Source organism: Sphingobium sp. DC-2, assembly GCF_000722555.1.
Lineage (GTDB): Bacteria > Pseudomonadota > Alphaproteobacteria > Sphingomonadales > Sphingomonadaceae > Sphingobium > Sphingobium quisquiliarum.
Genome location: NZ_JNAC01000054.1, coordinates 113,685 through 168,055, shown reverse-complemented (window position 1 = coordinate 168,055; position 54,371 = coordinate 113,685). Strand labels below are relative to the sequence as shown.

46 protein-coding genes (1 of these 46 only partly in view) are annotated in these 54,371 nt (G+C 63.7%); 26 read left to right on the top strand and 20 right to left on the bottom strand.

Features of this window, described 5'->3' with window-relative positions; genetic code table 11:
- The first annotated feature begins 23 nt into the window (after positions 1 to 23).
- Genes ET21_RS0112525 through ET21_RS0112505 form a run of 5 tightly spaced genes read left to right on the top strand, consistent with a single transcriptional unit; the run spans position 24 to position 5,440 of the window.
- Positions 24 to 1,073 carry a glycosyltransferase family 4 protein gene (locus tag ET21_RS0112525; protein ID WP_030539980.1) on the top strand — a complete coding sequence of 350 codons (1,050 nt, stop codon included), beginning with the start codon at positions 24 to 26 and terminating at the stop codon, positions 1,071 to 1,073.
- A complete protein-coding gene (locus ET21_RS0112520) occupies positions 1,070 to 2,191 on the top strand; it encodes a glycosyltransferase (protein WP_030539979.1) in 1,122 nt (373 codons plus the stop codon). Before ET21_RS0112525 ends, ET21_RS0112520 begins: the two co-directional genes overlap by 4 nt.
- Positions 2,188 to 3,294, top strand: coding sequence for a glycosyltransferase (locus ET21_RS0112515; protein WP_021238052.1), 1,107 nt, complete (start codon positions 2,188 to 2,190; stop codon positions 3,292 to 3,294). The genes ET21_RS0112520 and ET21_RS0112515 overlap by 4 nt, the downstream gene beginning before the upstream one ends.
- Positions 3,291 to 4,370, top strand: coding sequence for a glycosyltransferase (locus ET21_RS0112510; protein WP_030539978.1), 1,080 nt, complete (start codon positions 3,291 to 3,293; stop codon positions 4,368 to 4,370). Before ET21_RS0112515 ends, ET21_RS0112510 begins: the two co-directional genes overlap by 4 nt.
- Before the next feature lie 26 nt (positions 4,371 to 4,396).
- Entirely contained in the window at positions 4,397 to 5,440 is a 1,044-nt protein-coding gene (locus tag ET21_RS0112505) for an NAD-dependent epimerase/dehydratase family protein (RefSeq protein ID WP_021238050.1), read from the top strand.
- 96 nt (positions 5,441 to 5,536) lie between these two features.
- Here ET21_RS0112505 and ET21_RS0112500 read toward each other — a convergent pair whose 3' ends face one another.
- A complete protein-coding gene (locus tag ET21_RS0112500; RefSeq protein WP_030539976.1) occupies positions 5,537 to 6,109 on the bottom strand; it encodes a DNA-3-methyladenine glycosylase in 573 nt (190 codons plus the stop codon).
- Positions 6,110 to 6,277: 168 nt separating this feature from the next.
- On the opposite strand from ET21_RS0112500, the gene ET21_RS0112495 reads away from it, so the two are divergent.
- From ET21_RS0112495 to ET21_RS0112480, 4 genes are read left to right on the top strand one after another with little or no spacing between them, the layout of a single operon-like run.
- The gene (locus ET21_RS0112495) at positions 6,278 to 6,517 is read left to right on the top strand and encodes a hypothetical protein (protein ID WP_152522055.1); all 240 of its coding nucleotides are present in this window, start codon (positions 6,278 to 6,280) and stop codon (positions 6,515 to 6,517) included.
- On the top strand, positions 6,504 to 7,472 hold the full coding sequence (locus ET21_RS0112490; protein WP_021238047.1) for a manganese catalase family protein: 969 nt from the start codon (positions 6,504 to 6,506) through the stop codon (positions 7,470 to 7,472). The genes ET21_RS0112495 and ET21_RS0112490 overlap by 14 nt, the downstream gene beginning before the upstream one ends.
- A gap of 34 nt (positions 7,473 to 7,506) precedes the next feature.
- Complete coding sequence (locus ET21_RS0112485; protein ID WP_037470877.1) at positions 7,507 to 8,280, top strand: ZIP family metal transporter; 774 nt, start codon at positions 7,507 to 7,509, stop codon at positions 8,278 to 8,280.
- Positions 8,281 to 8,329: 49 nt separating this feature from the next.
- Positions 8,330 to 8,590 carry a hypothetical protein gene (locus ET21_RS0112480; protein ID WP_193378974.1) on the top strand — a complete coding sequence of 87 codons (261 nt, stop codon included), beginning with the start codon at positions 8,330 to 8,332 and terminating at the stop codon, positions 8,588 to 8,590.
- A gap of 79 nt (positions 8,591 to 8,669) precedes the next feature.
- Here ET21_RS0112480 and ET21_RS0112475 read toward each other — a convergent pair whose 3' ends face one another.
- The 3 genes from ET21_RS0112475 to ET21_RS25885 form a co-directional block, all read right to left on the bottom strand.
- Positions 8,670 to 9,305: a DUF4142 domain-containing protein gene (locus ET21_RS0112475; RefSeq protein ID WP_030539973.1), complete on the bottom strand. Its 636-nt coding sequence runs from the start codon at positions 9,303 to 9,305 to the stop codon at positions 8,670 to 8,672.
- Entirely contained in the window at positions 9,302 to 9,526 is a 225-nt protein-coding gene (locus ET21_RS0112470) for a hypothetical protein (protein WP_030539972.1), read from the bottom strand. The genes ET21_RS0112475 and ET21_RS0112470 overlap by 4 nt, the downstream gene beginning before the upstream one ends.
- Positions 9,527 to 9,636: 110 nt before the next feature.
- Positions 9,637 to 10,767 carry a tyrosine-protein phosphatase gene (locus ET21_RS25885; RefSeq protein WP_030539971.1) on the bottom strand — a complete coding sequence of 377 codons (1,131 nt, stop codon included), beginning with the start codon at positions 10,765 to 10,767 and terminating at the stop codon, positions 9,637 to 9,639.
- 258 nt (positions 10,768 to 11,025) lie between these two features.
- Between ET21_RS25885 and ET21_RS0112455 the strand changes: the two genes are divergently transcribed.
- Complete coding sequence (locus tag ET21_RS0112455; protein ID WP_037470920.1) at positions 11,026 to 12,528, top strand: NAD(P)/FAD-dependent oxidoreductase; 1,503 nt, start codon at positions 11,026 to 11,028, stop codon at positions 12,526 to 12,528.
- Between the two features lie 73 nt (positions 12,529 to 12,601).
- A complete protein-coding gene (locus ET21_RS0112450; RefSeq protein ID WP_030539969.1) occupies positions 12,602 to 13,357 on the top strand; it encodes an SDR family oxidoreductase in 756 nt (251 codons plus the stop codon).
- 104 nt (positions 13,358 to 13,461) lie between these two features.
- Here the strand turns inward: ET21_RS0112450 and ET21_RS0112445 are convergent, their stop codons facing one another.
- The gene (locus ET21_RS0112445) at positions 13,462 to 14,229 is read right to left on the bottom strand and encodes an SDR family oxidoreductase (protein WP_030539968.1); all 768 of its coding nucleotides are present in this window, start codon (positions 14,227 to 14,229) and stop codon (positions 13,462 to 13,464) included.
- 94 nt (positions 14,230 to 14,323) lie between these two features.
- On the opposite strand from ET21_RS0112445, the gene ET21_RS0112440 reads away from it, so the two are divergent.
- The 3 genes from ET21_RS0112440 (at position 14,324) to ET21_RS0112430 (ending at position 18,907) form a co-directional block, all read left to right on the top strand.
- Complete coding sequence (locus ET21_RS0112440; protein ID WP_030539967.1) at positions 14,324 to 15,226, top strand: AraC family transcriptional regulator; 903 nt, start codon at positions 14,324 to 14,326, stop codon at positions 15,224 to 15,226.
- Between the two features lie 206 nt (positions 15,227 to 15,432).
- A complete protein-coding gene (locus ET21_RS0112435) occupies positions 15,433 to 17,793 on the top strand; it encodes a heavy metal translocating P-type ATPase (protein ID WP_081856715.1) in 2,361 nt (786 codons plus the stop codon).
- Positions 17,794 to 17,842: 49 nt separating this feature from the next.
- On the top strand, positions 17,843 to 18,907 hold the full coding sequence (locus tag ET21_RS0112430) for a nitronate monooxygenase family protein (RefSeq protein WP_030539965.1): 1,065 nt from the start codon (positions 17,843 to 17,845) through the stop codon (positions 18,905 to 18,907).
- 773 nt (positions 18,908 to 19,680) lie between these two features.
- Here the strand turns inward: ET21_RS0112430 and ET21_RS0112425 are convergent.
- The 8 genes from ET21_RS0112425 to ET21_RS0112390 all read right to left on the bottom strand — a co-directional run bounded on the left by ET21_RS0112425 (position 19,681) and on the right by ET21_RS0112390 (position 29,564).
- Positions 19,681 to 20,337, bottom strand: a complete 657-nt coding sequence (locus ET21_RS0112425; protein WP_030539964.1) for an NAD-dependent dehydratase — start codon at positions 20,335 to 20,337, stop codon at positions 19,681 to 19,683.
- Positions 20,337 to 21,215 carry a Rossmann-like and DUF2520 domain-containing protein gene (locus ET21_RS0112420; protein WP_030539963.1) on the bottom strand — a complete coding sequence of 293 codons (879 nt, stop codon included), beginning with the start codon at positions 21,213 to 21,215 and terminating at the stop codon, positions 20,337 to 20,339. Before ET21_RS0112420 ends, ET21_RS0112425 begins: the two co-directional genes overlap by 1 nt.
- Before the next feature lie 159 nt (positions 21,216 to 21,374).
- Positions 21,375 to 23,147 carry an FAD-binding protein gene (locus ET21_RS0112415; protein ID WP_021238016.1) on the bottom strand — a complete coding sequence of 591 codons (1,773 nt, stop codon included), beginning with the start codon at positions 23,145 to 23,147 and terminating at the stop codon, positions 21,375 to 21,377.
- A 32-nt stretch (positions 23,148 to 23,179) separates the two neighbouring features.
- On the bottom strand, positions 23,180 to 23,854 hold the full coding sequence (npdG, locus tag ET21_RS0112410) for an NADPH-dependent F420 reductase (protein ID WP_030539961.1): 675 nt from the start codon (positions 23,852 to 23,854) through the stop codon (positions 23,180 to 23,182).
- A 55-nt stretch (positions 23,855 to 23,909) separates the two neighbouring features.
- Entirely contained in the window at positions 23,910 to 25,220 is a 1,311-nt protein-coding gene (locus ET21_RS0112405; RefSeq protein ID WP_030539960.1) for an alpha/beta hydrolase domain-containing protein, read from the bottom strand.
- A 14-nt stretch (positions 25,221 to 25,234) separates the two neighbouring features.
- A complete protein-coding gene (cofH, locus tag ET21_RS0112400; RefSeq protein WP_030539959.1) occupies positions 25,235 to 27,520 on the bottom strand; it encodes a 5-amino-6-(D-ribitylamino)uracil--L-tyrosine 4-hydroxyphenyl transferase CofH in 2,286 nt (761 codons plus the stop codon).
- A gap of 34 nt (positions 27,521 to 27,554) precedes the next feature.
- The gene (locus ET21_RS0112395) at positions 27,555 to 28,397 is read right to left on the bottom strand and encodes a TIGR03619 family F420-dependent LLM class oxidoreductase (protein WP_030539958.1); all 843 of its coding nucleotides are present in this window, start codon (positions 28,395 to 28,397) and stop codon (positions 27,555 to 27,557) included.
- Positions 28,398 to 28,439: 42 nt separating this feature from the next.
- Complete coding sequence (locus ET21_RS0112390; RefSeq protein ID WP_030539957.1) at positions 28,440 to 29,564, bottom strand: sulfotransferase; 1,125 nt, start codon at positions 29,562 to 29,564, stop codon at positions 28,440 to 28,442.
- A gap of 296 nt (positions 29,565 to 29,860) precedes the next feature.
- Here ET21_RS0112390 and ET21_RS0112385 point away from each other — a divergent pair, with 296 nt between their 5' ends.
- From ET21_RS0112385 to ET21_RS0112355, 7 genes are all read left to right on the top strand, one after another.
- Complete coding sequence (locus tag ET21_RS0112385) at positions 29,861 to 30,268, top strand: nuclear transport factor 2 family protein (RefSeq protein ID WP_030539956.1); 408 nt, start codon at positions 29,861 to 29,863, stop codon at positions 30,266 to 30,268.
- 13 nt (positions 30,269 to 30,281) lie between these two features.
- Positions 30,282 to 31,478 (top strand): cytochrome P450, encoded by a 1,197-nt coding sequence (locus ET21_RS0112380; RefSeq protein WP_030539955.1) that lies wholly within the window; start codon positions 30,282 to 30,284, stop codon positions 31,476 to 31,478.
- The gene (locus tag ET21_RS0112375) at positions 31,478 to 32,380 is read left to right on the top strand and encodes a TIGR03620 family F420-dependent LLM class oxidoreductase (protein ID WP_021238008.1); all 903 of its coding nucleotides are present in this window, start codon (positions 31,478 to 31,480) and stop codon (positions 32,378 to 32,380) included. The genes ET21_RS0112380 and ET21_RS0112375 overlap by 1 nt, the downstream gene beginning before the upstream one ends.
- Positions 32,381 to 32,531: 151 nt before the next feature.
- Positions 32,532 to 33,188, top strand: a complete 657-nt coding sequence (locus ET21_RS0112370) for a TetR/AcrR family transcriptional regulator (protein ID WP_081856713.1) — start codon at positions 32,532 to 32,534, stop codon at positions 33,186 to 33,188.
- Between the two features lie 268 nt (positions 33,189 to 33,456).
- On the top strand, positions 33,457 to 35,691 hold the full coding sequence (locus ET21_RS0112365; RefSeq protein ID WP_162180708.1) for a TonB-dependent receptor: 2,235 nt from the start codon (positions 33,457 to 33,459) through the stop codon (positions 35,689 to 35,691).
- 32 nt (positions 35,692 to 35,723) lie between these two features.
- Positions 35,724 to 36,656 carry an NAD(P)-dependent oxidoreductase gene (locus ET21_RS0112360; RefSeq protein ID WP_030539951.1) on the top strand — a complete coding sequence of 311 codons (933 nt, stop codon included), beginning with the start codon at positions 35,724 to 35,726 and terminating at the stop codon, positions 36,654 to 36,656.
- Positions 36,657 to 36,783: 127 nt separating this feature from the next.
- On the top strand, positions 36,784 to 37,878 hold the full coding sequence (locus ET21_RS0112355) for a DUF1214 domain-containing protein (protein WP_051768161.1): 1,095 nt from the start codon (positions 36,784 to 36,786) through the stop codon (positions 37,876 to 37,878).
- 42 nt (positions 37,879 to 37,920) lie between these two features.
- On the opposite strand, the gene ET21_RS0112350 is transcribed toward ET21_RS0112355, so the two are convergent.
- From ET21_RS0112350 to ET21_RS0112335, 4 genes are all read right to left on the bottom strand, one after another.
- A complete protein-coding gene (locus ET21_RS0112350; protein WP_051768160.1) occupies positions 37,921 to 39,768 on the bottom strand; it encodes an alkyl sulfatase dimerization domain-containing protein in 1,848 nt (615 codons plus the stop codon).
- Between the two features lie 51 nt (positions 39,769 to 39,819).
- Positions 39,820 to 41,733 carry a PQQ-binding-like beta-propeller repeat protein gene (locus tag ET21_RS0112345; RefSeq protein WP_162180707.1) on the bottom strand — a complete coding sequence of 638 codons (1,914 nt, stop codon included), beginning with the start codon at positions 41,731 to 41,733 and terminating at the stop codon, positions 39,820 to 39,822.
- A 91-nt stretch (positions 41,734 to 41,824) separates the two neighbouring features.
- A complete protein-coding gene (locus ET21_RS0112340) occupies positions 41,825 to 42,331 on the bottom strand; it encodes a nuclear transport factor 2 family protein (protein ID WP_030539947.1) in 507 nt (168 codons plus the stop codon).
- 37 nt (positions 42,332 to 42,368) lie between these two features.
- Complete coding sequence (locus ET21_RS0112335) at positions 42,369 to 44,789, bottom strand: TonB-dependent receptor (protein ID WP_162180706.1); 2,421 nt, start codon at positions 44,787 to 44,789, stop codon at positions 42,369 to 42,371.
- A gap of 29 nt (positions 44,790 to 44,818) precedes the next feature.
- On the opposite strand from ET21_RS0112335, the gene ET21_RS26655 reads away from it, so the two are divergent.
- Positions 44,819 to 46,339, top strand: coding sequence for a TetR/AcrR family transcriptional regulator (locus ET21_RS26655; protein ID WP_156029149.1), 1,521 nt, complete (start codon positions 44,819 to 44,821; stop codon positions 46,337 to 46,339).
- 111 nt (positions 46,340 to 46,450) lie between these two features.
- Here the strand turns inward: ET21_RS26655 and ET21_RS0112325 are convergent, their stop codons facing one another.
- Together ET21_RS0112325 and ET21_RS0112320 are read right to left on the bottom strand one after the other, a co-directional pair.
- Positions 46,451 to 47,329, bottom strand: a complete 879-nt coding sequence (locus ET21_RS0112325; RefSeq protein ID WP_051768158.1) for a Coq4 family protein — start codon at positions 47,327 to 47,329, stop codon at positions 46,451 to 46,453.
- Between the two features lie 53 nt (positions 47,330 to 47,382).
- Positions 47,383 to 49,125, bottom strand: coding sequence for an amidohydrolase family protein (locus ET21_RS0112320; protein ID WP_030539943.1), 1,743 nt, complete (start codon positions 49,123 to 49,125; stop codon positions 47,383 to 47,385).
- 170 nt (positions 49,126 to 49,295) lie between these two features.
- Between ET21_RS0112320 and ET21_RS0112315 the strand changes: the two genes are divergently transcribed.
- From ET21_RS0112315 to ET21_RS0112305, 3 genes are all read left to right on the top strand, one after another.
- Positions 49,296 to 50,027, top strand: coding sequence for a helix-turn-helix transcriptional regulator (locus tag ET21_RS0112315; RefSeq protein ID WP_030539942.1), 732 nt, complete (start codon positions 49,296 to 49,298; stop codon positions 50,025 to 50,027).
- A gap of 299 nt (positions 50,028 to 50,326) precedes the next feature.
- The gene (locus ET21_RS0112310) at positions 50,327 to 51,106 is read left to right on the top strand and encodes an SDR family NAD(P)-dependent oxidoreductase (RefSeq protein WP_030539941.1); all 780 of its coding nucleotides are present in this window, start codon (positions 50,327 to 50,329) and stop codon (positions 51,104 to 51,106) included.
- A 184-nt stretch (positions 51,107 to 51,290) separates the two neighbouring features.
- Positions 51,291 to 52,022, top strand: coding sequence for a hypothetical protein (locus tag ET21_RS0112305; RefSeq protein ID WP_021237994.1), 732 nt, complete (start codon positions 51,291 to 51,293; stop codon positions 52,020 to 52,022).
- Between the two features lie 127 nt (positions 52,023 to 52,149).
- Here the strand turns inward: ET21_RS0112305 and ET21_RS0112300 are convergent, their stop codons facing one another.
- Entirely contained in the window at positions 52,150 to 53,013 is an 864-nt protein-coding gene (locus ET21_RS0112300; RefSeq protein WP_030539940.1) for a hypothetical protein, read from the bottom strand.
- Between the two features lie 110 nt (positions 53,014 to 53,123).
- Here ET21_RS0112300 and ET21_RS0112295 point away from each other — a divergent pair, with 110 nt between their 5' ends.
- On the top strand, positions 53,124 to 54,371 hold the 5' portion of the coding sequence (locus ET21_RS0112295) for an SLC13 family permease (protein ID WP_030539939.1). Its footprint extends 72 nt past the window's final position; only the first 1,248 of its 1,320 coding nucleotides appear in the window; its start codon is at positions 53,124 to 53,126; its stop codon lies beyond the right edge, outside the window.

Genomic DNA, 54,371 nt, shown 5'->3' with positions numbered 1-54,371 from the left:
GCAGAGCGACAGCCTACCTCTGACTGCCGCCAATCTTTGCAACAGAGCCTTCCACCGACCTCGCCCGCGCGCTCCGGCCTTTCGGCTGGCAGGTGACGCTCGCCGTCCTTGGCCCGGCGCTCACCCAGGCGCAGCGGGCCGAAGCGGCGGCGATCGCCAATGTGCATGTGGTCGAAACCGGGCTGGAACTGGATTGGCTCGCCGCGCGGGCCGAACCCATCCTGATGGCCGAGGCGCGGCTTGCCGAAATGGCGGGCGACCTGCGCGCCGACATCGTCCAGCTCCACACGCCCGCGCTGGCCGCGCAGGGCCGTTACGCTTGCCCAACGATCGCGCTATTGCACAGTTGCGTCGCGACCTGGTGGTCAGCGGTGAAGGACGGCCCGATGCCCGGAGACTTCGCCTGGCGCACCGCCTTGGTCGATCGCGGCCTGCGCAACGCCACCTTCGCGATCACCCCCACCGCCGCCTTCGCGGAGGCCGCGCGCCGTCAATATGGCGTCGCGCCCGTGCCGGTCCACAACGGCCGTGCCATGGACTTTCCGCGCCGGGCGATGCGGGATCATGTCTTCACCGCCGGGCGCCTGTGGGACGAAGGCAAGAATATAGGCGTGCTCGACGAAGCAGCCGCCCGCATCGCCGTGCCCTTCTGCGCGGCGGGTCCGCTGTCCGCCCCCCATGGCGGCGGCGTTACGCTGAAAGCGCTCCAACATGCAGGCGTGATGGACGGCGCAGCGCTTTCCCATCATCTCGCCTCCCGCCCGGTCTTCGCCTCCGCGGCGCTGTACGAGCCGTTCGGCCTCGCCGTGCTGGAAGCCGCTCTGGCAGGCTGCGCGCTGGTCCTGTCCGGCATCCCCACCTTCCGCGAACTGTGGGACGGCGCGGCCACTTTCGTCCCCCCCAACGACGCGCCGGGTTTCGCCCGCGCCATCAACGCGCTGATCGAGGACGAATCCGCCCGCGCCGAAGCGGGCCGCCGCGCCCAGCAAAGGGCCGCCCGCTACAGCCTGCCCGCCCTCGCCACCCGGATGGCGGACCATTACGCAACCCTGCGGCGGAGGGCAGCAGCGTGAAAGTCGTATACTTCACTCATTCCTTGCTGTCCTGCTGGAACCACGGCAACGCCCATTTCCTGCGCGGCGTTCTGCGCGAACTCGGCGCGATTGGCCATGACGTGCTCGCGCTGGAGCCGGAGGGGAATTGGAGCCTCGCCAATCTGCTCGCCGACCATGGCGAAGCGGGCCTTGAACCCTTTCGCGCCGCCTATCCCGAACTCGTCACCCGCAGCTACGACCCCGCTGACGATGTGGAGCCGCTGCTCGACGGCGCGGACGTGGTCGTCGTCCACGAATGGAACGACCCGGCCCTCGTCGCCCGCATCGGCGCGCTGCGGATCGCGGGCGGCGACTTCACGCTGCTGTTCCACGACACCCATCACCGCGCCGTGTCCGACCCGGAAGCCATCCGCGCCTTCGACCTCAGCGGCTATGACGGCGTGCTGGCCTTTGGCGAGGCGCTGTCGGACGTCTATCGCCGCTGGGGCTGGGGGGCGCGCGTCTGGACCTGGCATGAAGCCGCCGACCTCCGCCACTTCCACCCGCCTGCGCAGGAAGGCGACCGGCAGGGCATCGTCTGGATCGGCAATTGGGGCGATGGCGAACGCACGGCGGAACTGGAGGATTATCTCTTCCGCCCCGCACAGGACGCCGCCCTGCCGCTCGACATTTACGGCGTGCGCTACCCCAGGGAAGCACTGGCGACCCTCGCCCGCTACGGCGTCCGCTATCACGGCTGGGCCGCCAACGCAGCCGCGCCCGCCATCTTCGCCCGCCACCTCGCCACCGTCCATGTGCCGCGCCGCTATTATACCCAGCTATTGCCCGGCATCCCCACCATCCGCGTGTTCGAAGCGCTGGCCTGCGGCATCCCGCTCGTCTCCGCTCCCTGGGAAGACAGCGAGCATCTGTTCCGGCCCGGGCAGGATTTCCTCTTCGCTCGCGACGGCGCGGAAATGACGCGCCACCTGCGCGCGATCAGCGCCGACCCCGCCCTGCGCGCATCGCTCGTCCAAAGCGGCCTGGAAACGGTCCGCGCCCGCCATAGCTGCGCCCACCGCGCGCAGGAACTGATGCGCATCGTCGAAACGCTGAACCCTCACGCGCAGCCGCACCTTGCAAGGATCGTCGCATGAAGATCGCCTTTTACGGATCAAGTCTGCTTTCCTCCTACTGGAATGGAGCCGCGACTTATTATCGCGGCATCCTGCGCGAGCTTGCCGGTCGCGGGCACGACATCGTCTTCTATGAACCCGACGCCTTCGACCGCCAGCAGCATCGCGACATCGACCCGCCGGAATGGGCGCGGGTGGTGGTCTATGACGCCACGCCCGAAGCGCTGCTCCGCGTGATGGACGAAGCCGCCGATGCCGACGTGGTCGTGAAGGCCAGCGGCGTTGGCGTATTCGACGACGAACTGATCGAGGGCGTCATGCAGCGCGCGAAGCCCCACGCCCTGCGCATCTTCTGGGACGTGGACGCCGCCGCCACGCTGGACGAGATGCGCAGCGCGCCCGCTCATCCCATCCGCCGCGCCCTGCCGGACCTCGACATGGTGCTCACCTATGGCGGCGGCCAGCCGGTGGTCGATGCCTATCGCGGCTTCGGCGCGCGAGAGTGCATTCCCATCTACAATGCGCTCGACCCCACCACCCATCATCCGGTGGAGCCCGATCCGCGCTTCGCCTGCGACCTCGCCTTCCTCGGCAATCGCCTGCCCGACCGCGAAGCGCGGGTGGAGGAATTCTTCCTCAAGGCCGCCGCCCTGTCGCCCGAAAAGTCCTTCCTGATCGGCGGCAATGGCTGGGACAGCAAGGCCATGCCCGCCAATGTCCGCCATCGCGGCCATGTCTATACGGCCGAACATAATGCCTTCAATTGCAGCCCGCTCGCCGTGCTGAACGTGGCGCGGGACAGCATGGCGCATATCGGCTTTTCGCCCGCCACCCGCGTGTTCGAAGCGGCAGGCGCCGCCGCCTGCCTCATCACCGACGCGTGGGAGGGGATAGAGCTGTTCCTGAAGCCCGATGAGGAAGTGCTGGTCGCGCGCGACGGGCAGGATGTCGCCGCGCATCTCGCCGCCCTGACCCCCGGCCGCGCGCGGTCGATCGGGCAGGCCGCGCTCGCCCGCGTCCGCGCCGAACATAGCTATGCGCTGCGCGGGGAGCAGGTGGATCAAATCCTGCGCGACCGTTCAGCCAGCATCACCCACCGGCAACAGCAGATGGAGAGAGCATGAAACTCGTCGTCCTGGGGCTCAGCCTGTCCTCCTCCTGGGGCAATGGCCACGCCACCACCTTCCGCGCGCTGCTGTCCTCCTTCGCCGCGCGCGGCCATGACATATTGTTCCTGGAGCGCGATGTGCCCTGGTATGCCAGCCAGCGCGATATCGCCGACCCGGATTATTGCAGCCTTGAATTTTACGGCAGCGTGGACGAACTCGATCGCTGGCGCGGCGAGATCGCATCGGCGGATGCCGTCATGGTCGGCTCCTATGTGCCTGACGGCGTCGCGGTCGGCGCATATGTCCAGCGTCATGCTGGCGGCGTCACCGCCTTCTACGATATCGACACGCCCGTCACCCTCGCCAAGCTGCGCCAGGGGGAGTGCGACTATCTGTCGGCCGATCTGATCCCCGGCTATGATGTCTATTGCTCCTTCACGGGCGGACCGACGCTGGATCTGTTGCAGCGCGAATATGGGTCGCCGATGGCGCGGCCGCTCTACTGCTCGGTCGACGCCGGCGCCTATCAGCCGCTGGACGTGCCGAAGCGCTGGGACCTGTCCTACCTCGGGACCTACAGCCCGGACCGCCAGCCGACGCTGGAAAAGCTGCTGATCGAACCCGCGCGGCTGCTGCCGGAAAAGCGGTTCGTCGTCGCTGGCGCGCAATATCCCGATGACATCGACTGGCCCGCCAATGTCGAGCGGATCGAGCATCTGCCGCCGCGGGACCATGCCGAATTCTATTCCGCGTCCCGTTATACGCTGAACGTCACCCGCGCCGACATGATCGAGGCGGGCTGGTCCCCCTCGGTCCGCCTCTTCGAAGCCGGAGCCTGCGCAACGCCGGTCATTTCCGACGTCTGGCCGGGCCTTGGCGATTTGCTGGAACCGAACCGCGAGATCCTGTTCGCCTGGAACCACGAACAGGTGATCGTCGCGCTGGACGAGGACCGCTCATGCATAGGGCATGCGGCGCGCAGCCGCATCCTTGCCCAGCACACCTCGCGAAGCCGCGCGGCGGAACTGGAAGCCTGCCTGTCGGACGCCGCCGCGATGCGCGCGGACGATGCGATGGCGGCGGCGGAATGACATCTGACGATAAGGATAAAAGGCTGATGAGAAAGTCAAAGTCGCACATAGCCTTGGTCGCGGGGGGAGCCGGGTTCATCGGGTCCCACCTGTGCCGCGCCCTGCTGGATCAGGGGCATGAGGTGATCTGCCTCGACAGCCTCCAGACCGCGCGCGAAGTCAATCTTGACATGCTGGAGGGGCATCGCAACTTCACCTTCGTGCGCGCGGACATCGTCGATCCACTGCCCGATGCCGTGACCCGCAGGCGCGACATCAGCCGCATCTACAATCTCGCCTGCGCCGCATCGCCGCCGCAATATCAGGCTGATCCCGAACATACGATGCTGACCAGCGTCGTCGGCACCGACCGCCTGCTGCGCCTTGCCGAACAGAATGGCGCGCGCTTCCTGCTGACCTCCACCAGCGAAGTCTATGGCGATCCCGAAGCGCATCCGCAGCAGGAGGATTATCGCGGCTGGGTGAACTGCACCGGCCCGCGCGCCTGCTATGACGAAGGGAAGCGCGCGGCCGAAGCCATGGCGTTCGACTTCGCACGCCTTGGCCGGGCGGACGTGCGCGTTGCGCGCATCTTCAACACCTATGGCCCGAACATGCACCCCGATGACGGCCGCGTGATATCCAACCTTGTCTGCCAGGCGCTGTCGGGGGAAGACATCACCATCTATGGCGACGGATCGCAGACGCGCAGCTTCTGCTACGTATCGGACATGGTCGATGGCCTCATGCGCCTGATGGAAAGCGACATGCCCGACCTCCAGCCCGTCAACCTCGGCAATCCCGACGAATATACGATCATGGAGCTGCTGGAGGAAGTCCTTGCCCAGACCGGCGCGGCCTCCCGCGTCATCCACCTGCCGCTCCCCGTGGACGATCCGCGCCGCCGCCGCCCCGACATCCGCCGCGCGCAGACGCTGCTCGGCTGGAAACCGAAAATCCCGTTGCAGCAGGGACTGGCCCTCACCTGCGCCTTCTTCGCCAAGGAGCTGTACGCGGGGTCGGCGGAAACCTTCGCCTCACAGGCTGCGCTGTCTGTCGCTGCGCCCGGCGCCAGCATAGCAGCGGAATAACGCCACCCCACCCGTTCGGGCTGAGCGTGTAGAAGCCGCCGCCTGAGCGAAGTCGAAGGCCCGCGCCCCCCGTCCGGCAGGCCCCTCCGGCTTCGCTCAGGGCAAACGGCGGTGAGGCGGCTTGCTTACGAAGGGTGATCCCGCCAGCAGGAACCGCCAGGGCGTCTGCGTCCCTACGCTGATGCCGATGCGCCGGTCAGGCACGACCGCCTCCGTCCCCTTAGCTGCGCTTAACCCGAATGGCGGCTGATCAAGGGGAAGGCGGTTGAACGTCCCATCGACCCCCAGCGCCTGGGCCAGCTTCCCCGGCCCGGAACATAGCCGCCGCACATCGCCCGTTCCCCGCCGCGCCGCCATTTCCTCCACCCCGGCCCTTGGCTCCAGCGCCCGGATCAGCACCGCGCTGCCCGGCGCGCAGACGAAGTTCAGGCACCAGTGCAGCCCGTAGATGCGATAGACATAGGCGTGGCCGGGCGGCCCGAACATTGCGGCGTTCCGCTTTGTCGGCCCGCCAAAGCTGTGCGATGCCGGATCGGCGGCGTCATAGGCTTCCGTCTCCACGATCATCCCGCCGCAGCCGTCCACCATTACCATCGCGCCGATCAGGGCGGGCGCGACCTCCTCCGCCGGACGCGCGAAGAAGCTGCTGGTGAGTGTGATTCCGGTCATCGCCCTCTGCTCATTCTTTGTCCCGCTGATGGTTTCGGGTCCGGGGAAAAGCTCCCCTCATTATCATCTCTGTGGCGTGAGTAATTCAGGTTAGCCGCCACGCTTCATGACTGGAACCGGCGGCGGCTGGATCGCTTGAAAAAGGCTCTGGAAGTCGCGGAGTCAGACATGATCGCTCGCCACAATGGCCGAACCATGGGCCGCTTTCTCGCCGGTCTGGCGATCGTTCTGGCGGGGCTCTGGATCATCGTCCTGCGCCTGTTGCTGGACGGCGATGCGATAACGCCCCCGCTGCTGCTGGCGAGCATCGCCTGCATCGCCGCCGCGACTGCCCTGGGCGGACTGCTGTGCGCGGGAAGCCGTCATCTTGGCCGGAATATGAGGAGAAGAACTGATGTTCATGCATAACAAGCGATTGCAATATACGGTGCGCGTGTCGGAACCCAACCCCGCGCTCGGCTCCCTGCTGCTGGAACAATTTGGCGGACCGGACGGCGAACTGGCCGCCGCCATGCGCTATTTCACCCAGGGCATTGCGGAGGAGGATGCGGGCCGCAAGGACATGCTGCTCGACATCGCCACCGAGGAACTCAGCCACCTGGAAGTGATCGGATCGATCGTGGCGATGCTGAACAAGGGCGCGAAGGGATCTCTCAGCGAAGCCTCGCTGGAAGAGGCCGACCTCTATATGTCCCTCAACGCGGGCGGCGACAGCCATACCCAGTCCATCCTCTATGGCGGCGGACCCGCGCTCACCAACTCGTCGGGCGTGCCATGGACCGCCGCCTATGTCGACAGCCGGGGCGATCCGACCTGCGATCTGCGGTCCAACATCGCGGCGGAAAGCCGGGCCAAGATCATCTATGAACGGCTGATCAACATCACTGACGATCCGGGCATCAAGGATGCGCTGGGTTTCCTGATGACCCGTGAAGTGGCGCACCAGAAAAGCTTCGAAAAGGCGCTCTATTCGATTCAGGACAATTTCCCTCCCGGCAAGCTGCCCGGCCTCAGCGCCTATGCCAACCTCTATGTCAACACCTCGCAGGGTGAAGGCGATACGACGGGGCCGTGGAACAGCGGCGAACAATGGGAACGGATGGACGATATCGAAGGCAATCTGCCGCTCGATGGCGGCGACGGCCTCGCGAGCGTGCAGCTGGGCGAGCAGGAGATGAAGGATTATACCGCCATGACCGCGCGGCTTGCATCCGATCCTGACGCCAGCCCGACGACGGGCGCTGATCTGGGCGCGGGTCCCGGTGCTGGCAAGCTGTCGGACGAGGATCAGGGCGGCGCGTCGGACATGGACGAGGCAAAGGCCATGGCCCGCGCGCAAACCCCTGAAGTGGAGGAGCGATGAGGCGAGGCTGCTCAAGCACTATGGGGCCTGAGGCTTGACCCTGACGCCTGCGCTGGCGGGCGCTCTGGGCAGCCTGCTGGCGGGCCTCGCGACAGTGCTGGGGGCGCTGCCCATGCTGGGCATCGGCCGCTCGGCGCAGCGCCACCAGGGCGTGCTGCTGGGATTTGCGGCGGGCGTCATGCTCGCCGCATCCTTCTTTTCGCTGATCATCCCGGTGCTCCATCATCTGGAGGCTCAAGGAGCAGGGTCATGGCGTTCCGCTCTCATTTCCGCCGGGTCTGTCGCCCTGGGCGCGGCCGTCATCATGGCGCTCGCCCGCTTCTTCCCCGCGCCCGATGCGCCCGTCGCTCCCTCCTCCTCCTGGCAGATGAGCGAGCAGTCCATCTGGCTGTTCGTCGCCGCGATCACGCTGCACAATGTGCCCGAAGGCATGGCGGTCGGCGTCAGCTTCGCAGGCGGGGGCTATGCGGAAGGCAGCACGACCGCGCTTGGCATCGGCATCCAGAACATACCGGAGGGCTTCGCGGTCAACTGCGCGCTGGCGCTGCGCTATTCCCCGGCGGTGTCCTTCTGGGGCGCGGTGGCTTCGGGCCTTGTGGAGCCGGTCGCGGGCACCATCGGCGCGCTGCTGGTGGCGCAGTTCCAGCCGCTTCTGCCCTGGGCGCTCTGCATCGCTGCGGGCGCGATGATTTCCGTCACCATGAGCCAGATCGTCCCGGCGCTCGCGCACGGGCGGTCGAACCGGGCGCAGATCAGCCTGATCGCCGGGCTGTGCCTGATGATGGTGCTCGATCTCGCGCTGGCATGAGCGCGAGGAAAGGCTCGCCCAACCGCTTCCACGCAGAGGAGAATGCAAGATGATCGTTCGAACCATGCTGCTGATGTGCACGCTCGGCGCTGCCGCCTGCTCGCAGGATCAGGGCAGCCAGAATGATGCGATGGTGAATTCAGCCGCGATCAACCGGATGGACGATGCGCCCGGCAATATGAGTTCGGCCCCGCCGCCGGTCAGCGGATCGGGCGAAGTGCCGCCCAACGCGCCGTTGAATGGGGCGGGCGGCAATGCCATGGGGGGGGCGATGGGAAATGATCAGGCCGGCAATGCCAGCGCGCCTTGAAGGGTAAGGTGAAGCGCGGCGTGTTCCTGCGCGGGAGCACGTCGCGCTTCATCCTGATCAGCAAAGCCCATGCGCCGCCTCAGGTCCCCGACTTCGCCTTGTTGGCAGGCGTCCCGAACCTGGCATCGAGCGCTGCGACTTCCTCGCGATGGTGCCCGACTATCTTCGCCGTCGACTGCGCCAATGTCTTGAGCGCCGCATAATCGCCGCGTGACGCATAGCTGCTGTGCAGGTTGAAAGCCTCCTGATGGGCCGCCGCCTGCTGCCCGATATATTGCGCATCGAACTCGGCGTCGCCCGCCGATTTGAGGTTGGACAGCATGGCGTTGCGGCGCGCGTCCATATTCTTCGGGATGGCGATGTTCACCGGGTTGTCAGCCACGAACTGCCGCAGGGCCGCGCTCGTCTTCTTGTGATCCTCGATCATCTGGCGGGCGAAGGCCTTCACCTCCGGCGCGCGGGCGCGCACCAGCGCCAGTTCGCTCGACTGGATCTCGTACATATCGCCGATCGCCGCCTGCGGGATGTAGAAGGTCGTTGTCACCGCGTCATTGGGGCTGGATACGCCTTCGGGCTTTGGCCCTTCATAATGGCGCGCGACCGTGGCGCTGCCATTGGCCAGCTCGTCCTGACCGGAAACGCCGCTCGTCTGGTTGCATGCGGCCAGCGGCGCCAGCACCATCGCGGCGCAAATGAGGCTGCGGTTCACGCTCATGGCTGGGTTCCTTCCCCGCCGGTGCCGGGCGCGCCGATGCCGGGCATGCTGTTGGAAGCGCCGGTATCGCCCGCGGCATTGATCGCCTGCTGCTGGTTGGTGCCGCCGGGCACGCGGCCATTTTCCTGGTTCGCCGCAGGGCTGCAGGCGCCCAGCAGGGCGAGCGCGGCCAGCGCGGCAGAAGAGGACGCTATGATGGAAGGGCGGGAGCGAAATGTCATGCCGGTCTCCATATGGTGGGACAAGGCAGAACGCTTGCCCCTCCACACGGTCGCACCGGGCAGGGCAACCCACATTAACGCAGGGGCGCTTTTCCGCGTCCGCCCCTGCCTCAGACGGCCGTGCCCATCAGATAATGGCCGCGAAGCCGCTCCACCGTCGCGTCGCTGATGCCCAGCCCCTGCGCGATATAGGCGTCGAACGACCCATGGCGCTTCTCCACCTCGGCAAAGGCGGCCTCCAGATAGCTGGCCCGCACGGTGAGCACGGGCTCAAGGAAGGCGGGGTCCAGGGAACTGCCCGATTTCGACAGCGCGGCCATCGCCGCCGCATTCTTCGCCTTCAGGAACCGGTTGCTGGCGAGATAGTCGGCCATCACCGTTTCCCTCGGCACGCCCAGCAGGGTGAGGATGACGGCGCTGGCCCAGCCGGTGCGGTCCTTGCCCGCCGTGCAGTGATACAGCATCGGCGCTTGCTGCGCCGCCAGCCGGTCCAGCATCTGCGCATAGGCGCGGCGGGCGCTGGGCAGGGACACGAAATCCCGGTTGGCCTCCGTCAGCAGCTCGACGCCCTTGCCCGAAGAGATGGCGGTCATCGCCTTGCGCATGTCGCCGCCCAGCGATCCTTCGCCGTCGCCCGCGACATCCAGCACCAGCGACGGCGTGGCCGGTGGCAAGCGGTCTGGCTCCCGCGCTCGCTCACTCTGTGTGCGCAGATCGACCACAAGCTGAAGGCCAAGCTGCGACATTTTCGACAGGTCCGCGTCGCTCACCCGGTCGAGCTGGTCGGAACGATAGAGCAGCCCCATCTTTACCCAGCGTCCATCCGCCGTGCGATAACCGCCAATGTCGCGCAGATTGGCGATGCTGGGCAGGTGAAGCGCCCGGTCGGCGATGACCAGCGGCGCGCCGCTGTCCGGCACCAGCGTGAAGAAGGGCCGCTGGTCCGGGGCAAGCCCCTTGACGATGATGCGCCCCGATCCGGCGCCCTCACCAGCGGGCTTTCCCATCAGGACCGGCGCTGGACCGGTCCCGGCATAGACGGTGACGCGCTGCACGCCATCGGCCTGCCATTCAAGCTGGAAATCATTGCCGCCGTCCATCTTCGCCACGACGGCCGAGCGGAAGGGGATCGCGCCGCTTCGGGCGCGATATGCAGGCGTGGCGCATCCCGTCAGGCCCGCGACCGACGTCAGAAAAGCCGTGGAAACAAAGGTCCGGCGGTCAAGCGAAAGCATCGTCATTTAATTCCTCACCCACGTTGCGACGAGATGTTGCCGCCATCGACGACCATCTCCGACGCGGTGATATAGCTTGCTTCATCCGAAAGAAGGAAGCGCACCGCGCGTGGATGCCATCAGCCGCCATCTGGCCGCCAGCGAGCGAAGCGAGGCCGCCGTCTCCCCGGAGTGATCCCGGCGCCTTCCTAATCCGTTTGCAGGATGCGCGGACATCCGCGTGCCGACATGATCGGTGGCAGGACCACGAATCAGGAGAGTGCATTGTCCATCGATCAGCAGCGCCGCCCTTTGCGTTACGCCGTCATCGGCGCGGGCATGGCCGGTATATTGGCGGCCATCCGCCTGCACCAGAAGGGCGAGCAGTTCACCGTCTATGAAAAGGCCGGGCGGCTGGGCGGGACCTGGCGGGAAAATCGCTATCCCGGCCTGACCTGCGACGTTCCGGCCCACGCCTATACGTACAGTTTCGAACCCTATGCCGAATGGCGAGCCTATTATGCCGAAGGTGCGGAGATCCAGACCTATTTCGAACGCACGGCCGATAAATATGGGGTAATGCCGCACATCCGCTTCAATGCGGAGGTCGTGTCCTGCGTCTGGGATGAGGACGGACAGGTCTGGCAGCTTGAGCTTTCCACTGGCGAAACAGCCGTCGCCGATGCGGTCATCGCTGCCTCAGGCGTGCTGCACCATCCGCGCATGCCGGACATTGAAGGGCTGGACAGTTTCGCCGGGACAGCCCTTCACAGCGCCCGCTGGCGCGACGATGCGCCGATGGACGGCGCGCGCGTTGGCATCATCGGCAATGGATCGACCGGGGTGCAGATTGTCACCGCGCTCCAGCCGCGCGCGGCCCAGCTCGTTCATTTCCAGCGTTCGCCGCAATGGATCATGCCGGTTCCCTATTTCCAGTATAGCGAGGAGGAGCGGGAGGCATTCCGCCGCAATCCCGCGCTGATCGATGCCATCCGCAACGACAAGGAATATTGGGCGAACATCTATCGCTTCACCCAGGCGATCACGGACACGCATGGACCGGAAATCGCCGCGATCGAGCAACTGTGCCTCGACAATCTGGAAAACAGCGTGCGCGATCCCGTGCTGCGCGAAAAGCTGCGCCCCAATTACCGCGCGGCATGCAAGCGGCTCATCTACAGCTGGTCCTATTATGATGCCGTGCAGCATCCCAATGTGGAGGTGGAACGCGAAGCCATCGCCCATGTGGAGCCGGAAGGCGTGCGGATGGCGGATGGCCGCCTCCATGCGCTCGACACTCTGGTGCTGGCGACCGGATTCCACGCCGACCGCTTCATCCGCCCCACGACCGTGCTGGGCCGTGACGGGCTGTCGCTCGACGATGTCTGGTCGGTGCGCCCGACCGCTTATTACGCGGTGGCGATCCCCGGCTTTCCCAATTTCTTCGTGCTGAACGGCCCGACCGGCCCGGTTGGCAACTTCTCGCTGATCGACATTGCCGAGCGGCAATGGACCTATATCGAACAGTTGCTGGAGCCGCTGCGTCGCGGCGAGGCGGAGAGCATCGAGCCTAGCGTGCAGGCCCATGCCGGTTATGAGGAAAGGCGCATCGCCGCAGCCAAATCGACCATCTTCGGGTCGGGTTGCAGCAGCTGGTATCTGGACGCCACCGGCGTGCCGTCCAGCTGGCCTTGGAGCTATGAGGCTTTTGCCGAAGCCATGGCCTCGCCAGTGATGGCGGACTATGTCATGGATCGAGGACAGAAGACCGCTTGCGCAGCGGAATAGGCTTCGACACTGTGAAAGCAGCGCCGCCGCATCCTTTGGATGCGGCGTTTGCGCATGAAAAAAGGAGAAGGTAATGATCGACTACGGCCTTCAGGGAAAGGTGGCGCTGGTAACGGGCGCCGCGGGGGGCATTGGCCGTGCCGCGGCGCTGGCCTTCGCGCGGTCGGGCGCGTCCGTTCTGGTCAGCGACGTCAATGAAGCGGGCGGCAGCGAAACCGTGGACCTGATCGAACGGCAGGGCGGCAAGGCGGCGTTTCAGCGCTGCGACGTCAGCGACGCGGGACAGGTCAAGGAAATGGTCGCCGCCGCCGTCGAACTGTTCGGCCGTCTCGACTGCGCCTTCAACAATGCCGGGATCAACATCGTCACGGCGGACGAATATGACGATGCCGTGTGGCAGCGCGCGCTGGGCATCAATCTGACCGGCGTCATGATGTGCATGCGCGAGGAAGCTCGCGTGATGGTGGAGCAGGGCGGCGGCGCGATCGTCAACACCTCGTCCATCAACGGCCTCGTAGGAAATCCCAACCAGCCCGCTTATGTCGCCACCAAGCATGGTGTTATCGGCCTCACCCGGCAGGGCGCGCTTAAATGGGCGACATCGGGAATTCGCGTCAACGCTGTCTGTCCCGGCGTGATCGAAACACCGATGACCGCGCCGCTGATCGCCGACGACGGCATGCGCGCGCTGATCGATTCCATGACGCCCATGGGCCGCATGGGCCAGCCTGAGGAGATCGCGCAGGCCGTGGTCTGGCTCTGTTCGGACGCGGCGAGCTTCGTGACGGGCCATCCGCTCGTCATCGACGGCGGTGCGACCGCCGTCTAGGGCAGGAAGGGGCAGGCCGATGCTGGTTACCGGGGGCGGGGAAAGCATCGCCTTGCCACTTTTCCTTTGGAGCATCATGGGCCTGACGGTAACGCAGCGATCCGTCATCCAGCGGGACGTTCCTCTCCCGCATGGGCGAGCGCCAGGGCGTCCGGTCCCGCCGGAAAGCGGATCTGGCCGCTAATGTCATGGACGGCGTTCCAGACACCCTCGGCAACATCGCCCTCCTTCGTCGTCAGGGCCGGTTGGGTGAAGGCTTGCATGATGGGTCGGGCGAATGCCGCATAATCATCGGGAATGAGTTGCTCGACCGGCATGATGGCATTCGCTCCGAACCGAGTGGTGGGCGCATAGCCCGGCTCGACGAGCTTCGCGCGGATGCCGAAATGGGCAAGTTCCAGCGCCAGTGATCCGGTGAACCCCTCTATCGCCTGCTTGCTGGCGGTATAGGCCGCTGCTAGCGGAAAGACCCCTAGCGTCACGCTGGAGGTGATGTTGACGATCGTGCCCGCGCGTTGGACGCGCATCTGCGGGATGACGGCCTGACACATCGCCATCACGCCGATCGTGTTGGTTTCGAAGAGTTGGCGCACCAGCGTCATCGGCATGGCTTCGAAGGCGCCAACCGCACCGATGCCGGCATTGTTGACCAGCACGTCGATGTGCCCCGCCGCTTCGATCAGGGCGGCGATACTGTCAGCGTCTGTCACGTCGAGCGGCAACACGCGCAACCGCCTGGTGTCGCCATCGAATGCAGCGGCTTCGGGATGGCGCATCGTCGCGATGACGTTCCAGCCCTTCTGCAGAAAATGCTCCGCGACCGCTTTGCCATAGCCTGACGAGGTGCCGGTGATGAGGATCGTGCTGGTCATTGGCTGTCTCCATTGTGTCGATGACGGGGAGATAGACGGGTGCTCTGATACGGTCTATAATGCACAATCCATATATCATTATAGATCGTCCAAGATGGACCCTTTGAGCGACATCATCGCCCTGCTGCGGCCCAGCGCAGCCGTCTCGAAGCCGATCACGGCCAGAGGGACATGGGGCGTTCGTTATGCGGCGCATGATGCGCCGGGCTTCACGATCATTCTTTCCGGGGAGGCTTGGCTGACGCTCGACGGGGAAAAGCCGCTCCGCCTCGCGCAAGGCGATTTCTTTATTCTTCCGGTGACTCCGGCCTTTTCGCTGAGCAGTGCGCCGGGCGTCCGGTGCGATCCTGTCGAACCCCGCGCCGAGGCGGTTCGGCATGGCGAGCAGCATGGTGAACCTGATTTCGCCGCGCTGGGCGGCAGCTTCACGTTCGAACGGGTGAACGCGCCGCTTCTTCTCTCATTGCTGCCTGCTCGCATCCACATTCCCGCTTCGGAGGGAAGGGCAGCGCGCTTTGGCCGGCTGATCGAATTTCTCGCCGAGGAATGCGCCGCCGACCATCCCGGCAAGGACCTGCTCCTCCGGCGGATGCTGGAGGCGCTGCTCATAGAGGCGCTGCGCTGGCAGAGCGCGGGGAGGGATGGAGCGGCTGCGGGTCTGCTGAAGGGCATGCGCGATCCGGCGATCGCGCGCGCGCTTCAGGCTATCCACGCGGATGTTCGCGCCGGGTGGACTGTCGCTGGTCTCGCCGCCATTGCCGGAATGTCGCGCTCCGCATTTTCGGCCCGCTTCGGCGAGGTCATGGGGTGCGCTCCCATCGAATATCTGACCCGTTGGCGAATGGCGATCGCGAAGGAAGCGCTGGTGCGAGGCGCCAAATCGCTCGACCAGATCGCCGGTGAGATCGGCTATGAATCTGCGAGCGCGTTCAGCACGGCGTTTTGCAAGCGGCTGGGCCGCCCGCCCGGTCGATTTGCGCGAGAGGCGGCCGCATAGGGAATATACGAGCGCGGCGTCCTTTTTCCCGAAGGGGTTCTGACTCAGCTATGGTCCGTCCAGGCAACATTTCCCCAACGACCATGCAATTAATGCCGTCGCGACAAGGGAGCAGATCAATTTGCGGTCGATCATGTCTGATAGGAAAGGAAACCTTGACCCCGACAGGATGTCGGACCCTATATGATCGGACGAAGGAGCGAGCCATGCATGATCGAAGCGCCCCCGGCGCCTCCAGCTCTTCCGCCGGCGGCGCTGCGACCGATCCGGTCTGCGGAATGCGCGTCGACCCGGCCGCCACGGCGCATCATGCCGAACATGCGGGAACACTCTATCATTTCTGTAGCGCCGGTTGCCGTGCGAAATTCGTCGCGCGGCCCGACGCTTATCTGGAACCCGCAGCTCAGCCAGCCACGGCATCGTCCGGCGCGGTCGTCTGGACCTGCCCGATGCATCCGGAGGTTCGCCAGTCCGCGCCGGGCGCTTGCCCGATCTGCGGTATGGCGCTGGAGCCCGCTGAGCCAAGCGTAGAGGAAAGCGCCAACCCCGAACTCATCGACTTCACTCGTCGCCTTTGGATCAGCGCCGTCCTCGCCGCCCCATTGCTGCTGCTGTCGATGGGGGGAGAGATGCTGGGGCTTCATCTGGTGCCGATGGCCTGGTCGCCCTGGGTGCAACTGGGACTGACCGCGCCGATCGTCCTCTGGGCAGGGCGGCCCTTCTTTGAACGTGGCTGGGCTTCGCTCAAGAACCGCCGTTATAATATGTTCACGCTGATCTCGATCGGCGTGGGCGCCGCCTTCCTCTACAGTCTCGTCGCTACAGTCGCTCCCGCCGTGTTTCCTCCGGCGTTTCGCGGTCATGGCGGCATGGTGCCGGTCTATTACGAAGCGGCGGGCGTGGTCGTGGCGCTGGTGCTGCTGGGCCAGGTGCTTGAACTGCGTGCCCGCGCCGCAACTGGCCGCGCTATCCGGGCGCTGTTGAACCTAACGCCGAAGACTGCCCTGCGCATAGGCACGGACGGCGCCGAAAGCGAGATACCGTTGGCGGACGTCAGGACGGGTGACCGGCTGCGCGTCCGTCCGGGGGAGGCAATCCCGGTCGATGGAAAAGTGATCGAAGGCAGATCTTCCGTGGATGAGTCGATGCTGACGGGCGAGCCAGCCCCTGTCCTCAAGAGCGTAGGCGTTCCGGTCACGGGCGGGACGGTGAACGGCACCGGCAGCCTGGTCATGGAAGCGCAGGCGGTCGGGGCGGAAACCATGCTGGCCCGGATCGTCAGCATGGTGGCCGATGCGCAGCGCAGCCGCGCCCCGATCCAGACCGTCGCCGATCGTATTTCCGGCTGGTTCGTGCCGCTGGTGGTGCTGATCGCCGTCGCGACCTTCATCATCTGGAACCTTGTCGGCCCGCAGCCCCGCTTCGGCCATGCGCTTCTCAACGCGATCGCCGTGCTCATCATCGCCTGCCCGTGCGCGCTGGGTCTGGCGACGCCGATGTCGATCATGGTTGGCACGGGCCGTGGAGCGCAAGCGGGCGTGCTGGTCAAGAATGCAGAGGCGTTGCAGGCGCTCGACATGGTGGACACGCTGGTTATCGACAAGACCGGCACGCTTACCGAAGGCAAGCCCAGGCTGATCGCCGTCGAACCGGCCCAAGGCGTCGATGCCGATGAGGTGCTGAGGCTGGCTGCGGCGCTGGAAATGCGGTCGGAGCATCCTCTTGCTGTGGCCATCGTCGCAGGCGCGCGGGAACGCGGGCTGGCCGTTCCAGCCGTGGCGGACTTTGAATCGCAGACGGGGCTTGGCATCAGTGGCAGCGTTGATGGGCGCACGGTCGCGGTGGGGAATGCCGCCCAGATGCAGCGTGTCGGAGCGGATGTCACGTCACTCGCGGCATCGGCCGATCGCTTCTGCGGCGAGGGCGCCGGAGTCATGCTGGCCGCCGCCGACGGACGCGTCATCGGCCTTCTTGCCGTCGCGGACCCGATAAAGGCGAACGCGCAAGGCGCGATCGCGGCGCTGCGCGCCGAGGGGCTGCGCATCGTCATGCTCACGGGCGACAGCCGGGGAACCGCGGATGTGGTGGCGCGGGCGATCGGCGGCATCGACGAGGTTCATGCCGACCTCAGGCCCGATGACAAGGCGCGCATCGTCGGCGAACTCAAGGGGCGCGGCGCGCGCGTCGCGATGGCGGGCGACGGCATCAACGATGCGCCCGCACTGGCTGCGGCCGATGTCGGCGTGGCCATGGGGACAGGGACGGACGTCGCGATCGAAAGCGCTGGCCTCACCCTGACCAAGGGCGATCTCACCGCGATGGTCCGGGCACGGCGGCTTGCGCGCGCGACCATGGCCAACATCCGCCAGAATCTGTTCTTCTCGTTCCTGTTCAACGGCATCGGCGTGCCGGTCGCCGCAGGCGTCCTCTATCCGGTTGCCGGCATCCTTCTCTCGCCGATGTTCGCCGGTGCCGCGATGGCGCTGTCTTCGCTGACCGTGGTCGCGAATGCGCTGCGGCTGAATAGGGTGAAGCTGGAAGACGGGAAGCTATGTTCATCGGCTTAGACCGGTGTTGCCGATCGCGTGCTGAACCACATCATGCTATGGCAATGCGATGACGTTGCTGGAAACTATCGGTGTTACGCTGCCCATCGTGCAAGCGCCAATGGCCGGGGTATCGACCCCTGAACTAGCGGCTGCCGTTTGCAATGCTGGCGCCCTGGGTTCGATTAGCGTGGCGGCCACGACCACGGATGGCGCGCGCGGGATGATCGAAGATGCGCGCAAGCACACTGCGAAGCCGTTCAACGTGAATGTTTTCGCGCACACGCCAACCCCACGCGATCCGGAACGTGAAATCGCCTGGCTGGCCTCTCTGGCTCCACTTTTCGAACGGTTCGGCGCGGAGCCGCCCTTGGTGCTGCGTCCGATATACAAGAGCTTTGTCGAGGATGACGCCATGCTCGCCATGCTGCTTGAGTTGCGGCCTGCGGTAGTCAGCTTCCACTTTGGACTTCCAGGATCCGGCAAGGTTTCCGCCCTCAAGGCGGCAGGCTGCACCCTGATTGCAACAGCGACGAACCTTGCGGAAGGCTTGGCCGCGAAGCGGGCGGGGATGGACGCCATCGTCGCTCAAGGATGGGAAGCCGGGGGCCATCGGGGCATATTCCATCCGGACGCCCCTGACGATCGCCTTGGAACCATGGCTCTGACCCGCCTTCTGGCGCTTCGCTCCGGTTTGCCCGTCATCGCTGCGGGAGGCATAATGGACGGTCAGGGCATCAGGGCTGTACTCGATCTCGGCGCAATCGCGGCCCAATTGGGCACCGCCTTCATCGCCTGTCCTGAAAGCAGCGCTGATGAGGCGTATCGCCAGGCGCTTGCCGGTCCAGGCGCGGCTCATACCTTGATCACCGAGGCGATATCCGGCCGCCCCGCCCGCAGCTTGCCCAACCGTTTCACCCAATGGGGCGGGAAAGTCGGCCTTCCTCATCCCGGCTATCCTATGACCTATGACGCGGGCAAGGCGCTGATCGCGGCCGCCAAAGCGGCTGGCGAAGACGGCTATGCGGCACAGTGGGCTGGCCAGGGCGCCATGTTGTCCAGAGCGATGCCCGCTGCCGATCTGGTCCGCATTCTTAGCCACGAGTTAGCCCAGGTGGAAAATAGTGTGTCATGAGCCGTCAGCCACAGATGGACGGCCGCGATCACTGTGCTGATTGACAGGAGCGTTCGGAAAATTCCTTCTGCAATATGCGCGCTGACATAACAATGCCTCAACCGACGAGCAATGGGATGGAAATATAAGGAGCGGAAGTTTCGCTATTTTTCGGCTGGGAGCTGCCGGTCACTTTGGTGTCATCCATATTCGTAAGGACAAGCAGGCCTCATCGGCCCTGACAGCGCCAATAGTCCGCCTTTTGTCGCCAACGCTTATTCGCGCATGCATACCGGCACCGGGGATTTTGCGGCTCACTGATGGTGCGGGACGCGATAGGTTTTCAGGATTGGCGACGCGGCTGCGCTATCTTCGCGATTTTTGGACGGAAACGCTGTATGGAGCGAAGGGGCCGGAGATGTTAACCCCGTCCGATCCGTGCCTGCATGGCCACATCACGTCCTTCCGCCTGGCTGGACGGACGAGTGCGCAGGACAATATGGCGAGGGGTCTGTTGGACGAGCATCGGATTTTTACCGTCCATCGCGATGGTCTCACGCGGAGCTTGCGTTCGTGTTACGCCCGCCTTGTTCAACAGCAGTGCCGATGTGGGCATGCTTGAAAAAGGCGATCCGATCGATCCTGGCTTCGCATTGAGATCGAAGCAGGATTGCTCGACCAACGCATGTTTATTCCAAACTTACATCAGGTTCGAGAAGCTGACGGTAGTTATTCGGGGTTGTTAACACCTCAAACTGGCAACCTACAATTCGGCCACCGCCGCATGTCCAGAATTACCCAAGGCGGTTCGACGCGGCGCGGGCGATGACTGCCGCGCTGACGCTGTGACTGCCGATCGCGCCGCTGATCGCCGCATCGACGAGGATAGCCGCTGTGGTTTTTGCCGGGCTGATGCGCGCGATCGGCGGCAGGAAAGGACCGGTGATGCGCAGAAGGCGGCCCAGCATGTGTTCCATCGGCCGATGTTCCTTCCGTTCTCCGCCGATGAAACCGGGACGGACGATGGTCAGCGAGGGAAAGCCGAGGCGTGCGACAGCCTCCTCCAACTCGCCCTTGATCCGCGAATACCGGAAAGGCGATCGGGCATTCGCGCCCATGGAGGACGTTAGGGCAAAGCGGAGCGCGCCTGCTTCCCGCATGCGCTTGGCAATGGCGAATGGATAATCCAGGTCGATGGCGCGGTATGCTGCGGCCGAGGGACTCTTCGCCCGTGTCGTTCCAATCGCGCAGAGGCCGCCATCGACGGCCCACCAGTCAGCGTCGAGCGGAAGACTGTCCGCCTCCACGATCGGATTGAGGAGTTTGGGATGAGGTGCAAGCGGCCGGCGGGTCGGCGCGACGACCTTGGTCACCCGCTCGTCCGCCAGGGACAGGGCCAGCGCTTCGCCACCCACCAGTCCGGTTGCGCCTGCCAGCAGCAGCTTCGTCATCAAATCTTCTCCAATATGGGGCGGCAGGGAGACGGCGCTTCCGTCCCGTTCAGCCTTTTCAGCGCGTCGAGCGTGGCAAGCCCCATCGCCCGATAAGATGGCAGGAGTGCGGGAGAATGCTCGCGCAAGGCGGAGATATGCCCGGCGATCGTCTCTTCATCTCCACGCAGCAAGGGGCCTGACAGACCTGCCATGCCTTTGCCAAGACTGTTTTCCAGTGCAGCGCGAACCAACGGCGTGAGCAGCGCGGCGGGATCGTCCACGCCAGCGGCGGCTAATGCTTCGCAGGAACCGGCGACCAGCGTAACGAGGTGATTGGCACCGTGGCAGAGGGCGGCATGGTAGAGCGGCCGATATTCTTCGGCGATATCCACCGGCACGCCGCCCAGATGGGCAACGAGGGCGCGGGCTGCTGCACTCGACTCGCCCGTCAAGCCGGTTACGGCAAAGCTTGCCCCGATCATCCGCCGGACCTCTGCCTGAGGATCGCCGGTGAACGTCATGGCCGGATGGATCGCGGCCGTGAGCCATCCCTTGCGGCCGAGTGGCGCCAAAATGGCTGCGCCGCTGCGTCCGCTGACATGGAAGACGAAGGACGATGCGGTTCCACCGCTCGCAGCGAGTTCGGAGATGCTCTGTTCGAGCGCGTCATCTGAGACGGCAAGGACGATCACACCGCACGTTTCGGCGATCTCCGTCATAAGCGCTGTGGCAACGGCCCGGCCAATCAACGCGGCCGCGGCGGCAGAGCGCACCGGATCGCGGCCCCAGATCGCAAGCGGCTCTGTCGAGAGCTGGGCAAGAGCGAGACCAAGGGCGGACGCGACCCGGCCGGAGCCGATGATCCCGATCCGTCGATAGGATGTGACGCCAGGCATGATGTTCATTTGCATGCAGTAGCAAATGGTGACGCCTTCCGTCTCGCCGGTTCGCATCGCGATGTCCGATAGAGTTTGCAAGGTATCGCTGGGCCGGGGAGAGGCCTGTTTGCGGGTTGCGCATATCCGGGATGGGCGGTGCATCATCCAGAACGGAGATCATGCGGCGATGGCCCTCGCTGCGCGCCGCCCGGAATAGACGCAGTCAGCATAGCTCAGGCCGCTGACATAGAGGTTTGAACAGATACCGACCGCATTGCGCCCCGCCGCATAGAGGCCGGGCACGACTCCGCCCGAAAGCGACTTCACCGCGCCCGTGCCTTCGTCGACATCAAGCCCGCCTACGGTCATGCAGGATAGCGGAAACAAGCGGGCATCCATGGATGCGTCGACGGCATAGAAGGGGCCTTGACCAAGTTCCGACATCTCGCCGGGCGCCTTGTGGAAAGGGTCCGGTTCCTCCCCACGTGCCGCGCGATTATAGGTGGCAAGCGAGTCAAGGAACAGGTCAGGCGAGAAGCCCATTTTACGCGCCAGAGCTTCGGGCGTGGCCGCCTTGGTAGAGCCGATCAGGCCGTTGACGAGGGTGATGTCCCGCTGGAACGTCAGCACGCCTTCCCCGAAGGCATCGCGCAGCGATTGCCGCCAGAGCTTGCGATCCATGATGATGTAGCCCCGGCCGCGATGCCGCTCCACCATCTCATCCCCGATCCGGGCGCCATACCAGCTTTCGTTGACGAAGCGGCGGCCTTCGCCATCCACCATCATGGCTTGGCCCCAGGCTTGCGGCGGGGAGAGAAAACGCCAGGCGGAAACGCGCTCCATCAGGCCGGTTTTTCCGCCCGCTGAAACGCCAAGCATGATGCCGCTGCCATTGTCGCCCAGTGTTCCGTTGGGAAGACCGGCTGCGTATTCCGGGGCGAAATGCCGGATCATTTCCGGATTGCAGATGAAACCGCCCGCGCTCAGCACCACGCCACGCCGGGCGCGCAGCCAAGCGCTGGTGCGGCCAGCGGCGGCGAGCTTATGGGCTTTGGCGAGATAGCGGTAGCCGATGCCGACGGTCAGCTGCGCTCCCGGAAGCGTCGAGGGAAGCATGGTCATCCATCGATTGGCTGTCGCGATCAGTCGCGCATGCCTTTCGCGGAGAAGAGGGTCGGCCAGCCGTTCAACGCGGACGCCCACCACCCGGCCATCGGCATCGAGCGCCAGCTGGCGGACATCGGCATTCTCCTGAAACCGCAAGCCCCGCGCCAGCGCGGCGGCCTTGAGCGGTGCATAGATGCCAACGCCCAGACCGAAGGGATTCTTGCCGTTGCGGTGGACCGTCCGATGACCGCGCGCGGCTGGCGGAGTCAGATCGCGAAACGGACCAGCAAGGCTGCTGTCAGGATGGTAGAGGAACTTGTCGAGCGGAGGATAGGAAGTCTTTTTCGAATAGAGGGTGGCGCTGAAAGGCGCGCCATGACTGCGCAGCCATTCGAAGGTCTCTGCGCTCTGTCGGCAGAAGTCGCGCAGGGTTTCCGGCGCGACGACATCGCCCACCTCGTAGCGAAGATATTCCTCCATGCGTTCGGCGTCGTCCTCGACGCCCGCTTCGCGCTGAATGGAAGTGCCACCGCCTGCGTAATAGACCCCGCCATTCGCCGCCGATGAGCCGCCGCCGTCGTAAAGGTCGAGGGCAATAACCGACAGCCCCTGTTCCAGGCCCTCTAGCGCGGCCGATACGCCAGCGCCGCCCAGGCCGACCACCACCATATCGGCTTCGTCCTGCCAGTCATACGCATCAGGATCATCGAGCCGGAGAGGCGCGTCGATCGCAAGGCCCCAGCTGGTGATGGCCTGACCGGGCGGCGGGACGGCGGCTGGCTTGGTTTGCGTCCACGGATTGGGAGGAATGAACGCCTGTCCCGCTTCTCCATTCGCCTGCATGCCCTTCTCCCTTCCCATGCTCGCGCCTGCTCTCATTCTTCTTGAAGGCCCGTGATGCGGATACCCGCACCGTTCGAAATCTTGTACCGTTTGTTGATGAATATCAGCACGGACGTCAGCGCCTCCGCAGCGGCGGAATTGGCCAGCGGACCCGCGTGCCAGGCCCGCACGCCAATCGCCCTGGCGAGCTGGCACACTTGTTCGCGTGCTTCCGGGTCGTCTCCGCATACCAATAGGTCGCAGTCGATCGGGCCGTCGAGATCGGCAAGCTGATGCGCTGACACATTCTGAAACGCCGATATGACCCGCACCTCTGGCCCGAGGATCTGCTGGAGGGCCTCAACCGCAGAACCTGCCGCCGGGAGCTGGACGCGCGCGACCTTGGGCGGGACGAGAGGCACTGTCACGTCGATCAGGATCTTGCCGATAAGCGCTTCCCGCACCGCGCTGGCAAGCTTGACCTGCACCTGGAAAGGCACCGCCAGCACCACGATATCGGCGCGATCTGCGGCATCGCTGTTTTCCGCCCCGCTAATCAGGCCGCCTGAACGGCTTTGCAAGTCTGCTGCGGCGGAGATGGCGTTTGTAGCGTCGCGCGAGCCGATGATGACCTCATAGCCAGCCTTTGCCCAGCGCAGCGCAAGCCCCGTTCCTTCGTGGCCCGTGCCGCCCAGCACCGCTATTCGCCTGTTCCTTGCGTCGTTCAAATCCGTTCCCTTCTGATCCAATCTGTTCATGCTGGATTTGCCGGTGCGTGAGGCGTTACCAGGTCAGGCGTCCGGCCGCTGCGATAGCCGCCTCTGCATCGTGCGGAAGGATTATGCCGTCGCGCACGGCCCTTCTGACGGCGACGGCAAATTTCTGGTGATAGTCTTGCGGACCATCATAAAGCCGGGCGAGGCGGCTGGATGGGAATGGATATGTTCGGCCACTGCCGCCGACGCATTCCCCTTCCCAGCCATAGCGCGCGACCGGCACATCGACCCACGGGTGGCGCATGCCGCCGGTCACATTGCCATATTCATCCAGCGCGGGCGCACCGCCAGCCGAAGCAAGGTCTATGGGCGCGAAGTCCTGCGGCGCCTTCTTATCGCGAGCCCAACGCACGAGCGCCTCTATGGCCGCGCCGGAAAAATATTGGCTGGGTATCGCATTCGCATAATCTTCCGGGCAGCAGGTGATGATCGTTCCCGTGTCCCGCTCCTCCGCAACGGCGGTGCGGGCCATGAGGAAAGTGTTGGTATGAGCCGCTCCGGCCGGTTCCCATCGCCTCAGCATGTGCCCGGCGGGTTGGCCGGCGCTGCGCATGGCGGCCGGTGTCATGTTGAGCATCAGGACGGGGCTGATCGCATCCGAACGAACGTAGCGATCATGAGGGAAAGCCGCGTCCTCCCGGTCCTGAACGGTTTTCTGGCGGAAATCCTGAAGGAAAAACCCGTCGAAAATCTGCTCCACCGGCTGCACGGCATTGACGTAAGTCGAGAGGCGCCAGGCGGAAAGCGAATTGCCTGCGGCCAGGAGCGTCTTCACCTTGCCCTCGCCCAAACCGGGCAGGTCATGTAGGCACCGTGCCGCTTGCGACAATATGTCGTAGCCAAGGCTGCTGTCGGGGATGGTGAGTGAACCGTATCTCTGCGGATCCCAGTTGACCAGGCTGTTGGGAGCAGGGCCATCGACCCCTTCGTGGTGGAGCGAAACGCCGATCCAGGCGATCCCCGCCCGCAGCAGCGTTTCAGCATTCCAGCGGAAGAAGATGTCGCGCTCCGTGCCGAAGAGTTCCTGCATCCACTCCACGACCACGGTGCCGCTAAAGCGATCAGGAGGGGGAATGCGCGCGAGCAGGCGCGTCTTATATGGTTGCGGCGCGCCGATGCGTTGCGCCGCCCACATACCGTCCTGCCCGGTCCGCGTGCCGGAACGCGGGGCCCAGCAGCGCGCCGTGCCGGACAGGAAATATTCTTCTTCTCGATAGCCATGGGGTGACAGATCGACGATCGATGCCGCGAAGGGCCTGCCGCGCGCGCCGCCCTGAACAGGTCCCTCTATCGAGGCGTGTTGCCGGTTGTCCGCCATGTCGCGCCGCTTCCTCAGGCCGGTTCCAGCCGTCTGGGCATGGCGCCGTAAAGGGTGGTGCGTTGCGCCGCGATGCGTCCGGCGCTGCTGGCGACGGCCGCCATCTCCGCCGCGCTCACCATCTGGCCGTTCACGCCGCCTGCCGAGCGCGTGATGGATTCGTCCATGAGCACGCCTCCTAAGTCATTCGCGCCAGCGCCAAGTGCCGCGGCGGCGCCATCCTGCCCCATCTTTACCCAGGAAACCTGGATGTTGGGAATGACCGGCCCAAGCACCAGACGCGCCACCGCGTGCATCAGGATCGCCTCGCGATAGCTGGGGCCGCTGCGGGCCTGGCCCTTGCGCCAGATGGGGGCTTCCATGTGGACGAAAGGCAGGGGCACGAACTCGGTGAAGCCGCCCGTTTCCTCCTGCAAGGCGCGGATCTTCATCAGATGCTGGGCCCAGTGACGATAGGTCTCGACATGGCCGAACATGATCGTGGCGGTGCTGCGCAAGCCGACGCCATGGGCTGCCCGCATCACCTGAAGCCATTCACTGGCCGACAGCTTGTCGGGACACAGAACCGACCGCACGTCGGAGCAAAGGATTTCCGCCGCCGTGCCCGGCAAGGTCGATAGCCCGGCCTGCTTGAGCCGATCGAGATAGGCATTCAAAGCCATGCCGATCGTCTGCGAACCGTGCATCACCTCAAGCGGCGAAAAGGCATGGATGTGAATGCCGGGGGCTGCTTCGCGCACCGCCGCGACGATGTCGAGATAGTAATGCCCGTCGAATTGGGGATGTATCCCGCCCTGTAGGCACACTTCGGTCGCGCCGCGACCACAGGCCTCCGCCGCGCGACGGCCGATCTCGGGAAGGTCGAGATTATAGGCGGGCCCACGCTCCGACCGGGTCGATCCCTTGGAAAAGGCGCAGAAGCCGCAGCGATAACTACAGATATTGGTATAGTTGATGTTGCGGTTGACGACATAGGTGACGGTTTCGCCCGCCTGTTCCCGCCGCCGCCGGTCCGCAGCCGCGATCACGGCCCCAAGGTCCGCACCATCGGCGTTGAACAGCGTCACTATGTCATCGAGCGACGGAAGTTCATCCTTGTCCAGCTTTTCCAGTGCGCGGGAGATGGCAGGCGTGGGGTTGCCCTGCGGCGTTTCAAGCAGCGGAACGGGCGCATCGCTGCCTGCCCACCAGTTATCGGTCTTCGGCAAGCCCCGGCCATCGACGGCGCGAAGCACGCGGGTCCGCAAGGCCGGATCGATCCAGCGTTCCGCTTCCCGGACATAAGCGGGGCCCACCGCGAGCCGCTCGCTCAATATGCGACCGGTCGAGGCGGTGATATCAGCCAGAAGGTCGAGATGCGGCCAGGGCGCTTCGGGGTTGACATGATCGGGCGTCACTGGCGAAACCCCGCCCCAATCATTGGCGCCAGCGCGCAATATCGCCGACAGATCCTGCGCTTTGTTGAGGTTCGGCGGAACCTGGATCGTCATGTCCGGACCCAGCATCAGTCGGGCGGCGGCAATCGTCCAGAGATGGTCTTCCAGGTCGGGTTCCGGTGCGTCCGCCATCAGTGTTCCGGGCTTTGCCCTGAAATTCTGGATGATGACTTCCTGGATATGATGATGACGCGCGTGAAGGTCGCGGACGGCTCGCAGCGCGTCCAGCCTTTCTTCCCGCGTTTCTCCTATGCCGATCAACAGCCCCGTGGTCAGGGGGATGCAGGCCGCTCCGGCCGCCTCCATCGCGGCGAACCGCATATGCGGCGCCTTGTCGGGCGATCCGAAATGCGGGCCGCCCTTGGCGCAAAGCCGCTCTGAACTGCTTTCGAGCATGATGCCCATCGACACGGCGTGCGGCCGGAGCATGGCATAATCGTCCGCGCCCATGAGCCCGGGATTGAGATGCGGCAGCAAGCCCGTTTCATCCACCACGGCCCGCGCCATCTCGCCAAGATAGCTGAGCGTGCTTTCATGTCCCGTCTCGGCCAGATAGGCGCGGGCGGCGGCATAACGATCCTCCGGCCGGTCGCCCAGCGTGAACAGCGCCTCACGACATCCCGCCTGTTCGCCCGCGCGAGCGATGGCCAGCACTTCCTCGCGGCTGAGATAGGGACTGTGAACCTGTCGCGGGGTCGCGGCGAAGGTGCAATAATGGCAGCTGTCGCGGCAAAGCCGGGTCAGCGGAATGAAGACCTTGCGCGAATAGGTGACGACGGGACCATGAGCATCCAGCGTCATCGCCTCTGCTCTAGCCATCAGGCTGGCCAAAGGCAGTTGCAGCAGGTCTTTCTGAATATCCACTCGCTCACCTCAACTGTTGAGATCTCCAGCGCCTCTAAAGGCCCACGCACCGGGCGGATTCCTGCATCTGCTCCACCTTTTCCGCAGCGGTATCCCCCATCAGCGGCGGCAGGACCATGCGCGTGACGCCCATCTCCTCTAGTTCGCTGATCTGGCCGGGCGTAGCGCCGCCCTTCACCGCAAGGACGATTTCAAAGGGTCGGTCGAGCGTCCCGGCATCTTCCCGTGCTGCCCGCACGCCCGCTAGCACGCCGGGGATTTCGCCGAAATCATAGGCGACGCCCAACCAGCCGTCGAGGCGGGCGGCGCGCCTGAGAGCGGCCTTGCTTTCGCCGCCACACAGGATCATCGGCATTTTCGACGGCGCTGGCGTCATCGTCAGCGGCGGCAGGTCGTAGAATTCCCCATGATGCTCGACGACTTCGCCCGTCAGCAGCTTCGCCAATATTTCCAGCATCTCGTCGGTTCGCTTGCCGCGCGTCGTAAAGTCTTGCCCCGTCACCGCGAACTCCTCACGCATCCAGCCGACGCCGATACCGAAGTCGATCCGCTCGCCGGTCAGCACGCAGGCCGATCCGAGGGACTTGGCGACCGAGACCGGATCGCGCAATGGCAGGACGTAAACAGAAGGCATGAAGCGCAAACTCTTCGTAAACCCGGCCAGATGGGTGATGAGAACCCAGGGTTCGGCAAAGGGCGTGTGGGTGGTGCTGACGGGCTTGCCGTCGGCGGAATAGGGGTAGGGAGTGTTGATTTCGACCGGCCGAACCAAGTGGTCGCTGATCGTCACGCCGGTGAAGCCGATATCCTCAGCCGCCTGGACCAGGTCCGGCATATGCTCCATCGGCGTGCGGGCGAAAGATTGCCAGAACTGCATGGGAAATATCCTCTAGGGGAGATTGAAGGGCGGCCAGCGATCCTACCAGCCGAAACGCAGCGCCAGTTCGGGGATCTGCGCGGTGTAGCGTTCGCGTTCCTCTCCCGACGCCTTTTCATAGTCATGCTTGCTGACGAAGCGTTGCGCCTTTTCCCGTTCCTCGTCCAGGAAAGCGGCGTAGGACGGGCTGATCGGCATGCCGAAGCGTGCGTAAATGCCTTCGACAACCGCCTTTGGGTCCGCGACAAGATCAGGGAAGTGGACGACGAACTGGTCCTTCGCGGGAATGGATGCCAGCGCTTCGAACATATAATTATACTGCGACATCTGCTGGTCCGACAACGCCTTGGCCGCTTCGTGCGACAATTCCGAATGACAGCCTTGCTTGTCCCAATACCATTGCATCAGATGTTCAAGGCTGGGCAGCATTTCTGCCGGATTGCGGACCATTGCAACGAAGCGGGCGTCGGGAAAGGTCTCGCGCAGGGAACGGATCTTCACTGTGAAGGATGGGCTTTTGCAGCAATGGATGCGGTTGCTGCCGGTCGCGTAGATCTGCCGCTGAAGTGCCGCCTTGTAAAATCCCATGATTCGCCTGCGCGCCTTTTCGGGCCGCTGGTCCGTGTAGAACAGGTAATGGAATTCCCGGATATAGGGAAAGAAGGTGATGAGGGTGCTGGCGCTGAAGTTATACAGCATGATGAAGTCGTCTTCTTCGGAACTGTCCATGCGCCAGTCGTGCATCTGGCGCACTTCCTGCAATCCATTGTCATGCTTGTCGCGGATGCGCTTGTAGATGCGGCCGCCCAGCAAGAGCCGGTCAAGCGCCGCTGCACCCGCCAGCATCTTCTTCTGCACCAGCGATGGGATGAGAAGCTCATATCCCTTGAAGAAGGACATGCGTTCTTCGTCGCCCGTCAGTAGGCGGTGCATCTGCGTGGTGCCGCTGCGGCCATTGCCCACCACGAAAATCGGCGCCTTGACCTCGACCTTGCGCACGCCGGGGAAGAAGACATAGTCAAGGAGCATGCAGAGATAGGAGAAGATACCTGCGACAACGAAAAACAGCCATGCCAGAAGCGCTCCCGCGATCCGCTTTATACCGCGTTCCTTCTTGAAGATAAGGACGGGTATCTTGAACATGGTGTAGACGTCGAAATAGAGCATCTTTTTCTCTTTCAATGCAGTTCGCTGCAAAAGACCGGCGCGTCAGCGCAGTGGCATCGCCAAAGCAGCCTTTTCAAGGCTGACAACGGCCGCCGAGCGGCCATGACCCTTTTCCATGCAGCGCCCTCTCCCATTCTCATGATCTTCGCATGACGGGGATGCCGCCAGGCGAATCAATCAGAGCATTCATGCATCCCTAAAACGGGCAATAAGGAAACGCAACGTCTCGTTCCTGAAAGATTGACGGGCAAGCATCGCCACGGTAACCGTCATGGCCAGAGGCATGGCAATGCCCGATGGCCGCGCCCGCAGCGCGGCAGGAATTTGGCACAGGAGAGTGGATGATGACCCTGGAGGAAATTCAGCAGTTTTTCCGCTACAGCGATGATGTCGACCGCGAAAAGCTGCGCGAATGGCTGCACCCCGACTTATTGCTCACCGCGATCAATGTCGGGCTGGAAAAGCCGTTGAACCTTGAAGAATATCTCGATTTCATCGAGCATATGAAAACCTATCATGCAGACAGGGGAGAAGCGACGAAGCATATTCCCACGAATGTTCTGATCGAAGGGGACTTAATCGCCATATCCGGGCATGTGCTGCACAGTTACCCTGGCAAGGCGGATGAGTATTCGACCTATTTCGATTTCTGGAAACTGCGTGACGGAAAGGTCGTCGAATATAACATCGCCCACGATCTGTAATCGGGGGAGCAATATGATCGACTATGATCCCTTTGCCGATGCGATCATCGGCGGTGACCCGCATCCCATCTATAAGCGGATGCGCGACGATGCCCCTGCTTTTTATCTGGAGAAATATGATGCTTGGGCGCTGTCGCGTTTCGAGGACATCTGGAACACGTCGCTGGATACGGTGCGGTTCACGAGCAGCAAGGGAACGCTGCCTTCGCAAGTCCTGACCAAGGAACAGCCGGTCATACCCATTCTCAACTGGGTCGATCCGCCTGATCACACCATGCTGCAAAAGATGTTCTTGCCCCTCCTGAACGCAGCGGCGGTCAAGAAGCAGGCGGATATGATGCGGATGGCAGTGACCGAATTTCTCGACGACCTGAGCGGGCGGGACGAATTCGATGTCATGGACGACCTTGCCATGCCGCTCGCGTCGCGCCTGATCTTCGATTTCGTCGGCGTCCCCCCTTCCGACCAGCCGCGCATGCGGGAATGCGTGAGCCTGCTTTTCGGCCACGATCCGTCTGATGGCGCGGTGACGGAGGAAGGGCTGCGCGCCTATGAGGAAATGAACGCCTATTGCGGCGAGCTGGCGGAGAGCCGCCGTGGCTGGACCGAGCAGCCCAACGATGCGGTTTCGGCGTTCTTCCAATATGAGCAGCGCATCGGCCGAAGGATGACGAAGGAAGAGGCGTCCATCCACTTGGGAATGCTGGTGTCCGGCGGATCGGAGACGATCGCGAAGGGCGTGACCTTGCTCATCTACCTGCTGCATCAGTTTCCCGAGCAGAAGGCGCATGTGCTGGCCGATCGTCCGCTGATCCTAGATGCGTTTCAGGAAGCGCTGAGATATGACAATCCGACCCAGTTTCTGTGCCGGACGGTCGCGCAGGACGTGACGCTGCATGGCCAGACGCTGAAGCAGGGGCAGGGCGTGCTGCTGCTCTATGCCTCGGGCAATCGCGATGAGCAGGAATTCGACCGCCCTGACGAGTTCGACGTGCGGCGGGGCAAGCGGCGCATCCTCAGCTTTTCCGGCGGGCCGCACCTTTGCCTTGGCATCCACTTCGCGCGGCTGGAGGCGCGCGTTCTGATGGAGGAGTTGCTCGCACGCTTTCCGGATTATGAGTTGGATGTCGGGCGGGCGCGGAAGATCAAGACCGAGCTTACCAAGGGATTTGCTGAGTTGCCCATGCGGCTGGCCAGAGGCGCCGCCTGATGCTGTCGTCAGGCAAGGCGCCGGGACTGTCACCTTCACCGGGAATCTGGTTCCATACCGATCACCTGCCCGCGCGGGACGCTGCGGCGCTTGCACGATCGGTCGAACGTCATGGTTTCAGCGCCTTCTGGTTCGGCGAAGGATTGGGTCGCGATCCGCTGGCGCACGCGGCCTATCTGCTGTCCCAGACAGAAAGGCTGGTGATCGGAACGGGGATCGCCTCCATCTATTCACGCGATCCGCAGGCGATGATGGGTGGCGCGAACACCTTGGCCGAACAGTCGGGCGGCCGGTTCATCCTGGGGCTGGGCGTGTCCACGCCGCCTCTGGTGGAGGCGCGCGGCCATAGTTTCGCGCCGCCGGTGCCAGCCATGCGCAGCTACCTGAGGGCGATGCAGGCATGTCATTACGGATCCTGCCCGCCGCCTCAGCCGGTGCCCGTGGTGATCGCCGCCCTGGGTCCGCAGATGATCAAGCTTGCGGGACAGGAGGCATTGGGGGCTTATCCGTGCAACGTCACTCCCGAATTTACCGCGCAGGCGCGCAGCGCGATGGGCCCGGATGCGCTGCTAGGCATCCAGCAGAAAGTCGTCCTTGAAACATCGCCCAGCCGCGCGCGGGAAATCGGGCGGGCGGGGCTGGCCCTCTACCTTGCCGTGCCCCATCAGCGGAAGCATTGGGAGCGGATGGGGTTCGATGAGTCCGATTTCCTGAACGGAGGATCGCACCGGCTGGTGGACGGGCTGGTCGCATGGGGCAACACAGAGGCGATCCGTGCTTCCATCAGGGCGCATCTGGATGCAGGCGCGAACCATGTCTGCCTTGAGCCGCTGCTGCCGCAGGGAGAGGCTATGCCCGGAGAGGAACTGCTGGAAGCGCTGGCATACAGCGCCGGGGTTTAGGGCGCGGCTGATTTAAAAGAGAGGATGTCGCGTGAAGGGGAAACGGACGCCGCACCCCTTCGCTTGGAACAGAAGTGTATCGATCGGAATTGCATAGTCGCCCGCGCCGACCTAGTGCTCCTGACGTCAACCCATTGAAGGTGTGCCGGGAATGAGTGCTCAAAAGGAGCGTGCAGGTCAAACTCCGCAAAAGCCAAAAAGGGGAGGGCGTCCGTCCAAATCCGATGCGGAGCGTCTTCAAACCGTCATCCTCGACACGGCCGAGAAAATGTTCCTGTCCAAGGGCTTTGGCGACACCAGCATCGAGGCCATCGCGGCTGCCGCGGGCACTGCCAAAAAGACGATCTACGCGCGTTTCGGCAGCAAGGAGGGGTTGTTCATCGCTGTTGACGAACGCATCCTCGCCAAGCCGGATAAAAGGAGCATAAGCGCGGAAGGATCGTTCGAGGAACGGCTGGTCGCCACATCGCTGGCGATGCTGTCGCGTATGTTGCAGCCTAAGCTGGTCCGCATCTACAGCATTGTGACGGGCGAAGCCCAGCGCTTTCCCGATCTTGCCCGGCGGGGGGAATATGCCACCGCCTTCCCTGCGCGGCGGGCGCTTCGGGAGTTGCTGGCGCAAGGGCATGAAAGCGGCGAGATCATTGTCGATGACTTGCAACGCGCCACCGAGTTGCTGGAAACGATGGTGAACATGGCGCCGCTCAACTGGACAATCCTGGGCGTCAAGAAGATGGACAGCGCGGCGCAGGAGGACTGGGTGCGTTCGGCCGTCGCCCTGTTCCTGCACGGCTGCAAGCGCCGCTGACATTTTATCCTGATTGTGGCCGGAGCTGCCGCATGGCGTGAATCAGTCGTGCTAAGTCACGATTGACCTACATCATTGATTGCCCTAATTTAAAAACGCAACGGATCGTTCCGATTCGGCGGATGCATGTCCGCCGCGTCCCAAGGATTACGCTTGCTCGTCAACAATGCGGCAAAAGCCGTAAGCCGGACGAGGTCCGGCATAACGAGGGAGGGGATGGAAGATGTCTCATCAGGATAAGTGCGCCTGCTTGATGGCTGGCGCTGCGATGGCTATGGCGCTGTCCGCTGCTGTGCCGGTCCATGCGCAAGAGGGTCAGGTTCAGCCGGTTTCGGAGGATATGCCCGCGCCCGGAGAGATCATCGTCACCGCCCAGCGCCGCGCGCAGGCGCTTCAGACGGTGCCCATTGCGATCACCGCGATACAGAGCGACACCTTGCAAAGCCAGGGCGTCACCAGCCTCGCCAATCTGGCGGCGATCGCGCCCAGCCTGAATGTCGTCGCCTATCCCAACTCATCCGACACGCTGGCCTTTGCGATGCGCGGCCAGGGAAATAACGATCCCGGCCAGATCACCCGCGATGGCGGCGTCGGCGTCTATATCGATGGCTTCTACATCGCCCGGCCGCAGGGCGCTCTGCTCGACCTTGGCGAGCCGGAGCGGATCGAAGTTCTACGCGGGCCGCAGGGCACGCTTTATGGGCGGAACACGACCGGCGGCGCTGTGAACATCATCACTCGACAGCCGACCGGCGAATGGGGTGGCAGCGCATCCCTGTCCTTCGGCAGCCGCAATCTGGTACGCGCGCTGGGCAGCGTCGATCTGCCTTCGTTCGGTAACCTAGCGATCAAGGGAACGATTTCCTACAAGAGCAAGGACGGCTGGGTCAAAAATCCGGGCGCGCAACTGAACTTCGGTGAGTTCGGCCAGATTGCGGGACGGATCGCGGCGGAATGGAAGCCGGTGGACGATTTCACCGTCCGTTATGCCTTCGATCTGGGCCGCGTGCGATCGACGCCGCCTTATTATGTGAACCCGGCACTGGTGGGAGCCATTCCGGGCTACAGCGCTGATCGCGACCGGACCTACGCGCCGCTGGACCTGGATTATAGCGTCACCAAATTCGTGGATCACCAGCTGACGCTGGAATATCAATTGTCGGACGCCGTTCTTCTCCGCTCGCTGAGTGCCTATAGGGGAACGCGCGCCACGCAGGACGTCAATTATGGCGTGGCACAGTCGACGCCGTTCTTTCCGCTGACGGTCGAAAGCCAGCATTATTATCGCACAAAGCAATATACGCAGGAATTCCAGCTGATCGGCGATATCACGTCCAGGCTCGATTTCACCGGCGGCCTCTATTATTTCAAGGAAAGTGGTTACCACCCCTTCGACACGACACTTGGCTATCTGCTGTTCGGCGCCGAGCAGCTGACCCAAACCGTCATTCACGCCAAATCGGAATCCTACGCCGCCTATGCGCAATCGACCTGGACGCCGCCGGTCTTCGATGATCGCATAAAGTTGACGGTCGGCGGGCGTTACACGCGTGATCTTCGCGATGCGTCGCGTGACAGGACGATCAATGGCGCTCTGGTGGACGATAACATCACAAATTCCCAGCGTTTCAACAATTTCAGTCCGATGGCAAACCTGGCCGTGCAATGGACGCCCCAGATGATGACCTATTTCCGCTTCTCCAAAGCCTATAAGGCGGGCGGTTCCAGCGAGTTGTCGAAGGATTTCACCCAGACTTTCGGCCCGGAAAAGATTACGGCTTATGAAGTGGGGTTGAAGTCGCAATTGTTCGACCGGCTGCTCACCTTCAACGTGGCCGCCTTCCTGAACAAGTTTGACGATCTCCAGATCATCTTCGGCGCGGACCCGGTCGATACCAGCATTATCGCTTCGGCCAATGCGGGCAAGGCCGAAATCAAAGGTGTGGAGATCGATGCCACGCTTCAACCGTCGCCCGATCTTTCGCTGCGCGCATCCTATGGTTATCTGAAAAGCGATCTGAAACAGGTCGTCGCTTTGCCGGGAACGATTTTCGATCCGGCGGTCAATCCAAGCTCCCCTTTCAACGTGGGTGACAATGTCGCTGGCTATTTCACGCTGCCTTATGTCCCTAAACATTCGCTGACACTGAGTGGCGACTGGACGTTCCTGCGCGCTGGTGACGATGCGTTCGCGGTTCATGGCGCCTATACTTACCAGAGCGCGGTGTTCACCTCCGCCGGTGCCGGGCCGTTGGTGCCGGGCCATGAGCTTTATACCAATCAGGCGACAAGGAACGTCAACGCGCGGCTCACATGGACGCGGCCGATACCGGCTGGCAAGCAGCTGCGCGTATCGCTCTTTGCCGAAAATCTGTTCAACAACAGGCGCCGTTCGGACTTCACGATCGGCGTGGGCGGCACGGCCTTCGACGGCTTCCAGAGCTTCACTACGCCCTATAACGAACCGCGCACGATCGGCGGTGAGGTCAGGGTCGAATTCTGACGGGCGGCAGGCCGTAAGGAAGGAAAGATAAGATGAAGATCCTGGTGGTGGGCGGTGCGGGCCTGATCGGTGGTCATGCGGCGCTGAGGCTGGCGCAGAGTGGACATGACGTCGTTATTGCGGGCCGCAACGCGCCTGCGGAAGACACCCCGCTTGGCAAGCTGCCTTTTCAGCGGCTGGATTTCGTCAATGACGACCCGCCCGCCGATCTGCTCTCCCGTTTTGACGCGCTGGTCTTTTCGGCGGGCAATGACATCCGCCATGTCCCCAAGGGTGCTGATTATTTCCAGCATGTCACACAGGCGAATACGGTCGCGCAACCGCGCTTCTTCGCCGCCGCGCGCGATGCGGGCGTGCGGACCGCCATCAACATCGGCAGCTTCTACCCCCATGTCGCGCCGCATCTGCTGGACAGCAATCCCTATGTCCGCTCGCGTTACGAGGCGTGGCTGAAGACGCGCGCGCTTGCTTGTCCCGATTTCAAGGTGGTGAGCATCGACGCGCCTTCCGTTGTCGGGACGGTGCCGGGCCAGATATCGATGTTCGCGGCGTTCGTCCGCTATGTCGAAGGACGGTTGCTGGACGCGCCGGTCGTTGCTCCGGCAGGCGGCGTCACATGGGTCAGCACCGATACGGTGTCCGATTGCGTCGAGGCTCTGCTGGAACGTGGCGAGACCGGGCGCGGGTATCTGATCGGGGACGAGAGCCTCACGCACCAGCAGATTTTCGGCGCTTTCTGCGAGGCAGTGGGCAAGCCCGTCCCGCCGGTTTCGCAGGACGAACATCCGATCCTGCCCGACATCTCCCTGGCATGGGGACGGGGCAACAGCCTCTACTTCAATGCCAACCCCCAGGATGCGGCGATGCTGAACTACCGGCGCGGTGACGTGCTTCGGACGATCCGGGAGGAAATCGTGCCGCAATATGCTGGCGCCAGCTTTCCCATCCGGCTGGATGTCTTTTGAATAAGGGGGAGAGGGCATGGCGGATGAAACCGTCATGCCCTTTGCATCAACAGGTGTTCAGAGGGACAAAAGGGAAGGCGCGGGATGCTGGGCGCCATCGCCTTGATGCAAACGAGCAGGAGCTATGATGAGCAGCGATAGTCAGCAACGCGGATGGCCGGTCTGGGACGAACTGGGCGCGGCGCTTTCCGAAGCGGGAGAGATCGTCGCGGGCATCGATGATCTTGATGAGGTCGAGATCGCGGAAGGATATCGCTACGTCACGCGCATGTTGCGGCAGGCGCTGGAAGGTGCGGTCGAGGGATCGTCCGCCTCCGCGCCGCTATTGCGGCTTGGGCGTCCCGAAACGATCAAGGGGCCCGGCTTCGACAATCCCGACCAGATCGCGGGCGGCGCGGCGATCGAGGCGGGGTCGGACTATATCGTGCGCGGCACGCGGGGCGCCGTCACCTATCTGAGCCTCGGCACCTATTATGGCCGCGATTATGGGCAGAGCGGACGGTCCGGCCGCGGCGGAGCGCTGAGCGGCGATCAGCTGGAATATGGCCCTGACGGGACGTTCGAGATCCATGTGAGCGCTATGCCCAAGCCGGGCAACTGGCTACCCATGGACCCCGACACCCATGTGCTGATCGTCCGGCAGTTGATGCTCGACCGCTTCAACGAGGTGCCCGCGGAACTCAGCATCGAACGGGTCGGGGGCGCTGTCACGCCGCCGCCGCTGTCCCGCGATGGCATGGAACGCAGGCTTCGCGGCGCCGCCACGTCAATGGTCGGGTCGATCCGGCGCTTTGCGGAATGGTCGCGCGAGTTCATCCAGATGCGCAACGAGATGAAGCTCATCGACCCGGCGCAGATGGCGGCGGTGCATGGCGATCCGATGTACACCTATATCGTCGGCGGTTTTGCATTGGAGCCCGATGAGGCGCTGGTCGTGGAGGTGCGGCCGCCCGAATGCATATACTGGAGCCTTACGGCCTATAATTACTGGCTGGAGACATTCGACCATCGCTTCCACAATGTCGCGGTGAACAAGGCCAATGCCGTGGCTGCGCAGGATGGGACCGTGCGGGTCATCCTTGCGGGCCGTGATCCGGGCGTTCCCAACTGGATCGATACGGCGGGACACCGGCGCGGCACGTTGATGCTGCGCTATGCCAATTCGCAGGAAAAGCCGATGCCAAGCTGCAAGGTCGTGCCCATTACCGACCTGGAGCGGTGAGATAAGCTCCGGGCGGTGATCAACACCACCCAGAGATGAACGTCACCGCGTCGTGAAGTGGAGGTCCGACCAATCCTTCAGCGGCGGATTGAAATAGCTCATGAAGGTTTCGGCGCCCTGCCGGTCGCCCTGTACCGTTGCCGCATTGCTTTCGATCAGCTGAGCAAGCGTCGTATCCCCGGCGGCGAGGCGCGCGAGCGATGCCTTTGTCGTGCTGACGGTGAAGTCGGGAGAGGGGGGCGCCTGAGTATAGACCTCCGCTATGCCACGGCGGATTTCGATCCCAACCTGATCGCCACTGTCCGAAAGCACGAAGGCCAGTGTCTTGTGCACATTCAGCGTGCGTTCGGCCTGCAAGCGCGGAGCGAACAGGCCGATGATGGCGCGGCCCGGCATGGCGTTGAACTGGGCGACGCGCGCCTGCGGTGAAGCCACGCCGCGGAACCAGTCATTCTGGATCTGCAAAGGCGCTCCCTCCAGTTCCTGCGCGGACGTAAGATACCAATTGCGGGCATTGGCGTTCACCTCTGCATAGCCGAGCTGCCGCAGGGCCTGCGCCTTCAGCTTGCGCGCGTTCATATTGCCAGGGTTCACGCGGATGACATTGGTCAGCATGTCGGCGACCCAGCGATAATCTCTGGCTGCGAGCGCCTTCTGCGCCTCCGCCACCACATGCGCTTCGCCGCCCATCAGCGCTAGGTTGCGCTGCGCCCTGTCCTTCGGTGGAAGCAGGTTGAGCGTCGTCGGATCGCCTTCGAACCAGCCGAAATAGCTGGCATAAAGCTGCCGGACGCTGCTGCTCACCGATCCATAGAATTGCGCGAGATAGGGATCGTCGCGCAGATGCGGGGGCAGCTGCGAAATCGCGGCGGCCAGTTCATCCGGGCCATAGCCCTTGTTCATCAGGCGGACGGCCTGATCATGGACATATTGGATGGCATCGCGGTGATTGGTCAGCACGCTTGCAACCTTGTCGCGACCCAGCGTTGGGCGGCCATGGCTCAGCACCAAATATTCGGCGGGGAACGCGCGCACCCGGTCGATGGAGCGATACCAGGTGATCGGATTGCGGATCTCCGCTCCGCGCAGCGTGTAGAGGTTCGGGAAAGTCTCCCCCATCAGCAGGTCGCCGGTCGCCAGCATCTTGAGGTCAGGCATCCAGACGGAAATCGCGTCATCGGTCTCACCGGGCGTCCGCACGATATGAAGCCGCACGCCCGCAATCGTCACGTCCAGCGTATCGTCCACCAGCTTGTTCGGCGGAACAAGCCCGATCGGCCCCGCCACCATCGCCGGGCCGGTGCCGTTGTTCACCACCCCTTCGGGTCCCTTGGGAAGATAGGCGCCGAACATATAGGCGAAGCGCGCCGTCATGATGTCGCGCGTGAACAGCGGATTGGCCTTGGCCGTTTCGGAGCTGGCGAGCAGCTTCATCGTGTCGGCCTGCGAAATCACCGTCACCTTGCCGGACATGGCGTCCTGCGGCTGAACAAAGGCCGCCGCCCCGCCCAGATGGTCCATATGGTGATGCGTGTAGATGATGCCCTTGACCGGCAGCTTGGAAATCTTGCGGAACTCCGCCTCCACCGCGCGGCCGGAGGTGAGGGATTCCGTCGTGTCGATGATGATGAGGCCGTCATCGCCGATGATCATGGTCGAATTGGCATCGCCATAGCCGACCGCGACATAGACGCGGTTCGATACCTTGTAGACCTTGGGCTGCATCGCCTTGGACAGGGCTGTCAGCTTCGGATTGATCGTCGGCGCGGGCTTGTCATAGGCGAGGTTGGCTGGCGCGGCGGCGGCGGACAGCGTTCCCGCGCAAGCGCAGGCCAGCGCCGCCGTGCCGAGGATGAAGCGCCGAACGGATTGTTTCGCACGGAAGGTCATGGGGCAACGTCCTTTGTTCATCTTTGCTGGGGCGATATTCGCAACGAAGGTTCATCGGCCATCGACGGAAAAGGCCATCAGGGCATTTCCCCCACGGCCAAGCCCCGCGCCCGCGTTGACATAGACCATGCCGCCCGCGATCGTCTGACCGCCGCGGCCCATCGCCCCGCCGCGGGCCTGCGCGCCGTTCACCGCGTTGATGGTCCTGGCCATGTCGAAGCTCCAGACGATGTCGCCGGAACTGGCGGCATAGGCGCGGATGTGGCCGTCGTTGGAACCGGCGAAGACGATGCCGGGAACAGCGCTGGGCGGCGACCGCTGGGCGGCGCTGCAAAAGTCCTTGCCCCATGAACAGACGGCAGGCTGCGCAGGCTTGCGCCAGATCTGACGGCCGGTGGCAAGGTCAACGGCCGCCATGCCGCCTTCGGGCTGATCGAAGGAGATGGGAAAATAGGCGATCTGCCCCACAACCGCCGTCCCGAAGGTAAGGCTCCCCTGCGGGTTGGGCCGCGCGAGGCGGGTCTGCCACAGGATCTTGCCCTTGTTATCGGGGTCGAAGGCATAGACCACGCCCCCCTTGCTGCCCGCGACGAGGATGTCCTTGCCGCTGTTCAGCGTGACGAGCGCGCCGGGCATGGAGAGATCGGAATCCGGCCCAAGTTTGCGCGGACAGTTGGCGTGCGGTTTCCGGTCGCACCCGGCGACCCAGGCATCCTGCGGCAGCGCCTGGCTGCTCCAGCGGATCTGGCCGATGCGCAGGTCGAACGCGATCAGGGCGTCCGAAGCACTGGAGGCGGGCTCGGTATAGGCATTGCCGGTCGTCACATAGACGGCGCCGCGTTTGGGATCGATCGTCGGAGCGGACCAGACGGACGCACCGGCGGGGCCGTAATTCTGAGCGCCCGCCGCGTTCACTTTGGTGGGCCTCAAAGGCTCGGTGAAGACATCCTTCGACCAGACGATCCGCCCGGTGACAGCGTCGATCGCGGCGAGACCGCCGCGCGCCTTACAGCATTCATAGGTCGGCACTGGCGCCATCTGGCTTTCAAAAGCGGCGATGGGGACGAACAGGCGGTTGCCGTAGAGCACCGGCGAACCGGAGATGCGGCGCGTCTCTTCGGTGAATAGGCGGGTCGCCCAGCGCTGCTTGCCTGTGCGCGCGTCAAAGGCGGCGACGTTCCCCAGCGCATCGGCGACGAACAGCATCCGCGCCTTCGCGCCGCCGGGTGCCTGAACGGTGCCGATGACCGGCGCGCCCCGCACTTCTCCGGGAACCTTGGCGGTCCAGCGGGTGCAGCCGGTGCGTGCGTCGAGCGCGAACACATTGCCCTTGGCGCTGGCGCCGTAGAGCCAGCCATCCGAAACCACGGGCAGGCCGCCGACGCCGCCGGGATAGGCAAAGGCCCATTTGAGCTTCAACCGGGGCACGTCCGCCGCGGCAAGTCCGCCTGCGGGCTGGAAGCGGCGGTTGGTGAGATCAGAGCTCCACCCTGTCCAGCTTCCATCGGCCGATGCCGCTGCCGGTGGGGCAGGGGTCTTGCACATATTGGCGGTCAGCGACGGTTCGCGCAGCGGCTTTTCCTGCGGCAGCATGGCCGCCAGAAGCCGTTTTTGCGCGTCGGTCAGGCCAGCCGCCATTGGTTGCATCACGCCGGTCGTCAGCGCCGCATAGATGCGTTCGCGGGTAAGGGAGCCGAGCACGGCCCGGCTTGGCGCCGGCCCGGAAGGATGATCGTGGCAGGTGGAACAATTCTGCTTGAAGAGGACGAAGCCTTCGACGGCCAGGTCTGCGTTCATCACCGGAAAGCCGTTGTCCAGCGCCGGGCCGCTGATCGCAGCCGCTTCATTCGCAGCAGCCGTTTCATTGCCGTCATTAGGCGCCTGGCAACCGCCGAGCAGCAGGGAGCCCCCAAGCGCAAAAAGGATGGAGCGAAGGCTCCATCCGTTCGAACCAGACCCTATCATCTCACTTGCCGGCTGGTTTCGATGCCGGTTGGCCATTGGCAGGCGCAGCAGGCGGTACGGGTTCCCGCTCCTTCAAAACCCAGGCGGTTTCCTACTGACGGCTGGCGAAAACCCATGCGCCCGCCACCTTCTTGAACCTGTCCTTGTAGACGGCGACGCGGAAGATTTCGGCAGGCTGACCCGTTTTCGCCTGGATCGTGGTGAGGAAGCTTTCCGCCTGCGCGCTGTTGCCATCGGGCGCGATGTCGATGCGGGTGTTGGTGACCAGATGGCGCACCGTGGTGCCCGGATCGCCGCCCAGATATTTGCGCACCAGGGCGGAAACCTGTTCTGACCCGCTGGCGATGACCTGACCCTGCGGACCCAGGAACGCGCCATGGGCGAACAGCTTGCCGTAGGAATCGAAATCCTTCGCGGCCAGGAAGGCGCTATAATCGGCGATCAGCCGTTCGATATCCTGCTGGTCGGCGACGCGCTGAAGCCGTGCCGCCAGAGAAGCCGGTGCGGGAGTGGCTGCGTGCGCGGCAGCGGCTCCCACATGCAAGCAGAATCCGGCGAACATCAATCCCAGCAGCCGTCTGGCGAATATATGTCTCATTCTCTCTCCATTTTTCTACCGGACGGCTGCTGCTTCCCTAGAAGTGATAGCGGAGCGACGTGCCGTACATGCGGGGCTCGCCATAGATGCTGGCGGTAAAGCCCGTGCCCGCGCTGCTCGCGCTCGTGCTGCTGATCCGGTACAGCTTGTTCGTGACGTTGGTCATGAAGAAGCGCGCGTCGAAGTTCGACCCGAACAGCCCATTCCAATCGAGAGACAGGTTAAGCAGGCCGAAAGAGTCGATCTTCGCGTCAGGTTCGTCCCTGATGGTCGAGACGGGAAGCGAATATTTGGTCCCAACCCATGAGTAGCCGGCATTGGCGACCAGCGTTCCGACATCATCGCCCAGCGGCATGCTGTACCGCGCATTCAGGTTGAACTGATGCTTGGGCGTATGCTGGAAGGGCAGGCAGGACATATCGAGCGCGACTGTCTGACCCGGAGAGGCCGGTAGTGCGACTGGCCCGTCGCAGCTATCCTTGAAGCGGATGCGCGGATCACCCGCGACGATCAGCGTGTACTTCTTATATTTCGCGTCGGTATAGGCGTAGCTGCCGGACAGTTCGAGGCCGGTGACGGGCCGGATTACGCCTTCCACCTCGATGCCGCGGATGCGGGCAGACTCCGCGTTGAACACGCGAGAGCCGCTGTCGAAGCCGCTGGCTGGCGGGGGAAGGCCGTTGGGTGCATTGTCGGCGGTTGCGCGCTGAATGTCCTTATAGTCGAGATTATAGGCAGAGACGTTAAGCCGGACCGGCATGTCGGCGATCCTGAAATCACTCTTCACGCCGATTTCATAGTTGGTGACATATTCGGGCTGGAAGGTCAGCACTTCGACGCGGGGGCCGCTCGCGTTGAAACCGCCGCTCTTGTAGCCGCGCGTCACCCGTCCGAACAGCAGCAGGTCGCGGTTCGGTTGATAGTCCAGGCCAATGGTCCAGGTCGGCGCGTTGGTGTCGAGCTTGGCGCTTGCGGTCGGGATAACGACGAAGGCGGGCGCGATGCGCGAACCCTTGATCGTGTCCCAGGTATGCCGGTAGCCGCCGGTCAGCTTCAGATTGTCGAGGGCGGGCGAGAAGGTGCCGAGATCCAGTGTCGCCTGGAAGTAGACGGCCGTGCTCCTGGTGTCGATCTTGGCGAATGTGCCGCCAAGATTGCCGACATTGAACGATCCCGTACCCTGGAACCCTTCGGGCTTGGTGTGCGACAGGAAGCCGCCGAACACGAAGTCGAGCTTGCCATCCAGCATCTTGCCCTGGATCTGCGGTTCCTCGGTGATCAGGCTGAGATTGGTGGCTTGGTAGGACGAGCCCGCAGCGCCCAACTCAGGATATTGCGCAGCAAAGCCAGGCGTCACCACCGCGGGGATGTTCGCCAGAATCGGAGCGATCGAACCGTCCAGATCCCAGGCGAAACTCTGTTTCATCCGCTGGTAGCCGAAGATGTTGCGGAAGGTCAGGGCGTCATTCAGCCTGACGCTCAAAATGTCCGTGACGCTGGTGATATCGACCTTGAAGAAGGTGTCGGTGTTAAGCGCGACTTTACGCGGGCCGAGCTCACGCTGGCGCGCGAGTATTCCCTGGATGATCGCGGGGTTGAAGGATTGAGCCGGCACGAAGGGACGCAGATAGGCAAGGTTCGCGGCGAGACCAGCCAGATTGGCGTTATTTCCGTTGCTGGCTTCCAGATAGGTGCCCGTGCCGTTCGTATCGGACTTGGTCTTGTAGGCGACGAGGTAGTTTTCAACGCCATCGGTAGGGGTGAACAATATCCCGATCCGCGCGGTCCAATAGTCGCGGTCGTCATAGCGCTTGCCAGCAAAGCCCGGCCCGCGTCCAGCAGGGGCGAGGCATCCCACCGTGCTGGCGACGCAGATGTCGGTGAAGCCGAACGCCTCTGGCCCCACATCCTTGGTGAAACCGTCGCGCTTGGCGTATTTGCCGCCGATACGGATCGACAGAATGTCCGGCACAACCGGGATGTTGATCGCGCCTTCAAACTCGCGATCATTATAGTTGCCATATTGGCCCTGGATGTAGCCCTCAAAATTCTGGGTGGGCCGCTTGGGGCCGACCAGCAGCGCGCCACCTGTCGTGTTGCGGCCGAACAGCGTTCCCTGCGGGCCGCGCAACACCTGGAGCGATTCAAGGTCGAAGAACAGCCCCGGTCCGCCCTGGTCGCCCAGAACCGATCCCTGGATCAGCGGTACTTCGGCGAAATAATTCACGACGCCGACGGGCGCGCCGAAGGTCTGGCCCTGGCCGCGCAGCGTGATCGATTCCGCATCACGCTGCGTTCCATTGGGGCCGACGATGACGGACGGAACCTTTCCCAGCAGGTCCTGCGCGCTGGAGATATTCTGTTCGCGCAGGCTTTCATTGCTGAAAGCGGTAACGGAAACGGGCGTGTCCTGGATTGATTCGGCACGGCGTTGGGCGGTGACCACGATCTCGCCCATTTCGGGGGCAACCTGCGGATTAGTGTCCGTTGTCTGCGCCAGAGCCGCTGTGGAAGCCAGCGCTGTGCTGGCCAGGAATGCAGCCAAAACGGGATATGTGTAGGTCTTCATATTTGCTTCTCCCCTTTCGACCCTACGTCACCTCTCTTCGAAGAGTGGGCGTACTTATACGTAACGGTCGCGTACTATTGCTTCCTGCTACAGGCTGTTTTCCGCTTGAGCAAGCCCGCTTTTCCGATAAGGACAGGATGATGAAAAATGGCATGGTGAGGAGCGCGGCAGAACGGCAGGGGGAAGCAGATCAGCGCGACCGCATACTCGAAGAAGCAGAAAGCCTGTTTCTAAAGGAAGGGTTCGATGGGACGACCATCGACATGATCGTCAGCCGGGCGCATATCAGCAAAAGCGATTTTTACCTGCATTTCCAAAACAGGGACGATGTTTTCCTGGCGGTCGCGCGGCGGTTGATCGTGCTGTCCGGGCGCTTTCTTCCGATCCCGGACGGACCGCTGTTCGACCAACTTGCCGCTTTGGGGCCGCTGATGCGCCGCGGGCAAGTCATGCAGCCGGGAATCGGCATCCTTCGCGCAGCCATCGTCGCCAATCGCTTTTCGTCCGACGTTGCCCGTCAGGTCTATTTGCGCCGTGCGAGCCAAGGCGACAGTCTCGCGCGATTGCTCATGAAGACGGCCGAAGCTGACGGTGCGCGCTTCGACGATGCTTCGCTTTGCGCATATAGATTTGGCGCCATCGTGACGGATGGTCTTCGGCATCTTGCAGGCCTGCGGATGCCGGGGGCGGATGATCAACGCGCCTTTGGCCGCTATGCCGCGCATATATTCCTCTACGGATATGCGGCCCGTGAGGACGGATCATCCCGCGCGGACATAAAGGAAGGAGGAAAGCATGGCTGGATCGCGCCGCAGCCCGTTTTTCCTGATCTGCCACCTACCCGCAAGTCTCAGGAAAGCTGGAACGCCGTTCTTGACCAGGCCTGGTCCGTATTCAGGCAGGCGGGCTATGACGCCGCCAGCATGGATGGAATATCGGACCGTGCGGGATTGCCCAAGAACACGATTTACCGGCGGTTCGGTTCAAAGGTAGGACTGTTCCTTTTCACTGCCCGGCGCCGGATCGACATGATATTGGCGGCACCCGTCGAACTTGAAAAGGGTGCACTCACCGGCCACGAGATACTCACTGGCGTGATGCTCGACATGCAGAAGCGCTTCTGTTCCGAAGATTGTCTTGCGCTCAGCCGGATTCTCATCGCCGGAGCGGGTGAGCATGATGTCATGACCAGTACGGTCTGCGAATATCTCGTTCAGCAGGTGATCGATAAAATCCTGCCTATTGTCCTGTCGCTTATCCGCACAGGTGATCTTGCGATTGGCGTGGCGCCGGACCTTGCCGCCTGGCACATCTTCGTGCTCGCGACCTTCGGCAGCCGCTTCCTCTTCATCGCCCCAGAAGGCGCCGAGGAACAGCTTGCCCTGGCCAGCGAAGCGGCAGAACAGTTCCTGTTCGGAATCTTCCGGCCGCCCCTGTAGGAAATGGCGGGCCGGTGAACGGGCCCGGATACAGGATTGTCCCGCCGCTGGGCTGTCATCCGGCGGCGGGACAGGCAGGCGGCCCGGGGGGAGGGGCAGGCCGCCGCCTGGTTATTCTGCGGCGTTCAGCATCGGCACGCCATAGTTCGGATCGTCTTCATTGCAGAGGCGGTTGCTGTCGAGCCACAGCCCTTCTTCGACGGGCGTGATGTTCAATTCCCTGCGGATGTCGCTGATCTGCCAGTCGGTATAGGCGCGCCAGTCCACCAGCATGAGAGGATATTTCCAGTTCCGCCCCTGCTGCGCCCCGCGATATTCCGCCTCCAGGTTGAGGACCATGGCTTCGGGATAGTGCAGCCCGTCCTTCATGATCGTCTTCGCCTTGAGGTAGGTCGCAATGCGCGAGAAGAAGGCGGACAGTTCCGGGTGGAAATACCGCGCCTTGGCATGCATGTTCGCGGTGAGCAGCGCGACTTCGCCGCCATGGTTGGGGCCAAAGCCCGTCACCATATGTTCGATGTCATGGGTGAGCGCGGTCTGGCGCAGATAGAAGGTGAAATCGTTGACGACCTGCACTTCCTGAAAGAACAGGTCTAGCTGATAGCCTGAATTCACCATGAAGTCGTGGATAGCCGCACCCAATGTTCCCGCTTCGCAATGGGCGAGTTCAGCGATGGTGAAGTCTGCAAGGCGGCGTTCCGAAAGCCATTTGGAGAATTGTGGAAGCCGCGCCTTTTCCATTTCGAACAGTTCAATGATCCGGGGCATGTCCTCCAGTTCATGCAGTATCGCCGCGACTTCGGGAATATAGGCGGTATTGGGCATGTCCGGCCCGTTCCGCCGCAGCATTTCCTGCGCGATCAGCGCGCGTAACGGCGCGTGGTTGAGGTAGCGGGACGAACTGACCAGCACGCTGCTGTCCGTCGTTATCGTTTTGATGCGGCCGTTGAAGTATTCGCGGTCGGCATCGCCGATCTTGGCTTCGATCATGTCTTGCATCCTTCCTGTGCAGGCGCGCCGCTCCAAAGGGCGCGCCCTGTCCTTCATTCAGCGGCGATGGCGAGGTTGGGCGATCCGATCACCGGGGAGAGGAATTCGCCCGGCTTCGCGCCCGTGTAGGCGCCGTTTTCGAAGGTTGGCACGCCGTTCACCAGCGTCAGCCGTGTGGGCATCGGCTTGCGGGTGAAGCGCCATGTGGTGCCGCCGCGCCCGTCTGGAACGTCGAACGCCTTTTCCATCGCCTGCCGCTGCACCTCGTCCAGATTGAAGACGGCGATGTCCGCCTGCTTGCCGGGGGCGATCACGCCCCGGTCGGCAAGGTTGAAGTGGACGGCGAGCTTGCCCGTCATCACATGCACCGCTTCCTCGATGCTAAGCTTCTTTTCCTCGCGCACATATTGGGTGAGCAGCAGCGCGTTCTCACCGCCGCCGCAGAGCATCTGGAGATGCGCGCCAGCGTCGGAGATGTTGCCGACCGTTTTGGGATCGCGCATAAGCTCGATCGTCAATTCCTCATCCTTGGGGAAGGGCGCCATGTGGACGGTGGAGCGCGTGCCGTTCTTCAAGATCCAGTCCGCCATCGCGTCCGAGCGGTGAAGCCCCAGAGACTCCGCATATTCCTTCAAGGTGATGTTGAGCGGCCCCGTGCCGTTTTCGCTGTCCAGCAGATAGAGGTCCTGCGGATTCTTGAGCGGCGAATGCGGCCAGGCGTTGTTGTCCCAGCTTTCGCGTGCACGAGCGCGCCAGTCCGGATCGGCCAGCAGCCGCGCTTTTTCCGCATGATCGTCGGCCAGCACCACCTCATGCCAGACATAATCGTTGGACTGGGCGAAGATCAGCGACTTGACGAGGCTGAGCGTCGAGGTCGGCGACACATGGGCGAAGCCCGGCCAGACATCGACATCGGCCTCCCGCATCTTGCGCAGGCTGTCCTGCATGGCGGGCAGGATGCCCTTCTGGAATTCAAGCGTCGGCACCGCGCCCGCGATCTGGACGCGGATCTTGCGGCCCGACAGAAGTTTCGACAGCCGTTCCAGATTGGCGGGACCCGTCATGCGCATGAAGGTGTCGACGATCACCTGATAGCAGCAGTTGGGATAGCGCTCCATCACGTCGAACAGGGCGGAAAATTCCGCGTCGTTCGCCATCAGCGTGGGGACGGGCCGGTCCTGCCCGTCATGGTCATGCATATTGTCCGACATGCCGAGCGCACCCGCTGCCAGCGCGTCATCCAGAAGCTCGCACATGCGCGCAATTTCTTCCGGCGTCGCTTCGCGTTCCCACGCCTCCACCCCCATCGCCGCCAGCCTGATGGCGATATGGCCGACATAGGCGGCATAGTTTAGCGGCACCTTCACATTGCGCTCGACCGAGGCGCGATATTCGGACCACGTGTTCCAGTCCCAGGGCAGCTTTTCCATGAAAGGCCCTTCGGGAATATCCTCGAAGAAGGAGAAGATGCCGATCATCTCGCGCTGGGCGGGCATATATTTGTGCAGCGGCGCGGCGGAAAAGCCGCAATTGCCAAGGATCATCGTGGTCGCGCCATAGCCGGGCAGCGGGTCGAGATCAGGCTGCCACCACATGGTGCCGTCATAATGGGTATGGCTTTCGATGAAGCCCGGCGTCACATAGCATCCCGCCGCGTCGAACAGCCGTTCGCCCTGCGGCTCAAGGCCGGGCCCGACCTCTGCGATCTTGCCGCCGCGCACGCGCACGTCGGCTTGGAAGGCAGGCGCGCCGGTGCCGTCGACCACCGTGCCGTTCCTGATCAAGATATCGTTCATCGCTCTCCATCTCCTACGATCCTCTCCTCGCACGTGCTTGCGTCGAGGGGGGCTTTTCGCGGGGAGCATGCTACGCCCGCCATCGTGGATGCCGAAGGGCGCACTTGAAAAAGGGATCAATATCCGCGCATCATCGGATCATCATGCGATCCGATTCCACAAGCGCCGCCATGTTGAGCGTCCTTCGCCGCCACCTGCGCAGCGAAGGATGGACGGCGGTGCGGCTGGCCCGCGAACTGGGAGTCGGGGAGGCCACGGTCAAGCGCTGGCTGGCGGGCAGGTCGCTGTCGATCGACCGGCTGGAGCGGCTGGCGGGGCTGTGCGGCACGACCATCATGGAACTGGCGCATGAGGCGGAGCAGGCGCGGTCGGGCCTCGCGCGCGAACTGACATTGGCGCAGGAACGGGCGCTGTCCGCCGATGTGTTCCTGTCGCTGCTGTTCATGGCGCTGATGGCGGGGGCGAGCCCGCGCGAACTGGCGCAGGATTTCGACATCGCGCCAGCGGCGCTGGATGTCGCGCTCGCCAAGCTGGAGCGGCTGGCGCTGATCGACCGCATCCGCGACGACAAGGTGCGTCCGCTGGTCGACCGCGCGCTCATCTTCCGCAAGCTGCCGATGCGCGGCCTGTTCGAAAAGCATATGAAGCAGCAGTTCCTGGCGATGGACTTCGCCGCGCCGGACGCGGTCTATGCGTCCGAACTGTTGAAGCTGTCCAATGCGGGCATTGCGCAGCTTGCCGAGATGATGGAGCGGTTCCGCCGGGACACGCATGCGCTGGCCGAGCGGGACAGGGAGAACAGCCTGCTCCAGCGCCAGTGGATCGCCATGCTGTGCGCCATCCGCCCGTTCCGCACGACGGGGTTGCAGGAGGAGCAGGGCGGGATAGGCCGGGGTGGCTGAAGGGGGCTCACTTATAGTGATCTGGCAGGCTATTTCGGGCGAGAGAGTAGTTTTGGTTCGCGCAGAGGCGCAGATGGCGCAGAGCTTTTGGTTCACGTGGAGGCGCGAAGGATTTTAAAGAGGACCTTTGGCCTTCATCCTTCCAACTCTGCGTTCTCTGCGCCTCTGCGCGAATTAAAGATGAGCTTGCCCAGAGCGGCGTGCTGCTCCTCCTGAGGGCTATCTAATCCAATTGGAGGATGGCAGGGCGCGGCCTTCATGCATTAGCCTCTTGCCCAAAGATGGAAAGGAAGAGGCAGATGGGCGGCAAGGCTTTCGCGGGAAAAGTGGCGATCGTCACCGGCGGCGGGTCGGGCATCGGCCGGGCGGCAAGCAGGCGGCTGGCGGCGGAAGGCGCGCAGCTTGTCGTCGCCGACATCGCGATCGACCAGGCGCGGCGGACCGTCGAACTGATCGAGCAGGCGGGCGGCGAGGCGATCGCCGTGCGCGCCGACATTTCCAGCGAAGACGATAATCGCGCCATGTTCGACGCGGCGGCCGACCGCTTTGGCGGGGTGGACCACGCTTTCCTGAACGCAGGTATCCTTCAACCCTATATCCCCTTTGAAGAGGTTGGGCTGGACCTGTTCGACAGGCTGGTCGGCGTCAATTTGCGGGGCACCTTCATGGGCGTGCAGCAGGCGCTTGCCCGGCTGCGGCCGCGGGGTAGTTGCGTCGTCACCGCTTCGCTGGCGGCGGTGGTGGGTTTTTCGGAAGCCGCCGCCTATTCCATTTCCAAACATGGGCTGGTCGGCCTTGTCCGGTCGGCCGCCGGTCCCTTCGCCGCGCGCGGGCTGCGCATCAATGCGATCTGCCCCGGCATGGTGCTGTCGGGCATGACGGGTGGCGCGGGGCTGGAGACGCTGGTCGATCCGGCGGAGCTTCCCGACCCGGCCTATCGCGGCGGCTTGGAGGCGCAGCATATCGCGGAAGCCGCGCTGTTCCTGCTGGGGCGCGGGGCGGCGGCGATCAACGGGCAGGCGCAGAATGTCGACGCCGCTTTCCTGGCCGCCTTCCCGCCACTGCCGGAACTGCAATGATGGCTGGTGACGTGTCCGGCTCTGGCCGGATCGGGTAAGCGAACCCCATGAAATTCATCGCGAAAATGGGTTGATCGACGATGAAGCATCCTTAACTTGGGTCGAGGCGTTGATGCCTTGTTCAACTGTGGTCGTGTGTCTTTTGCTATTCGGCGCGCGTCCGCATAGCCGGAGAAATGAACAGATGCACCGTGCTCTGCTGACAGCCCTTTTCCTTTCCGCATCCGTTACCGCCGCCGCCGCGCAGGAACAGTCCGGCGCCGCGCCTGCTTCCGCGCCCGCTGCCGATGCTGCCGCCCCGGCGCTCAGCCAGGCGCAGATCGCCGCCTTCAACAAGGCGGTGACCGACTTTACCGCCGGTCAGACGGCACAGCAGAGCGGCGACAATGCAACCGCGCTCGCCAAATATGAAGCCGCGCTGCCCGCCATCCGCGACGCGGTGAAGACGCAGCCGGACAAGATCGAGAATGTGAATTTCCTCGCCAACGCGCTCTATGCCGCGGCGGCGGCGAACGCGGCCTTGCAGAAGATCGACGCGATCGCCCCGCTGTACGAGGAAAGCCTGCCGCATTGGCGCAAGGTGGTCGCCGCCAAGCCCGCCGACGCGCAGAGCAGGGGCGTGCTGACCGGCGTGCTGATCCAGCTTGGCAATTTCAAGCTGGGCAAGCAGGACAAGGCTGGCGCCGCGCCGCTCTATGCCGAAGCGATCCCGCTGGCGCGCAAGGCCGTCGCCGAACAGGCCAATCCGGTGAACCGCAACCTGCTGCTCGCCGCGCTCATCGGCGCGAGCCAGACCAGCGAGGATGCCGCGATCAAGGCGGAAGCGGCGTCACTGTCCAAGGCGATGATCGCGGATGGCACTGTCGATGCAGCGAACAAACCTTCGGCGCAGGTGCTGGCTCAGGCGGCGGGGTGATCCGCGCCGGTTGAGGTTTCTGAAGGGCTTCTTTTTGGGAGGAGCCCTTCGGCGGCCTGATTGCGGCAGGCGTTCCGGGGAGGGCTTCGACAGGCTCAGCCCGGACGGGTGAGGTTGATGGGTCGGCCTACCGCCACTCGACGATCGGTTCGTCCTTGCCCGGCGCCATGAAGGCCACGCGTTCGAACTGCACCGCGATGAGGCAGCGTGGGGCGGTGGCGGGGGTTTCCTGTGAACAGTGGACGGGCTGGCCATCGGGGAAGCCGGAAAGCCTGCCTTCCAGTTGAAGCTGATAGCCTGCGGGAGATGGGCTTTCTCCCTCCTCCAGCTTGACGGTGGAGGTATAGGGGCGGCCGCCCCGGCGGAGCGTGCGCGGGCCGCCGGGAGAGTAGAATTCAGCGATGGCAAGGCGCTGCGCGCCGGGGTCCGGCACGGTGTCGGGCATGGCGCCGGACGAGGCGAGATCGCCTGCCGCGCATTGCTCGGCGCTCGTCCAGGGGCGGCGCAGCCAGAAGCCCTCCACCGCGTCGAATTCCATCTCGCTCGCGAGCTGCTTCACCCATGCCGCGTCGGTAAGAGCGGCGGAGCGCGCGGTCAGGCGCAGCGCGCGGCTCTTGGGGTTGAAGCTCCAGCCTGCCCAGACGTCCGCATCCTTTTCCGCCATTTCGCCATGGCAGCCGAAGGGAATGCGCAGGACGAAGGAGCGCCCGGCCAGCGCCGCATTGGATTGGGGCAGGGGCGCGCCGCTCGCCACCGCGTCTGCGGCGCTGGCTGCCGCCGCCAGCAGCGCCGCCCGATCGAGCGGCGGCGGGGGTGCGGGAAGCACGGGGATTCTCGGAACCTCCACCACGGGCGCGGGCGGCTTGGCGGCTTGGTCCGGCTGCTGCTCGGGCGCTGGCGCACGGTGGATAAGGGCGAACGTCAATGCGGACCCTGCTGCGGCCGCGATCAGGTGGGAAAGGATGCGCAACCGGATATTCTGCTCGGCCATGGCGGCAGCCTAGCAGATAGCTGCGGGAAATTGATCCCTTAAGTCATGCCAGGACAACGGCTTTTCGCATTTTTCCTGTCTCCGCCGCGCCATTATGCTAGCCGGGACCCATGACGTTAGAGCAACTTGTCACCCTTGCCGTGCTGGCGGGCGTGATCGCCGCGCTGATCTGGGACAGGGTGCGGGCCGATGTCGTGGCGCTGGCGGGCGCCGCGATACTGCTGCTGACCGGCGCAGTCCGCCCCAGCGAGGTTCAGGGCGCGTTCGGCAGCCCCGCTATCATCGCGCTCGCGTCGCTGTTCGTCATCGCCCATGCGATGGAATTGTCGGGCCTGCTGGACCTGCTGATCCGCAAGGCGGTCGCGCTTTGCAGGCGCATAGGGGCGCTTGGCGTCTGGCTGCTGATCCTGTTGTGCGGCGCCGCATCGGGCTTCCTGAACAACACGCCCATCGTCGTGCTGTCCGCGCCCGTGGTCCGGGACGTGGCGAAATCGCTGAAGCTCGACCCCAAGCGGTTCCTGATGCCGCTGTCCTATGTCGCGGTGCTGGGCGGTTGCTGCACCCTGATCGGCACGTCCACCAACCTGCTGGTCGACGACATGGCGCGATCGTCGGGACAGCCGCCCTTTTCCATATTCGAAATCACGCCCGTGGGTCTGGCGGTGGCGATCACGGGCGGCCTCTACCTCTTCCTCTTTTCCGGCCGGTTGATCGCGCGCCCCTTGCCCGATGCGCTGGAACGGATGGAGGCGGCGCTGCCGCATCATGTCAGCCATCTGGACGTGGCGGGAGACGCGATCGGAGACGCCAGCGATTTCGCCAGGCAAAGGCCGCTCGCCCCGGCAAGGGCTTTTGCGTCGACCGCGATCTTCGCCAGCGTGATCCTGCTGGCCGCGTTTAACATAGCGCCGATCGCCGCCGCCGCCTTTGCCGGGGCGGTGCTGCTGATCCTGCTGCGGGTGATCGGCCCGGAGGAGGCCTATGGCGGGTTGCGGCCGGAAATATTGATGCTGGTCGTCGGCATGGTCGTGATCGGCATCGCGCTGGAACAGACCGGCCTTGCCGCATCGGCCACCAATGCGCTTGTCGGCAAGGTGGGCCTTTTCGGGCCGCTGGGCGCACTGATCCTTTTGTACGGGGCGACGCTGGTGCTGACCGAATTGCTGTCCAACGCGACCGTCGCGGTGCTGGTGACGCCGATCGCGGTGGCGCTGGCGGAAAGCCTGGGCGTCAGCCCGCGCCCCTTCCTGGTCGCCGTGATGATGGCGGGCAGCGCCGCCTTCGCCACGCCCTTCGGCTATCAGACCAATGTGCTGGTCTACCAGATGGGGGGATATCGCTATCTGGACTTCGTGAAG

What these genes read in the sequence shown, in the direction of transcription:
- ET21_RS0112300 (WP_030539940.1), bottom strand. Translation starts at nt 53,013, where the DNA reads ATGGCCGAGCAGAATATCCGGTTGCGCATCCTTTCCCACCTGATCGCG.
- ET21_RS0112405 (WP_030539960.1), bottom strand. Translation starts at nt 25,220, where the DNA reads ATGGCGGACAACCGGCAACACGCCTCGATAGAGGGACCTGTTCAGGGC.
- ET21_RS0112325 (WP_051768158.1), bottom strand. Translation starts at nt 47,329, where the DNA reads ATGATCGAAGCCAAGATCGGCGATGCCGACCGCGAATACTTCAACGGC.
- ET21_RS0112425 (WP_030539964.1), bottom strand. Translation starts at nt 20,337, where the DNA reads ATGACGAAGCTGCTGCTGGCAGGCGCAACCGGACTGGTGGGTGGCGAA.
- ET21_RS0112380 (WP_030539955.1), top strand. Translation starts at nt 30,282, where the DNA reads ATGATCGACTATGATCCCTTTGCCGATGCGATCATCGGCGGTGACCCG.
- ET21_RS0112445 (WP_030539968.1), bottom strand. Translation starts at nt 14,229, where the DNA reads ATGACCAGCACGATCCTCATCACCGGCACCTCGTCAGGCTATGGCAAA.
- ET21_RS0112315 (WP_030539942.1), top strand. Translation starts at nt 49,296, where the DNA reads ATGTTGAGCGTCCTTCGCCGCCACCTGCGCAGCGAAGGATGGACGGCG.
- ET21_RS0112340 (WP_030539947.1), bottom strand. Translation starts at nt 42,331, where the DNA reads ATGAGACATATATTCGCCAGACGGCTGCTGGGATTGATGTTCGCCGGA.
- ET21_RS0112355 (WP_051768161.1), top strand. Translation starts at nt 36,784, where the DNA reads ATGAGCAGCGATAGTCAGCAACGCGGATGGCCGGTCTGGGACGAACTG.
- ET21_RS0112345 (WP_162180707.1), bottom strand. Translation starts at nt 41,733, where the DNA reads ATGATAGGGTCTGGTTCGAACGGATGGAGCCTTCGCTCCATCCTTTTT.
- ET21_RS0112470 (WP_030539972.1), bottom strand. Translation starts at nt 9,526, where the DNA reads ATGACATTTCGCTCCCGCCCTTCCATCATAGCGTCCTCTTCTGCCGCG.
- ET21_RS0112490 (WP_021238047.1), top strand. Translation starts at nt 6,504, where the DNA reads ATGTTCATGCATAACAAGCGATTGCAATATACGGTGCGCGTGTCGGAA.
- ET21_RS0112305 (WP_021237994.1), top strand. Translation starts at nt 51,291, where the DNA reads ATGCACCGTGCTCTGCTGACAGCCCTTTTCCTTTCCGCATCCGTTACC.
- ET21_RS0112350 (WP_051768160.1), bottom strand. Translation starts at nt 39,768, where the DNA reads ATGACCTTCCGTGCGAAACAATCCGTTCGGCGCTTCATCCTCGGCACG.
- ET21_RS0112385 (WP_030539956.1), top strand. Translation starts at nt 29,861, where the DNA reads ATGGCCGCGCCCGCAGCGCGGCAGGAATTTGGCACAGGAGAGTGGATG.
- ET21_RS0112495 (WP_152522055.1), top strand. Translation starts at nt 6,278, where the DNA reads ATGATCGCTCGCCACAATGGCCGAACCATGGGCCGCTTTCTCGCCGGT.
- ET21_RS0112480 (WP_193378974.1), top strand. Translation starts at nt 8,330, where the DNA reads ATGATCGTTCGAACCATGCTGCTGATGTGCACGCTCGGCGCTGCCGCC.
- ET21_RS25885 (WP_030539971.1), bottom strand. Translation starts at nt 10,767, where the DNA reads ATGACGATGCTTTCGCTTGACCGCCGGACCTTTGTTTCCACGGCTTTT.
- ET21_RS0112500 (WP_030539976.1), bottom strand. Translation starts at nt 6,109, where the DNA reads ATGACCGGAATCACACTCACCAGCAGCTTCTTCGCGCGTCCGGCGGAG.
- ET21_RS0112440 (WP_030539967.1), top strand. Translation starts at nt 14,324, where the DNA reads ATGGACCCTTTGAGCGACATCATCGCCCTGCTGCGGCCCAGCGCAGCC.
- ET21_RS0112415 (WP_021238016.1), bottom strand. Translation starts at nt 23,147, where the DNA reads ATGCAGGCGAATGGAGAAGCGGGACAGGCGTTCATTCCTCCCAATCCG.
- ET21_RS0112365 (WP_162180708.1), top strand. Translation starts at nt 33,457, where the DNA reads ATGGCTATGGCGCTGTCCGCTGCTGTGCCGGTCCATGCGCAAGAGGGT.
- ET21_RS0112450 (WP_030539969.1), top strand. Translation starts at nt 12,602, where the DNA reads ATGATCGACTACGGCCTTCAGGGAAAGGTGGCGCTGGTAACGGGCGCC.
- ET21_RS0112505 (WP_021238050.1), top strand. Translation starts at nt 4,397, where the DNA reads ATGAGAAAGTCAAAGTCGCACATAGCCTTGGTCGCGGGGGGAGCCGGG.
- ET21_RS0112435 (WP_081856715.1), top strand. Translation starts at nt 15,433, where the DNA reads ATGCATGATCGAAGCGCCCCCGGCGCCTCCAGCTCTTCCGCCGGCGGC.
- ET21_RS0112370 (WP_081856713.1), top strand. Translation starts at nt 32,532, where the DNA reads ATGAGTGCTCAAAAGGAGCGTGCAGGTCAAACTCCGCAAAAGCCAAAA.
- ET21_RS0112310 (WP_030539941.1), top strand. Translation starts at nt 50,327, where the DNA reads ATGGGCGGCAAGGCTTTCGCGGGAAAAGTGGCGATCGTCACCGGCGGC.
- ET21_RS0112320 (WP_030539943.1), bottom strand. Translation starts at nt 49,125, where the DNA reads ATGAACGATATCTTGATCAGGAACGGCACGGTGGTCGACGGCACCGGC.
- ET21_RS0112395 (WP_030539958.1), bottom strand. Translation starts at nt 28,397, where the DNA reads ATGCAGTTCTGGCAATCTTTCGCCCGCACGCCGATGGAGCATATGCCG.
- ET21_RS0112510 (WP_030539978.1), top strand. Translation starts at nt 3,291, where the DNA reads ATGAAACTCGTCGTCCTGGGGCTCAGCCTGTCCTCCTCCTGGGGCAAT.
- ET21_RS0112390 (WP_030539957.1), bottom strand. Translation starts at nt 29,564, where the DNA reads ATGCTCTATTTCGACGTCTACACCATGTTCAAGATACCCGTCCTTATC.
- ET21_RS0112430 (WP_030539965.1), top strand. Translation starts at nt 17,843, where the DNA reads ATGACGTTGCTGGAAACTATCGGTGTTACGCTGCCCATCGTGCAAGCG.
- ET21_RS0112515 (WP_021238052.1), top strand. Translation starts at nt 2,188, where the DNA reads ATGAAGATCGCCTTTTACGGATCAAGTCTGCTTTCCTCCTACTGGAAT.
- ET21_RS0112475 (WP_030539973.1), bottom strand. Translation starts at nt 9,305, where the DNA reads ATGAGCGTGAACCGCAGCCTCATTTGCGCCGCGATGGTGCTGGCGCCG.
- ET21_RS0112375 (WP_021238008.1), top strand. Translation starts at nt 31,478, where the DNA reads ATGCTGTCGTCAGGCAAGGCGCCGGGACTGTCACCTTCACCGGGAATC.
- ET21_RS0112335 (WP_162180706.1), bottom strand. Translation starts at nt 44,789, where the DNA reads ATGGGCGAGATCGTGGTCACCGCCCAACGCCGTGCCGAATCAATCCAG.
- ET21_RS0112360 (WP_030539951.1), top strand. Translation starts at nt 35,724, where the DNA reads ATGAAGATCCTGGTGGTGGGCGGTGCGGGCCTGATCGGTGGTCATGCG.
- ET21_RS0112420 (WP_030539963.1), bottom strand. Translation starts at nt 21,215, where the DNA reads ATGCCTGGCGTCACATCCTATCGACGGATCGGGATCATCGGCTCCGGC.